This is a genomic window from Polaribacter sp. 2305UL8-11 (genome assembly GCF_058147165.1).
Map to the genome: position 1 here is coordinate 115,343 of NZ_JBYVJW010000006.1, position 57,671 is coordinate 173,013.

At 29.0% G+C, this 57,671-nt stretch carries 51 protein-coding genes and 2 tRNA genes (1 of these 53 cut by a window edge); 18 read left to right on the forward strand and 35 right to left on the reverse strand.

Going from position 1 to position 57,671, the window contains the following annotated elements; translation table 11 throughout:
• Positions 1 to 14 precede the first annotated feature (14 nt).
• The 5 genes from ACY2RW_RS07255 to ACY2RW_RS07275 form a co-directional block, all read right to left on the reverse strand.
• Positions 15 to 1,415 (reverse strand): TolC family protein, encoded by a 1,401-nt coding sequence (locus ACY2RW_RS07255; RefSeq protein WP_490122048.1) that lies wholly within the window; start codon positions 1,413 to 1,415, stop codon positions 15 to 17.
• A gap of 29 nt (positions 1,416 to 1,444) precedes the next feature.
• On the reverse strand, positions 1,445 to 2,806 hold the full coding sequence (locus tag ACY2RW_RS07260) for an HlyD family secretion protein (protein WP_490122049.1): 1,362 nt from the start codon (positions 2,804 to 2,806) through the stop codon (positions 1,445 to 1,447).
• A gap of 6 nt (positions 2,807 to 2,812) precedes the next feature.
• A complete protein-coding gene (locus ACY2RW_RS07265) occupies positions 2,813 to 4,477 on the reverse strand; it encodes a peptidase domain-containing ABC transporter (RefSeq protein WP_490122050.1) in 1,665 nt (554 codons plus the stop codon).
• A 7-nt stretch (positions 4,478 to 4,484) separates the two neighbouring features.
• The gene (locus ACY2RW_RS07270; RefSeq protein WP_490122051.1) at positions 4,485 to 5,156 is read right to left on the reverse strand and encodes a TetR/AcrR family transcriptional regulator; all 672 of its coding nucleotides are present in this window, start codon (positions 5,154 to 5,156) and stop codon (positions 4,485 to 4,487) included.
• 157 nt (positions 5,157 to 5,313) lie between these two features.
• On the reverse strand, positions 5,314 to 6,342 hold the full coding sequence (locus ACY2RW_RS07275) for a hypothetical protein (protein ID WP_490122052.1): 1,029 nt from the start codon (positions 6,340 to 6,342) through the stop codon (positions 5,314 to 5,316).
• 256 nt (positions 6,343 to 6,598) lie between these two features.
• Here ACY2RW_RS07275 and ACY2RW_RS07280 point away from each other — a divergent pair, with 256 nt between their 5' ends.
• Both ACY2RW_RS07280 and ACY2RW_RS07285 read left to right on the forward strand, forming a co-directional pair.
• Positions 6,599 to 7,051, forward strand: a complete 453-nt coding sequence (locus ACY2RW_RS07280; RefSeq protein WP_490122053.1) for a cold-shock protein — start codon at positions 6,599 to 6,601, stop codon at positions 7,049 to 7,051.
• Positions 7,052 to 7,211: 160 nt separating this feature from the next.
• Positions 7,212 to 9,725 (forward strand): TonB-dependent receptor, encoded by a 2,514-nt coding sequence (locus tag ACY2RW_RS07285; RefSeq protein WP_490122054.1) that lies wholly within the window; start codon positions 7,212 to 7,214, stop codon positions 9,723 to 9,725.
• 91 nt (positions 9,726 to 9,816) lie between these two features.
• Here the strand turns inward: ACY2RW_RS07285 and aroB are convergent, their stop codons facing one another.
• Entirely contained in the window at positions 9,817 to 10,875 is a 1,059-nt protein-coding gene (gene aroB, locus ACY2RW_RS07290; RefSeq protein ID WP_490122055.1) for a 3-dehydroquinate synthase, read from the reverse strand.
• Between the two features lie 89 nt (positions 10,876 to 10,964).
• Between aroB and ACY2RW_RS07295 the strand changes: the two genes are divergently transcribed.
• The 3 genes from ACY2RW_RS07295 to typA all read left to right on the forward strand — a co-directional run bounded on the left by ACY2RW_RS07295 (position 10,965) and on the right by typA (position 14,439).
• Complete coding sequence (locus tag ACY2RW_RS07295) at positions 10,965 to 12,128, forward strand: proline dehydrogenase family protein (protein ID WP_490122056.1); 1,164 nt, start codon at positions 10,965 to 10,967, stop codon at positions 12,126 to 12,128.
• Entirely contained in the window at positions 12,128 to 12,418 is a 291-nt protein-coding gene (locus ACY2RW_RS07300; RefSeq protein WP_490122057.1) for an LETM1 domain-containing protein, read from the forward strand. The genes ACY2RW_RS07295 and ACY2RW_RS07300 overlap by 1 nt, the downstream gene beginning before the upstream one ends.
• A 248-nt stretch (positions 12,419 to 12,666) precedes the next feature.
• Entirely contained in the window at positions 12,667 to 14,439 is a 1,773-nt protein-coding gene (gene typA, locus ACY2RW_RS07305; protein ID WP_490122058.1) for a translational GTPase TypA, read from the forward strand.
• Between the two features lie 169 nt (positions 14,440 to 14,608).
• On the opposite strand, the gene ACY2RW_RS07310 is transcribed toward typA, so the two are convergent.
• Positions 14,609 to 15,796, reverse strand: coding sequence for an MFS transporter (locus tag ACY2RW_RS07310; RefSeq protein WP_490122059.1), 1,188 nt, complete (start codon positions 15,794 to 15,796; stop codon positions 14,609 to 14,611).
• An 83-nt stretch (positions 15,797 to 15,879) separates the two neighbouring features.
• Here ACY2RW_RS07310 and ACY2RW_RS07315 point away from each other — a divergent pair, with 83 nt between their 5' ends.
• From ACY2RW_RS07315 to guaB, 7 genes are all read left to right on the forward strand, one after another.
• Complete coding sequence (locus ACY2RW_RS07315; RefSeq protein WP_490122060.1) at positions 15,880 to 16,737, forward strand: hydroxymethylglutaryl-CoA lyase; 858 nt, start codon at positions 15,880 to 15,882, stop codon at positions 16,735 to 16,737.
• Positions 16,738 to 16,800: 63 nt separating this feature from the next.
• A complete protein-coding gene (locus ACY2RW_RS07320) occupies positions 16,801 to 18,306 on the forward strand; it encodes a bifunctional metallophosphatase/5'-nucleotidase (RefSeq protein ID WP_490122061.1) in 1,506 nt (501 codons plus the stop codon).
• 139 nt (positions 18,307 to 18,445) lie between these two features.
• A complete protein-coding gene (locus ACY2RW_RS07325; protein WP_490122062.1) occupies positions 18,446 to 19,627 on the forward strand; it encodes a DUF4856 domain-containing protein in 1,182 nt (393 codons plus the stop codon).
• 86 nt (positions 19,628 to 19,713) lie between these two features.
• Positions 19,714 to 20,817 (forward strand): imelysin family protein, encoded by a 1,104-nt coding sequence (locus ACY2RW_RS07330; protein ID WP_490122063.1) that lies wholly within the window; start codon positions 19,714 to 19,716, stop codon positions 20,815 to 20,817.
• Positions 20,818 to 20,892: 75 nt separating this feature from the next.
• Positions 20,893 to 22,296, forward strand: a complete 1,404-nt coding sequence (locus tag ACY2RW_RS07335) for an HTTM domain-containing protein (RefSeq protein ID WP_490122064.1) — start codon at positions 20,893 to 20,895, stop codon at positions 22,294 to 22,296.
• 1 nt (position 22,297) lies between these two features.
• Complete coding sequence (locus ACY2RW_RS07340) at positions 22,298 to 24,697, forward strand: TonB-dependent receptor family protein (RefSeq protein WP_490122065.1); 2,400 nt, start codon at positions 22,298 to 22,300, stop codon at positions 24,695 to 24,697.
• A gap of 86 nt (positions 24,698 to 24,783) precedes the next feature.
• Positions 24,784 to 26,259 (forward strand): IMP dehydrogenase, encoded by a 1,476-nt coding sequence (guaB, locus tag ACY2RW_RS07345; protein WP_490122066.1) that lies wholly within the window; start codon positions 24,784 to 24,786, stop codon positions 26,257 to 26,259.
• A gap of 60 nt (positions 26,260 to 26,319) precedes the next feature.
• Here guaB and ACY2RW_RS07350 read toward each other — a convergent pair whose 3' ends face one another.
• From ACY2RW_RS07350 to ACY2RW_RS07395, 10 genes are all read right to left on the reverse strand, one after another.
• On the reverse strand, positions 26,320 to 27,015 hold the full coding sequence (locus tag ACY2RW_RS07350; RefSeq protein ID WP_490122067.1) for a hypothetical protein: 696 nt from the start codon (positions 27,013 to 27,015) through the stop codon (positions 26,320 to 26,322).
• A 134-nt stretch (positions 27,016 to 27,149) separates the two neighbouring features.
• Positions 27,150 to 27,587 carry a hypothetical protein gene (locus tag ACY2RW_RS07355; protein WP_490122068.1) on the reverse strand — a complete coding sequence of 146 codons (438 nt, stop codon included), beginning with the start codon at positions 27,585 to 27,587 and terminating at the stop codon, positions 27,150 to 27,152.
• Positions 27,587 to 29,116, reverse strand: a complete 1,530-nt coding sequence (locus tag ACY2RW_RS07360; RefSeq protein WP_490122069.1) for a hypothetical protein — start codon at positions 29,114 to 29,116, stop codon at positions 27,587 to 27,589. The genes ACY2RW_RS07355 and ACY2RW_RS07360 overlap by 1 nt, the downstream gene beginning before the upstream one ends.
• 175 nt (positions 29,117 to 29,291) lie before the next feature.
• Positions 29,292 to 31,493, reverse strand: coding sequence for a M1 family metallopeptidase (locus ACY2RW_RS07365; protein WP_490122070.1), 2,202 nt, complete (start codon positions 31,491 to 31,493; stop codon positions 29,292 to 29,294).
• A 269-nt stretch (positions 31,494 to 31,762) separates the two neighbouring features.
• The gene (locus tag ACY2RW_RS07370; RefSeq protein ID WP_490122071.1) at positions 31,763 to 33,874 is read right to left on the reverse strand and encodes a M1 family metallopeptidase; all 2,112 of its coding nucleotides are present in this window, start codon (positions 33,872 to 33,874) and stop codon (positions 31,763 to 31,765) included.
• Positions 33,875 to 33,896: 22 nt separating this feature from the next.
• Positions 33,897 to 34,394 carry a DUF6702 family protein gene (locus ACY2RW_RS07375; protein ID WP_490122072.1) on the reverse strand — a complete coding sequence of 166 codons (498 nt, stop codon included), beginning with the start codon at positions 34,392 to 34,394 and terminating at the stop codon, positions 33,897 to 33,899.
• A gap of 29 nt (positions 34,395 to 34,423) precedes the next feature.
• The gene (locus tag ACY2RW_RS07380; RefSeq protein ID WP_490122073.1) at positions 34,424 to 35,224 is read right to left on the reverse strand and encodes a peptidase associated/transthyretin-like domain-containing protein; all 801 of its coding nucleotides are present in this window, start codon (positions 35,222 to 35,224) and stop codon (positions 34,424 to 34,426) included.
• 287 nt (positions 35,225 to 35,511) lie between these two features.
• A complete protein-coding gene (locus tag ACY2RW_RS07385) occupies positions 35,512 to 36,297 on the reverse strand; it encodes a peptidase associated/transthyretin-like domain-containing protein (RefSeq protein ID WP_490122074.1) in 786 nt (261 codons plus the stop codon).
• A gap of 196 nt (positions 36,298 to 36,493) precedes the next feature.
• Positions 36,494 to 37,294 (reverse strand): carboxypeptidase-like regulatory domain-containing protein, encoded by an 801-nt coding sequence (locus tag ACY2RW_RS07390; RefSeq protein ID WP_490122075.1) that lies wholly within the window; start codon positions 37,292 to 37,294, stop codon positions 36,494 to 36,496.
• A gap of 267 nt (positions 37,295 to 37,561) precedes the next feature.
• Positions 37,562 to 38,092: a hypothetical protein gene (locus ACY2RW_RS07395; RefSeq protein WP_490122076.1), complete on the reverse strand. Its 531-nt coding sequence runs from the start codon at positions 38,090 to 38,092 to the stop codon at positions 37,562 to 37,564.
• Between the two features lie 70 nt (positions 38,093 to 38,162).
• Here ACY2RW_RS07395 and pepE point away from each other — a divergent pair, with 70 nt between their 5' ends.
• Entirely contained in the window at positions 38,163 to 38,864 is a 702-nt protein-coding gene (pepE, locus tag ACY2RW_RS07400) for a dipeptidase PepE (RefSeq protein WP_490122077.1), read from the forward strand.
• Between the two features lie 168 nt (positions 38,865 to 39,032).
• Here pepE and ribB read toward each other — a convergent pair whose 3' ends face one another.
• The 6 genes from ribB to tpx form a co-directional block, all read right to left on the reverse strand.
• A complete protein-coding gene (gene ribB, locus ACY2RW_RS07405) occupies positions 39,033 to 40,178 on the reverse strand; it encodes a 3,4-dihydroxy-2-butanone-4-phosphate synthase (protein WP_490122078.1) in 1,146 nt (381 codons plus the stop codon).
• Positions 40,175 to 41,623: an LptF/LptG family permease gene (locus ACY2RW_RS07410; protein WP_490122079.1), complete on the reverse strand. Its 1,449-nt coding sequence runs from the start codon at positions 41,621 to 41,623 to the stop codon at positions 40,175 to 40,177. Before ACY2RW_RS07410 ends, ribB begins: the two co-directional genes overlap by 4 nt.
• A gap of 76 nt (positions 41,624 to 41,699) precedes the next feature.
• Positions 41,700 to 42,374, reverse strand: a complete 675-nt coding sequence (lolA1, locus tag ACY2RW_RS07415; RefSeq protein WP_490122080.1) for an outer membrane lipoprotein periplasmic chaperone LolA1 — start codon at positions 42,372 to 42,374, stop codon at positions 41,700 to 41,702.
• On the reverse strand, positions 42,358 to 44,829 hold the full coding sequence (locus tag ACY2RW_RS07420) for an FtsK/SpoIIIE family DNA translocase (RefSeq protein WP_490122081.1): 2,472 nt from the start codon (positions 44,827 to 44,829) through the stop codon (positions 42,358 to 42,360). Before ACY2RW_RS07420 ends, lolA1 begins: the two co-directional genes overlap by 17 nt.
• 43 nt (positions 44,830 to 44,872) lie before the next feature.
• Entirely contained in the window at positions 44,873 to 45,253 is a 381-nt protein-coding gene (locus ACY2RW_RS07425; RefSeq protein WP_490122082.1) for a diacylglycerol kinase family protein, read from the reverse strand.
• Positions 45,254 to 45,256: 3 nt separating this feature from the next.
• Positions 45,257 to 45,754: a thiol peroxidase gene (gene tpx / locus ACY2RW_RS07430; RefSeq protein ID WP_490122083.1), complete on the reverse strand. Its 498-nt coding sequence runs from the start codon at positions 45,752 to 45,754 to the stop codon at positions 45,257 to 45,259.
• Positions 45,755 to 45,874: 120 nt separating this feature from the next.
• On the opposite strand from tpx, the gene ACY2RW_RS07435 reads away from it, so the two are divergent.
• From ACY2RW_RS07435 to ACY2RW_RS07445, 3 genes are all read left to right on the forward strand, one after another.
• On the forward strand, positions 45,875 to 47,260 hold the full coding sequence (locus tag ACY2RW_RS07435; protein ID WP_490122084.1) for an MATE family efflux transporter: 1,386 nt from the start codon (positions 45,875 to 45,877) through the stop codon (positions 47,258 to 47,260).
• Positions 47,247 to 47,471, forward strand: coding sequence for a DUF8828 family protein (locus tag ACY2RW_RS07440; RefSeq protein WP_490122085.1), 225 nt, complete (start codon positions 47,247 to 47,249; stop codon positions 47,469 to 47,471). Before ACY2RW_RS07435 ends, ACY2RW_RS07440 begins: the two co-directional genes overlap by 14 nt.
• A gap of 176 nt (positions 47,472 to 47,647) precedes the next feature.
• The gene (locus ACY2RW_RS07445) at positions 47,648 to 47,770 is read left to right on the forward strand and encodes a hypothetical protein (protein ID WP_490122086.1); all 123 of its coding nucleotides are present in this window, start codon (positions 47,648 to 47,650) and stop codon (positions 47,768 to 47,770) included.
• Positions 47,771 to 47,834: 64 nt separating this feature from the next.
• Here ACY2RW_RS07445 and ACY2RW_RS07450 read toward each other — a convergent pair whose 3' ends face one another.
• The 3 genes from ACY2RW_RS07450 to ACY2RW_RS07460 all read right to left on the reverse strand — a co-directional run bounded on the left by ACY2RW_RS07450 (position 47,835) and on the right by ACY2RW_RS07460 (position 48,932).
• Positions 47,835 to 48,638 carry a carboxypeptidase-like regulatory domain-containing protein gene (locus tag ACY2RW_RS07450; protein ID WP_490122087.1) on the reverse strand — a complete coding sequence of 268 codons (804 nt, stop codon included), beginning with the start codon at positions 48,636 to 48,638 and terminating at the stop codon, positions 47,835 to 47,837.
• 90 nt (positions 48,639 to 48,728) lie between these two features.
• Positions 48,729 to 48,812 (reverse strand) — tRNA-Leu (locus ACY2RW_RS07455).
• A 47-nt stretch (positions 48,813 to 48,859) separates the two neighbouring features.
• A tRNA-Lys gene (locus tag ACY2RW_RS07460) sits at positions 48,860 to 48,932 on the reverse strand.
• A gap of 97 nt (positions 48,933 to 49,029) precedes the next feature.
• On the opposite strand from ACY2RW_RS07460, the gene ACY2RW_RS07465 reads away from it, so the two are divergent.
• A complete protein-coding gene (locus ACY2RW_RS07465; protein ID WP_490122088.1) occupies positions 49,030 to 49,548 on the forward strand; it encodes a shikimate kinase in 519 nt (172 codons plus the stop codon).
• On the opposite strand, the gene ACY2RW_RS07470 is transcribed toward ACY2RW_RS07465, so the two are convergent.
• On the reverse strand, positions 49,536 to 50,039 hold the full coding sequence (locus ACY2RW_RS07470; protein ID WP_490122089.1) for a phosphoribosyltransferase family protein: 504 nt from the start codon (positions 50,037 to 50,039) through the stop codon (positions 49,536 to 49,538). The two genes, ACY2RW_RS07465 and ACY2RW_RS07470, sit on opposite strands and share 13 nt — an antisense overlap.
• Positions 50,029 to 50,415 (reverse strand): RNA-binding S4 domain-containing protein, encoded by a 387-nt coding sequence (locus ACY2RW_RS07475; RefSeq protein WP_490122090.1) that lies wholly within the window; start codon positions 50,413 to 50,415, stop codon positions 50,029 to 50,031. Before ACY2RW_RS07475 ends, ACY2RW_RS07470 begins: the two co-directional genes overlap by 11 nt.
• A 78-nt stretch (positions 50,416 to 50,493) precedes the next feature.
• Here ACY2RW_RS07475 and ACY2RW_RS07480 point away from each other — a divergent pair, with 78 nt between their 5' ends.
• Positions 50,494 to 51,402 carry an FKBP-type peptidyl-prolyl cis-trans isomerase gene (locus ACY2RW_RS07480; RefSeq protein ID WP_490122091.1) on the forward strand — a complete coding sequence of 303 codons (909 nt, stop codon included), beginning with the start codon at positions 50,494 to 50,496 and terminating at the stop codon, positions 51,400 to 51,402.
• A gap of 191 nt (positions 51,403 to 51,593) precedes the next feature.
• Here ACY2RW_RS07480 and ACY2RW_RS07485 read toward each other — a convergent pair whose 3' ends face one another.
• The 7 genes from ACY2RW_RS07485 to proB form a co-directional block, all read right to left on the reverse strand.
• Positions 51,594 to 51,932 (reverse strand): hypothetical protein, encoded by a 339-nt coding sequence (locus tag ACY2RW_RS07485; protein ID WP_490122092.1) that lies wholly within the window; start codon positions 51,930 to 51,932, stop codon positions 51,594 to 51,596.
• A 267-nt stretch (positions 51,933 to 52,199) separates the two neighbouring features.
• Positions 52,200 to 52,508, reverse strand: a complete 309-nt coding sequence (locus tag ACY2RW_RS07490) for a hypothetical protein (RefSeq protein ID WP_490122093.1) — start codon at positions 52,506 to 52,508, stop codon at positions 52,200 to 52,202.
• Between the two features lie 205 nt (positions 52,509 to 52,713).
• A complete protein-coding gene (gene argH, locus ACY2RW_RS07495) occupies positions 52,714 to 53,991 on the reverse strand; it encodes an argininosuccinate lyase (RefSeq protein ID WP_490122094.1) in 1,278 nt (425 codons plus the stop codon).
• 238 nt (positions 53,992 to 54,229) lie between these two features.
• Positions 54,230 to 55,297, reverse strand: a complete 1,068-nt coding sequence (locus tag ACY2RW_RS07500) for a M20 family metallo-hydrolase (protein ID WP_490122095.1) — start codon at positions 55,295 to 55,297, stop codon at positions 54,230 to 54,232.
• A 2-nt stretch (positions 55,298 to 55,299) separates the two neighbouring features.
• Complete coding sequence (argB, locus tag ACY2RW_RS07505) at positions 55,300 to 56,079, reverse strand: acetylglutamate kinase (protein ID WP_490122096.1); 780 nt, start codon at positions 56,077 to 56,079, stop codon at positions 55,300 to 55,302.
• A 272-nt stretch (positions 56,080 to 56,351) separates the two neighbouring features.
• Positions 56,352 to 57,290, reverse strand: a complete 939-nt coding sequence (locus tag ACY2RW_RS07510) for an N-acetylornithine carbamoyltransferase (protein WP_490122097.1) — start codon at positions 57,288 to 57,290, stop codon at positions 56,352 to 56,354.
• Between the two features lie 93 nt (positions 57,291 to 57,383).
• Positions 57,384 to 57,671 carry the 3' end of a glutamate 5-kinase gene (gene proB / locus ACY2RW_RS07515; RefSeq protein WP_490122098.1) on the reverse strand. Its footprint extends 477 nt past the window's final position, so only the last 288 of its 765 coding nucleotides appear in the window; its start codon lies beyond the right edge, outside the window; its stop codon occupies positions 57,384 to 57,386.

Consider the following 57,671-nt stretch of genomic DNA (forward strand, 5'->3'; position numbering starts at 1 on the left):
AATTTTCGCTATTTTTATTCAGCTATAGATATAACAGCAGCTTTAAATAATTTGGCTTTTGTTTTAAAGAAAGTATTTTCTAATTCGATTGCTTTTAATTTGGCGTCAATTAATTTTACTTCTCTATAATTTACTAGAAATAATGAGCTTTCGCCTAAGAAAAACTTACGATCTTCTGCTTTAAGTAAAGTTCCATAATCTTTAACAATATCAATTGTTAAACTGTTTTGTGTTGTATAAGATGCTAATTCTTGCTGTATTGCATTTACCTTATTTTTAATGGTTACTTTGGCAACATCACTCTCAAACTTTTTATCTTGTAGTTTAATTTTTGCCAATTTATAATCTCCTCTTTCTTTTCTTAAAAATATTGGTAATTTAAAGTTGATTCCTGCTTTATAATTCTGAGTATTTAAAGAATTTATCTGATTTCTATTTTCAGTCAAAAAATTGTATTGTACATCTAATTTTGGTAACAAATTATTCATCTTTAGTTTTCTATCAATATTTAAACTTTGTATTTTAAACTCTAAAGATTTAATTTTTGGATGATTGTTAATGTCAAAATTGGCGTTGTTAAATAGTGCAATATTAAAGGTGGTATCAATATTACTTAAAGTATTTATATCTGGTATAATATTGTCTTGTAACTCTACAGGAGTATTATCATTTAACCACAGATAGTTAGATAAATCTAAGGATGATTTTATCAATTTAATTCTAGCTTTTTCTAAATTTAATTTTCTGTTATTTAGTGTAATCCCTGCTTCTGTAGTGTCTATAGCAGGTTTTTCTCCTTCTAAAAAAGCCCTTTTTGTTGCTTCAAATCTTATTTTTGCATTGTTTAAAAAATCAGCATAAACACGTTTTTCATTGTACGTCTTTAACCAATTAAAATAGGAGAGTGAAGCATTATAAAGAATTTCATTTACTAGTATTTGTTGATCTTCTTTAGCTTGATTTAAGAAAAATTTGGCTTGTTTTAAAGCAGCCATTCTTTTATTAATTAGCAATCCTTTTAGTAAAGACGCAGAAACTCCTGCAGTGTACAAACCATCTGTTGGCACATTTGCTTCTGGATTTAAAAAAACACCACTATTGTTTTCAAAATTAGCTTTAAACTCTAATCCGTAATAAGTTGGTATTTTAAAAGCGGCATTTAATTTATTGTAATATTCTTTTTCTTTGAATTGTTTTTTATCAAAATCTACTTCAATTTTTGGATCAAAAGCACCTCTCGCTTTTAAGAGTTTCGCTTCACTTTTGTTAATGACAAGATTTGCTTGTTTTACAATTGGATGATAACTTTTTACATAGCCTAAATATTCTGATAAAGTCATGACAGATGCTACTTTATCTTGTGCAAAATAACCGACAGTAAATAATAAAAATGATATTAAAATATATTTTTTCATCTTAAAAATTCTAAATCAAGGATTCTGTATTATTTTTTCTTTTTGTCTGATTTACCTTTGTCAGTAGCTTCTGGTTGATAATAATTTGGAGGGAAGCTGTTTAATTGTCTCCAAAGTTCGAACCAAATAGGTACGTCTTCTAAAAGTGCAATTGTTTTGGCTCCAGATCCTACTCTTATTGCTTCTGGCCAAGCATGATCTTTTTCGTCAGGAGCTAATAAAACTCTATACTTACCATTATCGCTAATAAAATTTTCTATAGCAACTACTTTTGCACCATAAGTTCCGTAAGAAACATTTGGCCAACCAGAAAAGACTATTGCTGGCCAACCATCAAACTGTACACGAACCTTTTCGCCAATATGTAAAAGAGGTAAATCTATGGGTCTTACAAAAGTTTCTACAGCTAAATCGTAATCTTGAGGCATTATACCTACAATATCATCACCAGCTTTAAAAGTACCTCCAATTCCGCCTTTTATAGCTTTATTTATAAAACCATTTTGAGGAGCAGTAATAAACAACAAACTGTTTCGAATACTATAATTACTTCTATTATTTTCTAATTTAGATACTTGTGCTTTGGCATCAAAACCACTAGATTGTGCAGTAAACATATCACTTTGTGCTTTTGAAATTTTATCTGTGTAAGTAGCACCAATTCTTGACAATTCTAACTTTGCATTTAAAATATTATTTCTGCTAGCTAATAATTTATTTTCTTGTGATATTAATTTTGCTTGTGTTGCTTGTAATTTTATACGCTTATCTTCTACATCTTTTACAGCCTTTAAACCTTCTTTCTGTAGAGTTTGAGTTCTGTTGAATTGACTTTCTGCAATTTTAATGTTTGTTTTGGCTGCTTCAAAATCTATACTATCACTTTTTGCCTTTAATTTTGCTTGTAATAGTTTGTTTTTAGTTTGTTCTATCTTTAATTTTTGTTCTTGTTTTAGTGCTTCTATTTGTCTTTTTAATGCCTCTACTTTTCCTTGATATGCATTCACAGAAGATGATTTTGCGTTTATCTGTTCACTTGTTCTTTCTACTAAACGATTGTCAAAGTATTCGCTTTTTATTTCAGAAATTCTTAGAATTGTATCCCCTTTTTTTACAAAATCTCCTTCTCTTACAAACCACTCTTCAATTCTACCAGGAATTTGAGACTGAATGGTTTGTGGTCTTTGATTTGGCGTTAAAGTTGTAACTTGACCTTGACCAGTTATGTTTTGTGTCCAAGGTAAAAAAAGCGTTATAAAGCCAATTATTGCAGCTGCTAACAAAAATTTATTAAAAGCTTTATAATATTCTTTCGTAAAAATTTTTTGACCAGATTTAAACTTTGTTAAATCAACTTTCTTATTTAATTGGTTATTAGATATATTTAGCATAACAAATTATATTATTGATTTAATTTCACCTTTTTCTAGTGTAATTGTTTGATTACATTTAGATCTCCAACTCTTTTTACTACTTACTACAATTAAAGCCCAAGGTCTTTTTGGCGAAGTTAAATAGCTGATGATTTTTATGGTTTCGTCTAAATTAAATTGATCTAAAGGATCTTCTAAAATCATTACTTTTGGTTGCTTAATAATTGCTCTTGCTAAAATTATTTTTTTAGCAATTGTATAAGACATTTGTTTACCTTCTGGATATAAAACTGTGTCTAAACCATTAGTTTGTTCTTTTAAAAACTGAGAAAGTCCAACAATATCTAAGGCTTCAAAGATAATTTCATCATTAACAGTTTTATTTCCAAAAACTAAGTTGTCTCGAATGCTACCTTCAAAAGGTGTTTCATCTGAAAGAGATAAACCTAATTGAGATCGATAATGATTAAGATGCAAACTATTTAATGATAAGTTATTGATGTAAATATTACCAGAAGTTGGTTGGTTAACTCCAGAAATTAAACGCAATAAAGTAGATTTTCCAGCACCACTTTCTCCCATTACTAAAATTCTGCTTTTCGGATTTAGAGTTAAAGAAATATTCTTTATAATATGCTTTTCTCTGTTTTCTACACCATAAGAAACATCATCTAACTCCACAACAATACCCTCTTTAAAAAAAGGACGTTCACCAGTTTGTGGCTCTAGCTCTTTGTCAACTACTTGTCCAATTTTTTCTATTGAGGTTAACACGTCGTAAAAAGATTCTAAACCAATAATTAATTTTTCTACAGACTGTATAACTAAAAGAATAATTATTTCTGCAGCTACAAATTGTCCAATATTCATTTCTTGATTTAACACCAAGGCTCCACCAATTAGTAATAAACTAGCAGTTACAATTACCTTAAAACCAATCATTTGAGAAAATTGTAGAATTAATATCTTAAAATGATTTTCTCTTGCTTCTAGATATTTGTTTACTAAATCATCATTTTTTTCTAGTGCTAAGTTTGTGTTTCCAGATAATTTAAAACTTACTACAGTTCTTGCAACTTCTTGTATCCAGTGTGCAACTTTGTATTTTATTTTAGATTCTACTAAGCTGGTTTCTAAACCTTTTTGAGCAGTAAATTTAAATACAATGTATATTAATAATAAAAGTAAAATTCCAAAAATGATAAAAAATGGATGGTAAAAAGATAATAATATTAACGCAAAAATAATCTGTAATAATGCAGTTGGTACATCAATTAAAATTTTAGATAATCCTTTTTGGATGGTTAAAGTATCAAAAAAACGGTTGGCTAATTCTGGAGGATAATAATTTCTTAATTCCTTCATTTTTATTTTAGGAAAACGATAACTTAATTCAAAAGAAGATCGTGTAAAAATTCTTTGCTGTATGGTTTCAATAATTCTTAATTGCATTAATTGTAAAGCCCCAGAAAAAATAACACCAATAGTAACCATAACAACTAAAACAATCCAAGAAGTAGAAATTTGTGCTCCTTGAATTAAATTAATAATTGCCTGTATTCCTAAAGGAAGAGATAATGCAACAATTCCGCCAAAAATAGCATAGTAAAAAATTTGAAAAATATCTTTTTTTTCTAACCTTAATAAGCCAACAAAACGTTGCCAAGGAGTTAATTGTTTTTGATTCATTAATTTTTTATTTTAATGATTTTTGAGTTAATTGAATAAAAAATTCTGTAGGCGAATCTTCATTTTTACAATTGGTAATAGATGTAAAATGTTCTCTTAAATAGTGCTGATGCAAACCTCCTTCAATAATAGTACTTGCTAAACTTAAAGAAAAAGGATATTTATTGTTTACCATTAAAATCATATCACTTATTCTAGAAATAATTCTTTTATAAATTTCAAAATAACCTTCTTTGTTTTCAGAATCTACTTCTTTGGTTAAGAAAGATTTAGAGCTTTCATTTACAATAATTTTATATAAAATAGTTTCGTTTATATGCGAAAAATTTGTGTCTTCTTTTACGGTTCTTGTAACTATAGTAATTGCTTTTTCTAGTTTTTCATTTGCATCAGAAATACTAAATGTTTCTATAACCAATTGGTATTCTAACCAAGCCCAATACCAAGAAGATAGGTACAATAAAAGCTTGTGCTTGCTCTCAAAATATCTGTATATAGAGCTTTCATTAGAACCAATTTTAGCTCCTAATTTTTTAAAAGTAAAACTTTCAAAACCAATCTCATTAATAAGTAAAATACTATGTTCAACAATCCTTTTTCCTAATTCGGATGTTTCTGGATCTTTGATAAAAATTTTTTGAGGAACAGAAATCTTTAGAACAGATAATAAATTTTTCATGATTACTTTATTTGTTTGCAAATATAATAGTATTACTATTATAAACTAATAGCTTTGCTTAATTTAATATTTTATTAACATTTAATTTAAAGACATAAAAAAAACCTTTCTAGCTAAAGAAAGGCTTAATGTATAAATAATTCAACTCAAAAAAATATTATTCTTTATAAAAATAGACAGCAGAGGCTTTAGATAATGTTGTATTATATGAAGGCGAAATATTACCACCATTATTTATATTATTAAAAGCTAATATTCTACCTCCTCCATTTCCAGCTTCTGCAATAAAAACTGTTTTTGTAGAACTGTCGTAAGCAACATCTACAGGATTTCCCATTAACGTATTTGATCCTGATACTCTAGTTTGTTGTGATACTGCTAAAGTACCTCCATTAGCAACTCCATTAAATTTACTCATAAAATTTTCTATAATATGAAACCCTCCATCACTTTGAGAGTTTCCAGCATCACCAATATCTGTTAAAATCATTGTATTTGTAACTGCATCGTAAGTAATACCATGTGTTCTTACAATACCTTCTATAGCTATTTGTTTAGAGGCACTTAAACTTCCTGTTGTAGTATTGCTTAAAAAGTTAGTATACACTGCTAGTTCATTTGTAGTATCTGCAATTGCATATAAATCATTTCCAATAAAAACAATTCCCCATAATTTTATAGCTGTTGTTATTGTGTTTCTTAGCGTAAATTTATCTCCATTTTTAGTATAAATAAATAATTTACCATCTTTAGTAGCAGCATTACCATCTGCGTCTGCATTATCTGCAACTACATACATGTTTCCATTTACGGCTAATTCTCTTGGGCTTTTCATATCTAAACTACCAACAACACTAGCTGTTACGTTTGCAGAAATTGCAGAAGAAGTTAAAGTTACTCCTGTATAACCTTCTAAACCAAAAGTGGTTCTAGAAGATTGTACTACCAAATCTTCATTACCATTATAATAGATACCATCTGCAGCAGTAGTTGTAGTTGTTAAAGTAGATTTTGTTACTGCATTTAAATTGTTAACATTATAAATGTTTACATTACCATCAGAATTATTAGATGTAAATAGTAGTTTGGTGTTTAGCTCTGCAGAAACATTATTGTCACTATTAGAACACGAAGTAAACCCGATTATTGAAGCACAAACAAGTGCCATTATTTTAATTTTTTTCATAATTTATATTAATTTTAGTTTTCAGATATATTTACGAGAGATATGTTACTTCGGTTTTTTTAAATTAAAATTTTAACACTTTTTAACATTTAGGGTTTATGTGTAATAATGATTTTGGAAAAATCTAAATTTGTAGTATATTTGCAGCACTAAGAAAGAATACACTTCACTCACTACACTAGTTAGCTTTAGTTTTATTTTCCAGTTAGGTATTTTATCTTATCAGACATATTAATTTAATACTCTTATATTTTTAATGGCAAAATCGCAACAGACATTTAGTAAAAGTGAAAAAGAAAAAAAACGTTTAAAAAAGCGTGAAGACAAGCGTAAAAAAATGGAAGCTAGAAAAGCTGAAAAAGAAGAAAATGGAGGTACAGGAATCCAGTTTGCTTACGTAGATCATAATGGAAATTTAACTGATACACCTCCAGATCCAGAATTAAAAGTAGAATATGAATTGGAAGATATTCAAATTTCTACAACAAAAAAAGAAGACTTGCCAGAAGTAGATCCTGTAAGAAAAGGTAAAGTATCATTTTTTGATACTTCTAAAGGTTTTGGATTTATTATCGATACAGAAAATAACGAAAAATATTTTACGCACGTTAGTGGTTTAATTGATGAAATTGCAGAGAATGATAAAGTTTCTTTTGAGTTAGAAAAAGGAATGCGTGGAATGAATGCTGTTAAAGTGACAAAGATTTAATCTTTTAAATACATAATATTGTAAAATCCTTCTTTTTAGAAGGATTTTTTTTGATATCAATAAAAGGTTTTCTCAACTTAAACCTTACATATTTATTTAGTCTAACTACCTAAATAAATGTAATTTTGCAAACCTAAAATTACTTAAAAACCAGGTTTCAATGGAATTTAAAAAATGGATATTTTCATCAGTATTACTAATTATAACTCAGTTTGCAACAGCCCAGTTAACAGGAAAAGTAATAGAAGCAGCTGAAAATTATCCTTTAGAATATGCAACAGTAGCTTTATATAAAACGAGTAATAAAAAACTTGTATCTGGCGTAGTTACTAATAATGATGGGCGATTTAGTATTGATAATATAAAACCAGGAAACTATTATTTAGAAACTTCTTTTATTGGTTTTCAGCCTAAACAAATTACATCGATTATCATCAATAAAAAAGGAGAAAAAAAAGATGTAGGAATTATAAAACTAGTTTTAGGTACTGGTAATCAGTTAGATGAAATTACCATCAAATCTGAAAGAAGTACTGTTTTACATAAAATTGATAGACAAGTTTTTGATACAAAAAAATACCAAAGTACGGTTGGTGGAAATGCAATAGATGTTGTTAAAAATTTGCCATCTGTTACCATAGATGGTTTAGGTGATATAAGTGTTAGAGGTAGTAAAGGTTTTACAATTTTAATAAATGGTAAACCCACACAAGGAGATACAAGTTCAATATTAGCACAATTACCTGCAAATGCTTTAGAAACTATTGAATTGATTACAGCTCCATCTGCAAAATACGACCCAGAAGGAAAAGGTGGTATTTTAAACATCATCACTAAAAAAGGGGCTATTGATGGTACTTTTGCACAAATTAATTTGCGTGGTGGATTCCCATCTATAGAAGATTATGACACCCAAGTTGCAGCAAAAAGATTTGGTTTAGATGCAACTCTTAATAAAAGATCAGGAAAATGGAATTTTTCTGTAGGAGCAAGCTACCAAAGAAATGATAAAACAGGTAGGAGAGAAGGAGATATGTTTATTATAAATACTCCAGAAAACAAAACAACTTTTTTGCCTTCTGATGGTGAGCGTAGTTTTGATGAAATTACTTATAATGGACGTTTTAATATAGATTTTACCCCAAATGATAAAGATGCTTTTACGCTTGGTTTTTTTGCAGGAAAACGTACCAAAGAACGTTTAGCAGATATTGTGTATAATAATTCTGCAGTTTCTCCAATTGACAGCAATAATAAATTATATGATTTTACATATTTCAACCATAATTTAAGAGTTAGAAAAGGAGATTTTGCTTTAGGAAGCTTTGATTATAGTCATAAATTTGATGATGCTTCTAAATTATCTACATCAATTTTATATGAATACACCTTTTTAGGAGGTCCAACAGAGAATGATAATTTAGGTGAGCCTAATAGAAATATTGTTTATCAGCGAGAATTTAATACAAATGATAATCCTTTATATGGAACACGTTTTAATTTAGATTATCAATGGAAACCCTTTTCATTTGGGACTTTAGAAACTGGTTATCAATTTAGAAACTTAGACCATACAGGAAAATTTGTTTATGAAAGAGATGGTTTTTTAGTGCCAGAATTTTCGAGTGATGTAAGTTTAAAAAGAGTCATTCACTCTGGATATGCGCAAGTTTCTGGGGCTAAAAATAAATGGAATTACAATGCTGGAGTTCGTTTAGAAGCTATGGATAGAGCATACAAAGAAACATTAAGAAGTAATAATATAGAAAATGTTTACAATTTAGATTTTGTAAAATTATTTCCATCTGCATCAATACAATACAAAGTTGATGATAAAACCAATATCAAAGCTGCATACAGTAAAAGAGTAGAAAGAACGACTACTTTTAAAATGAACAGTTTTGCAGAACGTGAACATTCTGAGGTTTTTGAACAAGGTGATAATACTTTGCAACCAGAATTTATAGATTTGGTAGAGTTAGGCATCACTAAAAAATTAAAAGGAGGAAATGCAGTATATGCAACTGCCTATTTTAGGCATGTAGATAACGTTATCAATCGTGTAAATACGTTGGCATATCAACAAAATGGAGCAGTAATAGATAGTATTATCAACAGAGTATATTCTAATGTTGGTAAAAGTAATGCTATAGGTTTGGAAATTGGTGCCACTTTAAAACCAACAAAAAGTTGGACAAATTTTATTGGTGTAAATGTGTATAATTATGCTATTGATGGTGTTTTAAACTTTAGACATAGAGATGGAGTAGAGCGCAATTACAATATCGATACGAATTCTATGATTTACTCAATCAATTTAAACTCAACCTATAATTTTTGGCAAAACGCTTCAGTACAATTTACGTTTAATTACTTGTCTGATAGAGTTACAGCAATGGGTGAAGATTCTCGTTTTTACTCGCCAAATCTTACCTTTAGAAAAAAGTTGTTGGATGATAGGTTAACAGCCACTTTGCAATGGCAAAATATAGATATGGGCTTATTTAAAACAAACGAACAAAGAATTACAACCTCAAGACCCAACCAATTTTTTACAACTACAAACTACGTATATGAGGTAGATATGATTACGTTAAACCTGTCTTATACGTTTAATGCTGCTAAAAATAAATCGAAGTTTATAGATAGTGAATTTGGTAAGCGTGAGTTTTAGTCAAAATAAGATTACTAAAATTAGAAAATCCTTCAAGTTTTAACCTGAAGGATTTTTTTATGTCTTGTATTTTTTTCTCTTTTCTAAAAAACTACAAATTATAAAACTCCATACTCTCAACAATCAAGTTTTCAGGAACTTTACAATCTAATTTAAAATCTTCGTAATCGTTTAAAAGTACAAAATTTACTTGTCCGTTTACATTTTTCTTATCATGTTTAAGCAATTCAATAATAGCAGAAAAATCTTCTTTTAATAAAATTGTCCTTTTATAAATTGATAAAATCACTTCTTTAACTTCACTTACTTTTTCAGTCGGAAAACCTAATAATTTAGAAGATATGTAACTCTCGCAAACCATTCCAATAGCAATCGCTTCACCATGAGTTAAGTTTTCTTTGTCTTCAGACTCTAAGTAAAAAGATTCTATTGCATGCCCTAAAGTATGCCCAAAATTTAAAATTTTACGTAAACTTTGCTCTTTAGGATCTTGTAAAACAACTTCGTTTTTTATTTCAATAGAACGAAATATTAAATCACTAATTTTTAAACCTTTATTATTCTTTATTTCGTTGAATAATTTTGTGTCATAAGTAATTCCGTATTTAATAATTTCTGCGGTTCCAGACTTAATTTCTCTTTCTTCAACAGTATTTAAATAAGCAGCATCTACAATTACCATTTCAGGATTTGCAAACAAACCAATCTGGTTTTTTAAAACACCCAAATCTACACCAGTTTTTCCACCAACAGAAGCATCTACCATAGATAATAAAGTAGTAGGAATATTTACAAAATCAATTCCGCGTTTAAAACAACTTGCAACAAACCCACCTAAATCTGTAATAACACCACCACCTAAAGTAATTAATAAGCTTTTTCTGTCTCCTCCCAACTCTGTAATTGCGTTCCAAACACCAATACAAGTTTCAATATTTTTATTAATTTCTCCAGACTCAATTTCAATCACTTCAATACGTTTATCAGTATCAAAATTTGGAATAAATTTGGGGTAACAATGCTCAAAAGTGTTCTCATCAACCAAAATAAATACGGTAGAATAGTTGTTTGTTGCCACTAAATTAGAAAGTGCATTATAGCCTTTCTCTTGAAAATGAACAGGATACGTAACTGCTTGAATAGATTCCATTGATAAATAATTGAGTTTGCAAATTAAATAGAAATTATTCAATTATTACTATTCTATAGCTATATTTGTTTTGACTAAAATACTGTTTTATGAACCTTTTTGACAATACAGAAGTTGCTTTTGCACTAAAATCAGATTCACAATTAGAACGCGCTTATTTTTTGTTTAAAATGATACAAAACGAGCCAATGGTTCGTATTGGTTCTGCTGTAACTAACTTTGCATTAAAAGTGCATTTGCCAGTAGAAGGTTTAATACGATCTACGGTTTTTGATCATTTTTGTGGTGGAGTTACAGAAGAAGATTGCTTGCCTATTATAGATAATATGTACAAAAAAGGCAATGTGCATAGTGTTTTAGATTACTCTGTAGAAGGTAAAGACCAAGAAATAAGTTTTGATGGCGCTTTAGAAAAAATATTAAAAATTGTTGATTTCTGCGAAGAAAAAAAATCCATTCCTTATGCAGTTTTTAAGCCCACTGGTTTTGGACGTTTTGCATTGTATCAAAAAATATCAGAAGGAAAAGAATTATCTCAAGAGGAAAAAGAAGAATGGGGCAGAGTAGAAGCACGTTATCATAAAGTATGCAAAGTAGCAGTTAAAAAAGACGTTCCATTATTAATTGATGCAGAAGAAAGTTGGATGCAAGATGCAGCAGATGATTTAATTGAAAGCTTAATGGAAACCTATAATAAAGACAAAGCCATTGTTTTTAATACACTGCAAATGTATAGACATGACAGAATGGATTATTTAAAAGCATTATACAAAAGAGCTTCAGAAAAAGGTTTTCATATTGGGATGAAAGTTGTAAGAGGTGCTTATATGGAAAAAGAGCGAGAAAGAGCAGCAGAAAAAGGATATCCATCTCCTATTTGCAAAAATAAAAAAGCCACAGATATTAACTATGACAAAGCCATAGAGTTTATAATGGAACACCCTAAAATGGCACTTTTTGCAGGAACTCATAATGAAGAAAGTTCTTATTTATTGATGGATTTAGCTAAAAAATACGAAATTGATAAAAATGACAATAGACTCTGGTTTGGACAATTATTTGGAATGAGTGATCACATTAGTTATAATTTAGCAAACCAAGGTTACAATGTTGCCAAATACCTTCCTTTTGGTCCAGTAAGAGATGTGATGCCATATTTAATAAGAAGAGCAGAAGAAAACACATCTGTAGCAGGTCAAACCAGTAGAGAACTAAATCTTTTAAAAACAGAGCGAAAACGCAGAAAATTATAATGAAAACTGTAGAAGAAATTAAAATATTACTTCATAAAAACAAATTGAGACTGTATCAAGAACTATCTCAAAGTAAAGAAGCAATGCGATTAATTACCAAATCTACACACACAAACTTAACAGCAGAAGAAAAAGAAAAAATTAAAGTTCAGTTGTTAGACATTTGCAAATCTATACCAGCTTTGGCCGTTTTTTTATTACCAGGAGGCGCATTATTACTGCCTCTTCTAATTAAATTAATTCCAGATATTTTGCCTTCTTCTTTTAGAGAAGATCCTTTAGAAAAATAATTTGGGCGTTACCAAGCTAAAAAAAAGCTTGGTCGTGCTTTCATTACTCGCTTTTCGCAAAAAAGCGAAAGAGCTCAAACATGCCATTCAATCACTAACGCACTTGTTTATCAAAACCATTAATTTTTAAGCGTAAAGAAAATCAACATTATCTATGGCTCTTTATCTTCATCTTAAAAATAATCAATCATAATTCACATAAATCACATAGAAACAACTACTTTTGCACGAAATTTAAGAAATTACAAATGCAATCCATTAGAAACATCGCAATTATTGCACACGTTGACCACGGAAAAACAACGTTAGTAGATAAAATTATAGATCAAGCCAAAATTTTAGACGATCGTAAAGAACGTAAAGATTTATTGTTAGATAACAACGATTTAGAACGAGAAAGAGGTATTACAATCCTTTCTAAAAATGTATCTGTAAATTATAAAGGTGTTAAAATTAACGTAATAGACACTCCTGGTCACGCAGATTTTGGAGGAGAAGTAGAGCGTGTTTTAAAAATGGCAGATGGTGTTTTATTATTAGTAGATGCTTTTGAGGGGCCAATGCCACAAACACGTTTTGTTTTAGGTAAAGCAATAGAATTAGGTTTAACACCAATTGTTGTTGTAAACAAGGTAGATAAAGAAAATTGTACACCAGATTTAGTACACGAAAAAGTTTTTGATTTAATGTTTGCTTTAGATGCAACAGAAGATCAATTAGACTTTACCACAATTTATGGTTCTGCTAAAAATGGTTGGATGTCTACAGATTGGAAAGACGAAAAAGACAATATTGTAGATTTATTAGATGCTGTAATTGAGTCTATACCAGAAGCACCTTACAGAGAAGGATCTCCACAAATGCAAATTACATCATTAGATTTTTCTGCGTTTACAGGTAGAATTGCAATTGGTCGTGTTTTTAGAGGAGACTTAGAAATTGGGAAAGACTACATGCTAATGAAAGCAGATGGTTCTACAAAAAAAGTAAGAATTAAAGAATTACATGTTTTTGAAGGAATGGGTAAAGCTTCTGTAGAGAAGGTTCGTTCTGGAGATATTTGCGCAATTACAGGTATAGAAGGTTTTGAGATTGGAGATACTATTGCAGATTTAGAAAATCCAGAAGCATTACCAAGAATAGAAGTAGACCAACCAACAATGAGTATGTTGTTTACCATTAACAACTCACCATTTTTTGGTAAAGAAGGTAAGTTTGTAACTTCTCGTCATTTGCGTGACAGATTGTTCAAAGAAATGGAGAAAAACTTAGCATTAAGAGTAGATACAACAGATTCTGAAGATAAATTTAACGTTTTCGGACGTGGAGTTTTACATTTATCAGTATTGATAGAAACGATGCGTAGAGAAGGCTATGAGTTACAAGTTGGACGTCCACAGGTAATTATAAAAGAGATAGATGGTGTAAAATCAGAACCTTACGAAACTTTATCTATAGATGTGCCAGAAGAAAATGCCTCAAAAGCAATTAACTTAGTTTCTTTAAGAAAAGGAGATTTGTTAGTAATGGAACCAAAAGGAGATTTACAACATTTAGAGTTTACAATTCCATCTAGAGGATTAATAGGTTTACGTAACAAAATTTTAACTGCAACTGCAGGTACAGCTATTATAAATCACCGTTTTTCTGAGTATGGACCTTTTAAAGGTGAGTTTACAGAAGATATTAAAGGTGCCATTGTTTCTTCTGCAGCTGGTAAAGCTACTGCTTATGCAATTGATAGATTACAAGACAGAGGCCGTTTTTTTATAGATCCAAACCAAGATATTTATATTGGTCAAGTTGTTGGAGAAAACAGCAAGGATACAGATATGGGAGTGAATTTAATTAAAGGAAAAAAATTAACCAACGTTCGTTCTTCTGGAACAGATGACAGTGTTAAAATCGCTCCAAAAATTGATTTCTCTTTAGAAGAATGTATGGAGTACATAAAAGTAGATGAATACTTAGAAGTTACTCCAGCAAGTTTACGTATGCGTAAAATTTCTTTTAGACCATAATTTTTTTCTTCCTTTTGGAGAAATCTTACATAAAATAAAAAGAGGCTGTCTAAAAAGTAGTTAAGTATGTCAAGCTGAGCTTGTCGAATTTTTATAATTCATTGATTATCATTTATATTTCGACAAAGTCTATCTTGAGCAAAGACAAAAGGCTCAATATGAAAAGTAGTTAATTTTTTGACTTTTCAGACAGCCTCTTTTTTGTAAAGAATATCAAACCAAATATTGGGCCAATAGCTAGAATCATGTAAACAAAATAAGAGTTGGTATGGTTTGTTAAATTACTCAATATTTGAATGCTGATAATTGTAATTGCAAAACCAATACAATTTACAATAGTTAAAGCAGTTCCTTTATCTTTAGAGGGTGCATTTTGAGCAACTAAAGTGGAAAACAATGGTGAATCTGCAATGACAACCATTCCCCAAAAAATCAAGAAAATTATAAAAAGAATTTCAGAATTTACATAAAATAAAAATGGACTTATCAAGCAACAAAAACAAGACAATAGTAAAGAACTAAAAGCTATTTTTTTCGGTGTGTATTTTTCAGATAAAAAACCTGCTAGTACACATGCAAATGCACCAATTCCTATAATGCAAAATGATAGTAAAGGAATATTAAATTTTACATCTTTGTGCGTATTTTGATAAATTTGTAAAAGCATGGGAGTAAAAGTCCAAAAAGCATATAACTCCCACATGTGACCAAAATAACCAAAAGCAGCTTTTTGAAAAGGCTTATTTTTAAAAACAGCATAACAAGCCATTAAATTCAATCCTTTACTTTTTTTTCTATATGGACCATCTTTTACAAAAAATAGCATTAACAAGCCACCAAAGCATGATAAAAAAGAGGTTATAGCAATTACATTCTGCCAATCAAAACGTTGCATTAAATCTTTTAGTAAGTGAGGTAAAGCTGTTCCTAAAACTAAAGCACCCACTAAAAACCCTAAAGATTTGCCTAACCCTTTTTCATAATAATCTGAAGCTATTTTCATCCCTACAGGATAAATTCCTGCTAAGAAAAAACCAGTAAAAAAACGTAAGCTTATTAAACTGGATAAAGTTTGATTTTCAAACAGTATAGTCGCATTAAAAAGTGCACCTAAAAATGCGCTTATAAAAAATACTTTTGATGGTGAAAAACGATCAACAATTGTAAATAATGCAAAAGCTAACGTTCCAAAAATAAAGCCAAATTGTACAGCAGATGTTAAATGACCTAGAGCACTAAGATTTAAATTATAATTAGAAACTAAATCATTCATGACTCCATTTCCAGCAAACCATAAAGAAGTGCAACAAAATTGTGAAACAACAATTATAGGAAGTATAAATTTAGATTTTTTCATAAACAAAACGAAAGTACCAAAAAGCATTCAATAATCAGTAGAAATTATTTTGCAACTTCATTAGTTTGGCTATCTTTGAGAAGATGAAAAAAGTCAAAATTATAGAATGTCCTAGAGATGCAATGCAAGGCATAAAATCTCATTTTATTGCTACAGAAAAAAAGGCATTGTATATCAATTCATTACTAAAAGTAGGTTTTGATACGATTGATTTTGGCAGTTTTGTTTCGCCTAAAGCAATTCCGCAAATGCGAGATACAGCTGCTGTTTTATCAAAGTTAGATTTGTCTAAAACACAAAGTAAATTATTGGCAATTATAGCCAATGTAAGAGGCGCAAATGATGCTGCACAGTTTGAAGAAATTGATTATTTAGGCTATCCTTTTTCGATTTCCGAAAACTTTCAAATGCGAAATACACATAAAACTATTGCAGAATCTATAGAAACATTAGAAGAAATTTTAAATATTGCAGATAAAACGAATAAAGAGGTAGTTGCTTATTTGTCTATGGGATTTGGAAATCCGTATGGAGATCCTTGGAATGTTGATATTGTTGGAAAATGGACAGAAAAATTAGCTAAAATGGGTGTGAAAATATTATCACTTTCAGATACTATTGGGAGTTCTACACCAGAAATAATTGGTTATCTATTTTCAAATTTAATTCCAAAATATCCAAATATCGAGTTTGGAGCACATTTGCACACAACACCAGACAAATGGCATGAAAAAGTAGATACCGCTTTTAAGGCTGGTTGTAATCGTTTTGATGGAGCTATAAAAGGCTATGGAGGTTGTCCTATGGCTAAAGACGAATTGACTGGAAATATGCCCACAGAAAAACTAGTCAGTTATTTTACTGCACAAAAAGCAGATACAAATATAAAACCTATGAGTTTTGAGAGTGCTTATAATAAGACTTTAGAGGTTTTTATTTAATAGAAAAAGAAGTTTAGAAAGTTTTTAAAGTGTTTTTAAATCATCTTAAAGTCATAAAATAAAATGAAATTTACAAAATTACTATTATTCATTTTTTCAATTTTAATATTATCATCTTGTAATAAAAATGACAACAAAATAGAATTCACTTTTTTACAAATAAACGACGTTTATGAAATTGCTCCAATTCAAGCAGGAAAGTATGGAGGAATGGCTAGAGTAGAAAAGGTACATCAAGAACTGTTAAAAGAAAATCCGAATACAATGCTTTTTATGGCAGGCGATTTTTTAAATCCGTCTTTGTTAGGAACTCTAAAAGTTGATGGAGAAAGAGTTCGTGGAAAACAAATGATAAAAGTTATGAATGCTATGAATTTCGATTTGGTTGCATTCGGAAATCATGAATTCGATCTATCACAAAAAGATTTACAAAAAAGACTGAATGAAAGTACGTTTCCTTGGATTTCTGCCAATGTAAAATTAAAAACAAAAGAAACAGCTATTCCTTTTTACAAAGAAAGAAATGGACAAAAAGAGCCAGTTGCAGAAACGTACATCAAAGAACTTTCTGATGCAGATGGCACAAAAATTAAGATTGGTTTTATTAGTGTTTGCATACCTTCAAACCCTAAAGATTATGTAGAGTATGGAAATATGTTTGTAAAAGCAAGAGCATCTTATGCAGCTATTAAAGATTCTGTTGATGTTGTGTTTGGGCTAACACACGTTAAAATTGCCAACGATAAAAGAATTGCCAAGTTAATACCCAATTTACCTTTAATTATGGGAGGTCATGAACATACAAATATGAAACATAAAGTAGGCAATGTAATTATAACCAAAGCAGATGCCAACGCAAAAACAGCCTATATTCACAGAATTTCTTATGATAAAAGCACTAAAAAAACAGTTATAAATTCAGAATTAAAAGAAATTAATGCTGCAATCGTTGCTGACGATAATGTAGGTAAAATTGTAGAAAAATGGCAGCAAATTTTAGATGATAAAATTAAAGATGTTATAGACAATCCTTCAGAAATTATATACAATACAAAAATACCTTTAGATGGGAGAGATACACCTATTAGAAGCACTCAAACCAATTTAGGGCAAATCATTACAAGAGCTATGTCTTTTGCTTACAATGATAAAGTTGATGCAGCTTTGGTAAATGGTGGTTCTATTAGAATTGACGACCAATTAAGAGGAAACATTACTCCTGTAGATATTTTTAGAGTATTACCTTATGGAGGAGATATTGTAAAAGTAGCAATAAAAGGAAGATTGTTAAAAAGAGTACTTGATTATGGAAAATTAGCAAAAGGAACAGGAGCTTATTTGCACAGGCATAATATAGAAGAGAAAAACAAAATTTGGTTGATAAAAGGCAAACCCATCAACCTAAAAAAAACATATACTATTGCGTTTTCAGATTACCTTTTAAAAGGTTTTGATATTCCTTTTCTGTCAGATAAAAACAGAGAAGTTCTTTCTGTATATCACCCAAAACAAGATGAATTGGCAATCGATATTCGAAAAGTAGTCGTTGCATATTTACAAACTTTATAATTATCTAATTGATTATTAGTAATTTATTTTAAAATATTATTTTTATTTAAATTAAATCTAAATAAACTTTGTAAAACTCAATTTCAGTTTTATATTTGCACTCGTAAATAAAAGTTATTTAAAATCAATCTAAATAAAAATGAAAAAAGTAATTCTATCTCTAGCAATTGTATCAATTTTAATGTCCTGCAACAAAAATGATAATGATTCTCCTGTAACTCAAGCCCCAAAATCATATTCTTTTGAAAGAAATGGTCAATCTTCTGTAAGTTTTGACGGACAAACTACCAGAATTCAAATGGGTAACGAATTTGTTAGCGCTTTAAAAGATCCAACAAAAACTGAAGCAGATTTAGACGGAATGTTTACCAATACTGGTGATAAATTCTCCAATGCAGCTTTAAATAGTTCTTCGAAAAATATTAGAAGTAAAACAGCAGCTTCAACAGATTTTTATGCTGCAAATACAACAGATGCAACTGCAATAAAAGCAGAATTTGATTCTTGGATTGCAAACCAAGTAAATGATGTTTTTCCAAATTGGAATGTAGATGCTAAAGCAGGAACTGCTGGTAAAATTCAAGAAGCTGGAGGTGGTTCTACAAGATATGTAAATGCAAAAGGTTTAGAATACAACCAAGCTATTAACAAAGGTTTAATAGGTGCACTTATGGTAGACCAAATTTTAAACAATTATTTAAGTCCTGCAGTTTTAGACGCAGCTAGCAATAGAGCAGATAATGATGCTGGTACTGCTGCAAGTGGAAAAAACTATACCAATATGGAGCACAAATGGGATGAAGCTTTTGGTTATTTATACGGAAATGAAGCAGATGCTGCATCTCCAGTTTTAAATAAAGATAGTTTTTTAAATAAGTACTTAAGTAGAGTAGAAAGTGATACAGATTTTGCAGGAATTGCATCAGATATTTATAATGCTTTTAAATTAGGAAGAGCTGCTATTGTTAACAAAGATTACGCAACAAGAGATGCACAAGCAGAAATTTTAAAAGAAAAGATTTCTGAAATTATTGCAATAAGAGCAGTCTATTACTTACAACAAGGTAAAGCATCTTTAGCAACTAATAAAGCAGCAGCTTTCCATGATTTATCTGAAGGTTTTGGGTTTATCTATAGTTTACAATTTACAAGAAAACCAAACTCTACTGTTCCTTACTTTACAAAATCAGAAGTAGATGGTTTTATTAGCACATTAACAGCTGGTAATGGTTTTTGGGATGTTTCAATAGCAACTTTAGATGAAATGTCTACTAAAATAGCTGCAAGATTTAACTTTACAGTTGCGCAAGCTGGGAGTTAATTATTAAAATATTCATAGCAAAAAGCAATTCTAATTCATTGCTTTTTGCTATTTTTGTATCTTTATTTAGAATAAATAGAAATAAGATGTTTAAAAAAATTAGTTTACTTTTTGTAGCTGTAATTATTTTTAATTCCTGTAGTTCTGGAGAAGAAGGTAAGGTTGAGGTTAAAGATAATTTTGATAGAAAAATAATGCTTGCACATATAGCAGATAACATTATTACTCCTTCTTATGATGATTTTGCCAGCAAAATGGAATCTTTAAAATCTATTGGAGATACGTTTACAAACAATCCTACACAAACAACATTAGAAGATCTAAGAGTAGCTTGGTTAGAAGCTTACAAAAAGTGGCAATATGTAGAAATGTATAATATTGGCAGAGCAGAAGAAATTCAATATTCTTTCTTTATGAATGTATATCCGTTAACTGTTGCAGATGTAGAAAGTAATATTTCTTCAGGAAGTTACGATTTAAATAGTGCTAACAATCATGATGCACAAGGTTTTCCTGCTTTAGACTATTTATTGTATGGTGTTGGTGATAATGATAACGAGATTTTAGCAAAATTTACTACTGCAACTAACAACGATAATTACAAAAAGTATTTAACAGATGTTTTAAACCAAATGAACAACTTAACCAAAGATGTTGTAACTAAATTTAAAGCAGATAGAAATACGTTTGTTAATAGTACTACAAATACAGTAACAAGTTCTGTAAATAAATTGATAAACGATTATATTTTTTATTACGAAAAAGGGTTAAGAGCCAATAAATTTGGAATTCCTGCAGGTGTGTTTTCAACAACAGCTTTACCAGAAAAAATAGAAGCAGTATATAGAAAAGACATTTCTAAAACATTAGCATTAGAAGCATTAATAGCTGTTGAGAACCTTTTTAAAGGTACTTATACAGGAAGCTCAAGTACAAATAGGAGTAGTTTTAAAGATTATCTAATAGCCTTAGATAGACAAGATTTAGTGGTTAAAATTCAAAATCAATTTGCTGCAGCTAAAACAGAAATTAATGGTTTAAATGTAAATTTTAATACTCAAATAACTACAGATAATACTAAAATGCTAAAAACTTATGACGAACTACAAAAGGCAGTTGTACTTTTAAAAGTAGATATGTTACAAGCATTTAACATTAGTGTAGATTATGTTGATGCTGATGGCGATTAAAAACCAAAATATAATTTAAATAAAAACCTGAATTTTTATTGAGTTATCAATAGGTATTCAGGTTTTTTTATTTCAATGAAACTATTCAATTATAATTTTAATCATCAAACCAATTCAGCTCCATTAGCAGTTTTTCGCATATTTTTTGGTGTAATGATGTTGTTGAGTATTATCCGTTTTTGGGCAAATGGTTGGATAGAAAAGTTATACATATTACCCAAATTTCATTTTTCTTATTATGGTTTTAGTTGGATAAAACCACTGGGTAATTACACGTATTTATTTTTTATAATTTGTGGTTTGGCAGCATTATGTATTGCTTTAGGGTACAAATATAAAATTGCTATTATCACTTTTTTTCTATCATTTACTTATATAGAATTGATGGATAAAACTACCTATTTAAATCATTACTACTTTATTTCTATTCTAAGTTTTCTATTGATTTTTTTACCAGCCAACAAAAGATTTTCTTTAGATGCTTATCAACAAAAAGAAGAATACCAAAACATTCCTAAATGGACTATTGATAGTCTTAAATTACTTTTAGGAATCGTTTATTTTTACGCAGGTTTGGCTAAAGTAAATTCAGATTGGTTGTTTAGAGCACAACCTCTAAAAATTTGGTTGCCATCTAAATATGATATTCCATTTATTGGAGAAAATTTAATGCAACAAGAGTGGTTCCATTTTGCAATGAGTTGTTCTGGAATGATTTATGATTTGGCAATTCCATTTTTACTGCTTTACAAAAGAACACGTTTTGTAGCATTTTTATTAGTAGTTTTCTTCCATATTTTTACACGAGTACTTTTTCCAATTGGGATGTTCCCCTATATTATGATTGTTTCTGCATTAATTTTTTTCGACGCCAATTTTCATCAAAAAATAATAAATTTTATTAAAAAATATATACTGAATGTCAGTTCGAGTGATTTTGAGGAACAAAAAATAGTATCGAGAACTTCTATAATTACTCAGAAGAATTATTTTTTTTCAAAAAGAAAAAAACAAATTACTTTAACAATAATCGCTGTTTTTTTTACAATTCAATTACTATTTCCTTGGCGATATTTATTATATCCAGGAGAATTATTCTGGACAGAAGAAGGGTATCGTTTTTCTTGGAGAGTAATGTTAATGGAAAAAGCAGGAAGTACCAATTTTAAAATTGTAAATCATATAACAGGCAACTTTTTTATGGTAGACAATACCGATTTTTTAACTTCGTTTCAAGAAAAACAAATGAGCTTTCAACCCGATTTTATTTTAGAATATGCTCATTTTTTAGGTAACCATTTTAAAAATCAAGGGCATAAAAATATTGGTGTTTATGCCGAAAGTTATGTAGCGTTAAATGGTAGATTAAGCACTAAATTTATAGATGCTACTGTAGATTTATATCAACAAAAAGAATCTTTCAAACACAAAAAATGGATTCTTCCATTTTCTTCAGAAATAAAAATTAAAGGAATTTAGAATGAAATTCAGAACACTAATTATAGTTTTTACATTAATACAAACTGCTGTTTACAGTCAATACAAAGTTACAGGAACTGTTGTTTCTGAAGATAATAGACCTATAAATAAAGTTCAAATTTATAATGAAACTGGAGGCTTGTTAGCGCAAACAGGAATTTTAGGAAAATTTAATTTTGCCACAGAAAAAAAAGAATTGCCTCTCATTTTTTATGTAGAAGATTTTCGTCTTAAAAATATGTATCTACAATTAAAAGATTTTGCAAATGTAAAAGTGGTGATGCAATTTTTTTCAGAAGAATTGTCAGAAATTCAGATTAGAGCTAGAAAAGAAAAAGTATTTGAATTAAAACGCCTAAAAGATGTCGAAGGTACATCAATTTTTGCAGGAAAAAAGACGGAAGTAGTTTTGGTAAATCAATCTGCAGCTGCATTATCTACCAACAACGCACGTCAAATTTTTAATCAAGTAGCAGGTTTAAATATTTACCAAAATGATGATGCAGGTTTGCAATTAAATATTGGAGGAAGAGGTTTAGACCCCAATAGAACCGCAAATTTTAATACACGTCAAAATGGGTATGATATTAGTGCAGATGTTTTAGGGTATCCAGAAAGTTATTACACACCAGCTTCTGAAGGCTTGGATGAAATCCAAGTAATTCGTGGTGCTGCATCTTTGCAATATGGAACTCAATTTGGAGGTTTGGTAAATTTTATCACCAAAAAACCAACAAAAGATTTAAAAGTTACTTTTAGAAATACCATTGGAAGTTTTGGACTATTTACCAATTTTACAAGTGTAAGTGATACAGATGGAAAATTTAGTTACTACGCCTATATCAATTATAAAAAAGGTGATGGATTTAGGCCAAATTCAGAATTTGAATCTAAAAATGCTTTTGCACATTTAGGCTATCAAATTAATAATAAGAGTAAGTTATCTGCAGAATTTACTGGCTTAAAATATTTAGCACAGCAAGCAGGAGGTTTAACAGATCAAATGTTTGCAAATGACCCCTATCAAAGCAATAGAGCAAGAAATTGGTTTCAGATTAAGTGGTTTTTATACAATATTAAGTGGGAACATACTTTTTCTGAAAACACTAATTTCTCATTAAACTTTTTTGGTTTAGATGCATCTAGAGATGCATTAGGTTTTAGAACAAATAGAGTAAATCAAGTAGACCCAAATAGTGAAAGAGACTTGATAAAAGGAACATTTAAAAATTTTGGTTTTGAATCTCGTTTGGTAAGTAACTATAAAATATTTGATAAAAATGCTACTTTTTTAATCGGAAACAAATTTTACAAAGCAAATAATACCAACATGCAAGGACCAGGTTCTGATGGGAATGATGCCGATTTTGAAATGAAATTGAGTCAATATCCAAATTATCCTAGACAATCAGATAGTAAGTTTCCAAACTTAAATGTTGCTTTGTTTGGAGAGAATATTTTTTACATCAATAAAAAACTATCTCTAACTCCAGGCTTTCGATTGGAATACATTAACACCAAAAGAGATGAAATTATAAAAGATATTTTTACTGATGCAGCTGGAAACGTAATTAATGAAAATAAAAGAGAAGAAAAAGATACTAACCAAAGAACCTTTGTTTTATTAGGTTTAGGAACAAGTTATAAACTGAATAGAGCTACAGAATTTTATGGTAACATCTCACAGAATTATCGTTCTGTAACATTTTCTGATATAAGTACTGCAAACCCTGCTTTCGCAATTTCGCCAGATATAACTGATGAAAAAGGTTTTACGCTGGATGTTGGAATAAGAGGTAATTACAAGAACTTTTTTTCTTATGATGCCAATGTTTTTGGGTTGTTTTATAATGATAGAATAAATATTTATACAAGAGCAGATGGTAAAGCAGAAAGAGACAATATTGGAGATGCTAGAATTTTAGGAATTGAAAGTTTAATAGATTTTAATATCAAAAAATTATTTACAAACAACTCAGAATATGTATTTAATTATTTCATCAATTCATCGTTTATTACTTCAGAATATACAAAATCTGAAATCAACGGAATTGTTGGTAATGAAGTAGAATTTATTCCTAATATAAATATAAAAACAGGAGCACGTTTTGGTTATAAAAACTTTTTAGCGAGCATCCAGTACTCTTATTTATCTCGCCAATTTTCTGATGCTACAAATGCAACAGGAGGTAGTATAAGTGGTGTAACTGGTGAAATTCCTGCTTATGATATTTTAGATTTTTCTACTTCATACAAATACAAATTTGCTAAAATAGAAGCTGGAATTAATAATCTTTTAGATAATAATTATTTTACAAGAAGAGCAACTGGTTATCCAGGTCCTGGAATCATACCTTCATCACCAAGAAATTATTATGTAACTTTAGAGTTGCAGTTCTAACTTGATAATATTAATTTAAAGTTGTAATACTCTTTCAAGTCAATAATTAATTGTAAATTTGCACGCAATTATATCTTAATTGCAACATGATAGCACACAACAACAAAATTTTAGGAGAAGGTTTAACGTATGATGACGTTCTTTTAGTTCCTGCTTTTTCTGAAGTACTTCCAAGAGAAGTTAGCATTCAAACAAAATTTACCAAAAATATTACCATTAATGTACCAATTGCCTCAGCTGCAATGGATACTGTTACAGAATCTGCTTTGGCAATTGCTATTGCTAGAGAAGGAGGTATTGGAGTTTTACACAAAAATATGTCTATTGCCCAACAAGCAAAAGAAGTTAGAAAAGTAAAACGTGCAGAAAGTGGTATGATTTTAGACCCTGTAACTTTGCCTTTAACTGCTACTGTTTTAGATGCGAAAGCAAACATGAAAGAGCATAGTATTGGCGGAATTCCTATTGTTGATGAAAATGGAATTTTAAAGGGGATTGTAACCAATAGAGATTTACGTTTCGAGCATAAAAGTCAAAGACCAATTGTAGAGGTAATGACTAGCGAAAAATTAGTAACTGCAGATGTTGGAACATCTTTAAAAGATGCTGAAAAAATTCTTCAAAACCATAAAATTGAAAAACTTTTAATTGTTGATGAAAATTACAAGCTAAAAGGATTAATTACTTTTAGAGATATTACAAAAGTTACTCAAAAACCAATTGCAAATAAAGATTCTTATGGAAGGTTAAGAGTGGCTGCTGCTTTAGGAGTTACTGGAGATGCTGTAGATAGAGCAGAGGCTTTAGTAAACTCTGGTGTAGATGCTGTAATTATAGATACTGCACATGGACACACAAAAGGTGTTGTTGAAGTGCTAAAACAAGTTAAAACAAAATTTCCAGATTTAGATGTAGTTGTTGGAAATATAGCAACTGCTGCAGCTGCAAAATATTTGGTAAAAGCTGGTGCAGATGCTGTAAAAGTGGGTATTGGTCCAGGGTCTATTTGTACTACAAGAGTTGTGGCTGGAGTTGGTTTTCCACAGTTTTCTGCGGTTTTAGAAGTAGCTGCTGCTATTAAAGGAAGTGGAGTTCCTGTAATTGCAGATGGTGGAATTCGTTACACAGGAGATATTCCAAAAGCAATTGCAGCTGGTGCAGATTCTGTTATGTTAGGTTCTTTGTTGGCAGGTACCAAAGAATCTCCAGGAGAAACTATTATTTACGAAGGAAGAAAATTTAAATCATATAGAGGAATGGGGTCTGTAGAAGCGATGAAACACGGTTCTAAAGATCGTTATTTTCAAGATGTAGAAGATGATATTAAAAAATTGGTTCCAGAAGGAATTGTTGGTAGAGTTCCTTACAAAGGAGAATTAGCAGAAAGTATCCACCAATTTATTGGAGGTTTGCGTGCAGGAATGGGCTATTGTGGAGCCAAAGATGTTGCCACATTAAAAGAAACTGGACAGTTTGTAAGAATAACTGCAAGCGGAATTAACGAAAGCCATCCTCATGATGTTGCCATTACCAAAGAAGCCCCAAATTATAGTAGGAGGTAAGTTATACAAATGATATACTTTAAAAAAACTCAAGAATTGATTTTCTTGAGTTTTTTGGTTTTATATAAATTCTTCAAATATAATTTTCCAATTACCACCGTTTTTCTTTTTCAAAAAAAAGATTGAAGAGTGTGCATTGGTTTTGCTAAAACTTCTTGTACCTGCTAAAATAGCTTTAGTAAAATCCGTATTAAAAGTTATATCTGAAAATGAAAGCAGAACATTAAAATTTTTGTAATCTAAACCTGATTGCTTTTTTAAAAATTTATCATTAAAAACTATTAGAGAATCATTATTTTTAGGTAAAATTTTATTAAGATTTATATAATCTTTCTCATTTGACTTAATAAATTTTTTATATAATTCATTGAATCCAATTATATTCATTTTAATATTTTTGCACTCATAATTATGGTATTTTTGCATTTTTAAATCAAAAGCAAAAATTTGTTGATTTTTTTTATTTTCAATATATTTTTGTGTTATTATTAAACTATCTTTTTTACTTATTGAGGTTGAATATACAATCTTATGTATGCTGTCCATATATTTCTTATTATTCAAAATTTTTCTATAGCTAACAGCATTTGGTAAAGAAAAAGGTTTTTTAGGAAAAACAAAAAACTCCATTTGTTTTTTAGAAAAATCGCTATAAATTAAATTTAAAATTTGATACTTGTTGTGATCTATTTGGCTGTTCTTATCGTTACAAGAAATACATACAAAAAGAATTATAAAATATTTTATAAATTTCATAATTAATTATGGATTATGTTATATTAAATATTATCTATAACTTTTTTATCTTAATAATAAATTGATTTTTATGATTTGAACAATTATTTTTATTCAAACTAGTAAGATTTTGAAAGTTAATAAAGATTAGAAATTTATTCTATAATTTCTGAATTATTAACCTCTGTAATTATAATTTTCTTTCCAATAAAATCTTTCTCAATTATATAGATTCTATCATATAATTCATATAGTTCTTGAAAAGGGTCAAGTTTATTAATTTTTTTTTCTAACCAATCGAAGTTTTTGATATCATAATTTTTGAATTGTTCTAAGTGTTCTTTTCTTTGATATAATTTTGTTTCGTTTTTCTTATCATTTTTAATTACAGCTGGATCAAAGAAAATTTCTTTAAAATAATTACCAGTTTTATTTATCTTATTTATTTTATAAACATAAACTTCAAAATTATCTGATATAGAGTAAGGCTTCTTATACATTATATCTTCTTTTTCTTCAAAAAAAAGATATAAATCATTATTTGATTGACATGAAATTAAAAATACAAAATAAATTATTATTAAATATTTCATTATTTACACGTTTTTGGATTTGTAATTTTTTTTCCATTTGCTTTTAGTGCACCATACATAATCAATATAGTATTTTGTTTTTTTACGTCTAAATTTTTAAAATAGGATGTTTTATTTAAACCAGCTTTAGCAACAGATTTATAGAAAGAATCTTTAGTATAACCAATGGTACTAGACATATAGTTATGAAATCTATTATAGTTATCTGGAAAAAGCTTATGTATTGCTTCTGTACCTTTAGCTATTTCATCTACATAATTACTCCAAATAAATTCATGATGTAATTGTTTTTTTCTATACTTATTATAGTATGCAGCTAATTTTCCAATTTCAGAGTCCTCATTTGTGAATTCCCCCAATTTGTTTAAGCCACCAATAGATTTCACTAATTCAAATAGTCTTGCATGTACAGCTTCGTGAAGTATTGTCTCTGCAATAGACACAATATTACCTGTATCTACTAAATCTTTATTAATTACTACTGTTATGTTACCTGATGGACTATAAGAAGCAACAGTATGACCTCCATTCCCAATTGCTTTTCCTACCTTAAAAATGACATTATATTTTGAGTTTTCAGGAATTAGTTTATCCAGAATTTGATTAAACTGATTATTGTCTTTGAGTAATTTATAAGCGCAATTTGCTACTGAGTTTTCAAAAGATGTGTCTATAATAATTTTGTCAACTTCTACACATTTATTTGTCTCTGTGTCCTTAGTATAGCCTATTGGGCATTTACAATCAGCATATTCACATATTATAAGGTCTGGTTCGTTTATGCCAATAGTTGTTGAGCCACTTGGAGAAGTAACACCACAAGAATTGGAACTTGTACTTTTCTGCATATAATCTCTATTACAACTAAATTCATAAACAACAACTGTAGATTTATGATCATGTGATCCAACTAAATCGCCATTACACCAACATTTTTCAGTTCTTCCAATAAGTGAACATGAAACTTCTGAACCACCAAATGAATTACTTGTATCATTAAATCCATCATCATTTATAGGTATCGTGTTACAAGCGCCGAAATTTGAGCTTTTATTTTGATAAGATTTATATTTTTTTTCATGTAAAAAATTTTCTAACTCATATATTTCAATAATTCCAGTAAAGTTTTTTAATTTTTTTTCTCCATTTATATAATCTTTGTAAAACTCTGATGTAGGAATATATTTATAAACTAAGGGTTTTGATATATTTTCTTTATTTTTTGTAATAACAACATTTATAAATGATTTATTAACAAAGCCTTCATGTGTTTTAAAACTATAAGTTTCATTTTGAAATGTATCAACAACTTCTAATATATTATCATAATTTATGTTTATACCTTTAGATTTCCCTTTTGCAAAATGAAATTTATTGTTTAATAAATTCATTATTTCTGGAATTTCTTTAGATGTAATATGTCTTAGTTTATTTTTCTTTTGGTTTGAAGAATTTTCATTAAAAAAAGCATTTTCTTTTTCACAGCTAAAAAGCAATATAGAAATTCCTATGCAAAAAACTCCAATCATTAAGGGTATAATTAACTTATTTTTTTACTTTTCATAGATATTAAATTTAATTTTTTATAAACTATTTGCAATTTAGTTTTTTTTTAATAAATCTCTATAGGTAAAAACACCTATTTTCAAAAAACAAAAAAGCCTCACTTTGTGAGGCTTTTTTAATGTTATCTGAAACTAAAAACTAGTTTTTAGTTTTCTTTTTAAATTTATCAAAATCATCAGATTGTTCTTTTGGCCAACTGTTGTTAGAAGTATCTACATCTGCAGTTTCAAAGTCTGGATCTACTACAATGCTTTTAATTTCTTTTGTAGAAGCAAATACTCTTTTGGCTTTTGTATCATCTCTCATCCAAATTTGTGCTGGGAACGTTTCTCTTTTCTTAGTACCATCTGCATACGTTAATTCTACAATTAATGGCATAATTAAACCTCCTGGCTTTTCAAATTCTACAGAGTAAATATATGCTGGAACTTCTTCGCCATTTGCATATTTATCCATAGCCTTAGGATTAGCATCCTCTTTTTTATCTGTAATGTAAACCAAGTCTCCTAAATTGTCAAAGTATTGTTTGTACTGTACTTTTAATTTTTTAACTCTTTCACTTGGCTTATCTGTTAAATATAGAGGTTTTACTTCTTTAATACCAATGTCATTTACATCTGTAGTATAAAACCATCCTCTAAAAAACCAATCTAAATCCATACCAGAAGCGTCTTGCATAGTTCTAAAGAAATCTGCAGGAGTTGGGTGTTTAAACATCCATCTTTGTGCATAAGTTCTAAATGCATGATCAAATAATTCTGGTCCCATAATGGTTTTTCTTAAAATATATAAACCAGCTGCTGGTTTTGTATATGCATTTGGTCCAAATTGTTTTACATAATCTCCTTGAGACATAATAGGAGAGAGGTTAGATTGATCTCCACTCATGTATCTTGTGATGTTTTTTGCTGGGTTAGAAGCAAATAATTCTGGGTCGTAAACATCTTCTGCTAAAATTTCTACAAAAGAGTTTAAACCTTCATCCATCCAAGTCCATTGTCTTTCATCAGAGTTTACAATCATTGGGAAAAAGTTGTGACCAACTTCATGAATAATAACACCTAACATCCCTTTTTTAGTTCTGTCTGAATACGTTCCATCAGGATTTGGACGTCCAAAATTGAAACAAATCATAGGATACTCCATTCCTTGTCTTTCAGAATGTACAGAAACTGCTTTTGGGTAAGGATAATCAAACGTTAATTTTGAGTATTCTATTAAAGTAGTAGCTACTGCTCTTGTAGAATGCTCTTCCCATAAAGGGTTTCCTTCTTTAGGATATAAAGATGTAGCCATTACCGTTTTTCCGTTAATGTTTACAGCCATAGCATCCCAAATATATTTTCTTGAAGTTGCAAAAGCATAATCTCTAACGTTTTTTGCTTTAAATTTCCAAGTTTTTGTACCAGAAGCTCTTTTCTTTTCTGCTTTTTCTGCTTCTGCTTGTGTAACTATTAATACAGGTTTGTCAAAAGATTTTCTAGCTTTTTCAAAACGTTTACGTTGTGTTCTAGTTAATACATCTTTTTCGTTTTGTAAATCTCCTGTTGCTTCTACAATATGATCTGCAGGTACAGTTAAGCTTACTTCATAATCACCAAATTCTAAAGCAAATTCAGAACGACCCCAAAACTGCATGTTTTGCCAACCCTCTACATTGTTATATACTGCTAATCTTGGAAAAAACTGTGCTATTGTATAGTTATTGTTACCATCAGGAAAAGATTCTAATCCAGAACGTCCACCATCTTTATTAATATCGTTTATTAAATAGTTCCACTGAATTCTAAATTCAAACGTTTTACCAGGTGCTAATGCTTGTGGTAAATTAATACGCATCATGGTTCTGTTAATAGTATGTGATAAAGGTTTTCCATTACTCTCTACTTTGGTAATGTTGTATCCAAAACCTTTTTTTGCACCCATGTAAGATTTCTTAAAATTGTCTGGAGTAACAAAGGCAGAAGCTGCATTTGATCTTGCTAATGGCGTTTTAGAGTCGTCTGCTCTCATGTTTTGGTCTAATTGCACCCATAAATATTCTAAATGGTCTTTAGAGTTATTGTGGTATGTAATTTCTTCATCACCGTAAATTCTGTTATTGGCTTCGTCTAAACGAATGTCCATAACATAATCTACTTTTTGTTGTGAATATTGATGACCAGGAGCACCAGCTGCATTGTGCTGATCGTTTGGAGTTGCCAAAACATCCTTCATTTGTCGGAATTTGTTTTGGTCTGTGTGACCCTGTTGGATCTCCTTTTTTTCTTTTTTCTCTTGTGCTATTGATGCAGTAGCAACAAAGAATAGAGAGAATAATACTAAGGTTATTTTTTTCATTTGAATAAATTTATTTAAAAATGTGGTGTAAATTAAGAATACTTTAGTAGAAAAGTTAAATTGAGTTAAAACTTTAACAAACCTTTATAAAAAGAGGCTGTCTTAAAAGTAATTAAATATGTCAAACTGAGCCTTTCGTCTTCGTCCAAGACAGGCTTTGTCGAAAAATCTATGTAATTGATTTTGAATAAATAAGATTTCTCCATTACAGAAATGACAAATTTTAATACTTTTAATACAGCCTCTATCTTTTATATAAGTTTAAAAACTTAATTTTTCATTTTCTTTTTAAACTTTTCAAAATTATCTGCTTGTGGTTTTGGGTAACTATTGTTACTTGTATCTACATCTGCAGTTTCTAAATCTGGATCTATAGTTATGTTTGTAATTTCTTTAGATGAAGAAAATACTTTGGTAACTTCTGCATCATTGTATCTCCAAATTTGAGCAGGATATGTTTTCTTTTCTTTTGTACCATCTTTGTATGTAAACTCAACAATAATTGGCATTACCAAACCACCAGGTTTGTTATAGGTAATTTCATAGTGATATTTGTCTTGTTTATTAGCAAAACTCAATCCTTCTGAAGTATCTTCTATAAATTCTACTGCATCATTACTTTTTGTAGTATAATATTTTTTAACGCCTTTTATACCAATATCTGTAACATCTGTTGTGTAGAACCAACCTCTCCAGAACCAATCTAAATCTATACCAGATGCATCTTCCATTGTTCTAAAGAAATCTGCTGGAGTTGGGTGTTTAAACATCCATCTTTGAGAATACGTTTTAAAAGCGTGGTCAAAAAGCTCTTTACCCATAATAGTTTCTCTTAAAATCCAAAGTCCAGTTGCAGGCTTACCATAAGCATTGGCTCCAAAACTGTAAACATTGTCTCCTTTTGACATAATTGGAGCAATTCTAGATTGATCTCCACTCATATATTTTACAATATTTTTTGGATATCCTCTTACAATAGGAAAATTTGGGTCGTAATCTAATTCTGCTAACATTTCCATATAAGAATTTAAACCTTCGTCCATCCACGTCCATTGTCTTTCATCAGAATTTACAATCATAGGAAAAAAGTTATGTCCCACTTCATGAATGGTAACTTTAATCATTCTATATTTCATTCTATCAGAATACCCACCATCTGCTAAATCTGGTCTTCCTGGATTGAAACAAATTTGTGGATATTCCATCCCCATTTGTCCATCAACAGAAATTGCTTTATGGTAAGGATAATCAAATGTATATTTAGAATATGTTTTTAAAGTCTGTGCAACTGCTCTTGTAGAGTGGTCTCCATATAAAGGATTTGCTTCTTTAGAATATAAAGATTCTGCCATTACAGTTTTTCCGTTAATATTTACAGCCATTGCATCAAAAATAAATTTTCTTGATGTTGCAAACGCATAATCTCTAACATTGGTTGCTTTAAACTTCCAAGTTTTAGTGCTTTTTGAACGGCTTTTTTCAATTTTTTCTGCTTCTTTTTGTGTTCTTATAATTACTGGTTTGTCAAAAGTTTTTCTTGCTTTTGCAAAACGTTTTAGTTCTTTTTTAGAAAAAACCTCACTTCTATTTTGTAAAACGCCAGTTGCTCCTAACATGTGATCTGCAGGAACTGTAATGTTTACATCAAAATCTCCAAATTCTAACGCAAATTCTGAACGCCCCCAGAACTGATCATTTTGCCAACCTTCTACATTGTCATAAACACACATTCTTGGATAAAACTGTGCAATAACATAATTGTTATTTCCATCTTCTGGAAAATGTTCATAACCAGATCTTCCTCCTTGTGTTCTATGATTATTGATGTTATACCACCAAGAAATATTAAATTTAAATGTTTCTCCAGAAGCCAAAGGTTTTGGTAAATTTATACGCATCATTGTTTGGTTTATAGTGTACGATAAGTTGCTTCCGTTTTTATTTGTTACACTCATAATTTTAAAACCACCATCAAACTTTTTCTCAGGAAAAGCCCTGTCAAATCTTCCAGCACTAATTTTTTTTGGAAGTTTACCAGAACTAATATCTGGAGTTTTAGAATCTGCAGCCCTCATATTTTGGTCTAATTGTACCCATAAATAGCTTAGTTGGTCTGCAGAATTGTTATGATATGTAATGGTTTCTGAACCTGTAATTCTGGTATTATCATCATCTAAGGTAATATCCATTTTGTAATCTACCTTTTGCTGGGTGTATGCTTTACCAGGAGCACCAGATGCTGTTCTTTGTAAATTGGGTGTAGGCAATTCTTGTTTTAATTGTCTAAACTTGTTTTGATTTGTATGCCCTTGTTTTGTAATTTGTGCGAAACCAGTTAAGGTAAAGACACATACAAAAATGGTTGCTAGGTGTTTTTTCATAATTTAAGATTTGGATTGATAGTTAATATTTTAAAATGCTATGATATTCTTCTTTAGTTAATAACACACTTTTATTTATTTTACCTACTTTAGATTTGATTAAATTTTGTTGTTCTGGAAAGTGTTTTAACAAAATAGTATTGGTTACTTCTATTTTTTGTACACTTTCTATGTTTTCTATTTCTAGGTAGAAATAAACTAAATCACCTTCATATTCTTTACCTAAATAATTGTATTCTTTTGATACTCCATTAATTTTAAACTGAAGTTTTTCTTGAATGTATTTTTTAAAATAGACATCATTATTTTTTAACTCTTTTTTTGTGGTAAGTTGTAAATCTATGTGATTATCTTTATTTAAAGCAGTTTCTATATCATCCATAAAAACATTTACAATAATTTGAACTGCTTTTACTTTTGGTTTAAATTTAATCTGTGTTAAACTTAAATAATATTTGTGACTTGTAAACGAAAGTAATGGAATTACAAGTGTTAGAAGTATGAGGTGTTTTATTTTCATAAAATTGTGAATCCAATTATCGAGCCAAGTTACTCTTTATTTATGATTTTTAAATAAGATATACTTTCTTCTCTTAAAATTTTTATTACTTCTAATTGCTTTCCTTTTTGATGTAAATTTTCGATTCCTAAAGGATTGCAATATTCTAAAAAGTGGAAATACCTCTCTATAGGAATTTTTAATTTTTTAAAGAAAAAATCTTCTCCTAATTCATTCATAATTTTGTAAGGGAATGCTTTTTTCTGAGCTAATTTTCTTCTTAAAGCCCATAGTCTTTCAGAATATTTGAAGGGTATTATTGCAGCTGCTCCAGCTCCAACAAACTTTTTTGTAGGATCTGTTTCGTTAATTTGTGGTCTTACTCTTTTGTCTATATAATCATCATCTTCTACAATATTCATATCAATATCAGAAAAATCCATCAAATCTCTAAGTAGAGAATCTTTTTTATTTTTTGGGACAGATTTGGTATCTATACCTAATCTTCCTGTTAAATTGTGTTTTTTTAGTTCGAACTCATCTAAAGCATAGATTTTAGATTGTAATTTAATGACAATTATTTTATTGTTATAATTGTATTTTTTGATAGAAATTATTTTGGTTTTATGCTGTATAGACGATATTTTTAAAGAATCTCCTAAAGAAACAAATATCTCAAAACTACCATTGTCTAAAGAAGAAGTACCTTGGTTGCTATTTAAATTAACAATATTGGCATTTTTAACAACACCTAAAGAATCTATTACTTTACCTTTAATAAGTACAGGTTTTTTTTGTGAGTAGGCAATTGTGGATATAAAAAAAAGTAGAATGAGTATTTTTTTTGCCATATAACATATCTTGTTTTACAAATTTCGGTATTAATAGCTTTTGTTAAGACTAGAATTTTGTAAACTTATGTTAAAAATGAACCTGTTGTGCATTTTGATAAAATTCTGTCAATTCTGTAAAGGTTAACTAATTCGAGTGAATTTTACGATTGAAATGAGTAGAATTTGTATCGAAAATAAGAATTTTAGTTCTTAAAATAGTTCTCGATACAATTTTTCGTTCCTCAAAATCACTCGAACTGACAAAAGATGGTAATTTACATTCAAAATACACAACAGGTTAAAAATTATTGTTTTTTTAAAGCTAATTTAGTTTCAGAAAGCCTTTTTTGTGGAAATTTTTTACTTTCTTGAATTAGAATGGTTGTTAATTTTATATGTTCTTTTTTGTTAAAAAAGTGAATAATGTTTTTTTCGATGCAAAAATTTAAAAATGGGTTGATGTCTTCTTTTTTGATTTGTAAATCTGTGATAAAAAAATCATCTGTAAAATATTTTCTTATTTTTTTAAGACGCCTATCTTCTTTAGCTAATTTTTCTACAATTCTTTTTCTTCTATTATTTCCGTTTAAAGAATTTATTAAATTATCTAAACTAATTACACCTCCAGAATTTAACCTAACAATGGCTGTATTTGGTTTTTTAATTGTATTTGCATAAGGTAAGTTTAATGTTTTTGCATTTACTTTTGGACCTTTATAAGTTTTAATGGTTGGATCTACATAAAAAATACTTTTAGGTTTTTCTAGAGTAAATGCATTTAATTGAGCAACTTTTTCATCTAATATTATATGAATTTTAGAAGACTCAATATCTTTTTTATTCAATACAATTTTTTTACTAATAAAATTTAAATGAGAAAAAAAGAGCGTATCTCCTAATTTTACTGGAATTCTAAAAGAGCCATCACCATTAGAAATTGTTCCTTTTTTTGTATTTTTATTAATAATATGAACATCTTTAATAGCAATACTATCTAAACTTACTTTACCATAAATAGATTTTCTTTTGTTTTGAGATAAAACAGAAAAGCTAAATAAAAAGATGAAGATTAATAGTAATATTTTGTTCATATCACAAAGAAAAGGAGAGCCAGTCTTAAATGTCTATTAAAGGAATTGTAAAATGCTGTTAAATGATGAGACTGTCTTAAAAAGTACCATTCTTAATGAAAATAAAGAATCTATTCAATGCTAAAACCTTTTTTATAGCAAATTGAGTTTTTTAAGCTATACTCAAAATAGAAATAAAACTATTTTTTAGACAACATCATTTTTTTATAATTTTTAAATATTTGATACTTTCTTCTTTAAAAATTTGAATAGCCTTTAAAATTTCATTCTTTTTATAATAGTCTGTTACATTTTTATATGAGCAGTATGTAATAAAATGATAGTATTTGTCTTTTGGTATTTCTAGTTCTGTAAAGAAAAAATAAGCTCCAAGCTCTTTTAAAATTTTATCAGCAATCTTAATTTTCTCTTCTAGTTTTTCTGCCATAGATAACTCATTATTAGTATTTCCTGAGCTTCCAAAACTTGTTCCTACACCTTCAAAAGTGTTTGGTAGTTTAACAATACTTGCTTTTATTAAATGTGCTTCATCATTACCAATAGGCATTTTAGAAATTTCGTAAAAATCTAAAGCTTTAATATCTTCAACAATTTTTTTTACTAAAACATCTTTTTTATTTATGGGTGTTTTTTTAATATCTAAAGATAAAAAACCTGATAAATCATGTTTTTTTAAAACAATTTCGTCTAAAATATAAGTTTTAGATTTTAAATTTATAAAGTTTATTTTTTTTATAAAATGGATTTTTTTAGTAATTAAAACTCTTGTTTCATAGCCAATAGAAGTTACTTTTAAGCTGTCATTCTCTACTGCAAGAATTTCGAAAAAGCCCTTATCATCAGAAAAAGTTCCCTTTTTTGTGCTCAAATTAACAATATGCGCATTTTTTATAACTTTTGTAGAGTCAATAAGTTTACCCGAAAACAATCTTTTTTGTTTTTGAGAATAACCTAAAATAGAACATAATATAAAAATTAGAAGTACTTTTTTTTTCACTCAGTTTGTTTTTTACAAAGAAAACAAAGCACGTTCTTAAATGTCTATTAAAGAAATTGTAAATTGCTGTTAAATAATAGGCGTAAAAAAGAGGCTGTCTGAAAAGTTAATTTATCTGCCATTTTGAGCCTTTCGTCTTCGCTCAAGACAGGCTTTGTCGAAAAATCTATAGAATTGATTTTGAGCAAATAAGATTTCTCCATTACAGTCGAAATGACAAATTTTAATACTTTTCAGACAGTCTCGTTAATTTTTTATTAGAAAAGACTATTTCTCTAAAGTTAAGAAAAATTCTGCTTTAATTTTTATTGATGCTTCTCCAAAAGATTTATCTTCATCTATGTTTCCTTTTAAAACAATTTTAGAACCAGTAAAAGCAACAATTTCTGCAATAGTAGTTTCATTTTTACTTGTAAATAAAAGGGTGTTGTTGCTAGTTAAACTCCATGTACCAGAATCTAAACCATCAAAAGACTCAACTTTTAATTCTTCCACACTATCAGGTTGTCCTGGAATTGATACTGTAGTTACAGTTGTGTAACTTCCAATAGCAGTAACATTGTTAGGGTTTTCAGTAAAAGTATACACAAAATCAAAATCTTTTCCAAAAGAATTGGTTTCAGAATTAATGGATATTCCTTTACTACTAGCAGTAGTTTGCGCATCAAAAGTAAAAGCTGTAGCATTCCATACTCCAACTAAATCTGCATTAGTAACATTAATAGCTAAATTTTCTTCGGACGAACATGAACTTAAAATTGAAACAAAAGTAAGTAGTACCAAAATTTTCTTTTTCATAATATTTTATTTTAAATTAAAATGTAAAATTAGTTTAAATTTAAAAAATATTAATAATTATTTTTGAATTATGAAAAAAATGATCATCGCAAGTACATCTACCATACATGGAAGTAGTTATTTAGAATATTTGTTACCCACTTTAAAAGTACATTTTAATAATGTTAAAACATTACTTTTTATTCCTTATGCTAGACCAGGAGGTATTTCTTATGATGCTTATACTTCTATTGTTAAAAAAGCTTTTATTACAATTGATATTGATGTAAAAGGGATTCACGAGTTTAAAAATGCGAAAGAAGCTATTAAAAATGCTGCAGCTATTTTTACTGGAGGTGGAAATACTTTTGAGTTGGTCAATCAATTATATAAAAATGATGTTTTATCAACTTTACAACAAGTTTTAGAAAAAGGAACACCCTATTTAGGAACCAGTGCAGGAAGTAATATTTGTGGTTTAACAATGATGAATACCAATGATATGCCTATTGTATATCCACCAAGTTTTACTACTTTAGGTTGTATCCCTTTTAATATTAATGCACATTATTTAGACCCAATAGAAGGTTCTACACACATGGGAGAAACTAGAGAAACCAGAATTAAAGAATATCATGTTTTTAATGATACTCCAGTTTTAGGTTTACGAGAAGGGAGTTGGTTAGAGGTACTTAATGATAAAATTATTTTAAAAGGAAATCTTACTGCAAGATTATTTGAAAAAAATAAACAACCTACAGAGTTACAAAGTGGGGTAGAGGTTGTTATTTAAACTTAAATTTGTTTTACAGTTCAAGGTTTCAAGTTTAAGGTTTCAAGTTTAAGGTTTAAGGTTTAAAAGTTTCAAGGTTGGTTTCTCCTATCGTCGAAAATGACATTCATTATCATTTTTATTTTTACTAAAAACTAAAAACTAAAAACTAAAAACTAAAAACCAAATCTAATACTGAACGTAATCTACAATTTCTAAACCATAGCCAATCATACCTACACGTTTTTCTTGTTGCGTGTTTGTAATAAGTTTTAATCTGCTAATATTTAAGTCATGCAGGATTTGAGCGCCAATTCCAAAATCTTTGTTGTCCATTTTTATTTCTGGAGCTTTTATTTCACCATTTTCTTGATTTTCTTTTAATATAGACAATCTACTAAGTAAATTTTGAGATTGGTTTTGTTGATTCACAAAAATAATAGCTCCTTTTCCTTCATCATTAATCACCTGAAACATCTGGTCTAATTTTTTGTCTGCATTATTGGTTAAAGTGCCTAAAATATCATTATTTACAGAAGTAGAGTTTACTCTTGTTAATACTCCATCTTCTTTAGACCAAGCTCCTTTTGTTAATGCAATATGAACTTGGTTGTTGGTGGTTTGTTGATAAGCTCTTAAACGAAATTCCCCAAAGCGTGTAATAATATCAAAATCTTCTTTTTTTTCTATTAAAGAATCGTGTTCCATTCTGTAAGCGACCAAATCTTCTATAGAAACAATTTTGATGTCAAATTTTTTAGCTACTTCTAAAAGTTGTGGTAAACGTGCCATTGTTCCATCTTCATTCATAATTTCTACAATTACTCCTGCAGGTTCTAAACCTGCTAAACGAGCGAAATCTATAGCAGCTTCTGTATGTCCAGTTCTTCTTAAAACACCACCTTCTTTAGCTCTTAAAGGAAAAATATGTCCTGGTCTAGCCAAATCAAAAGGTTTTGTTCCTTTTTCTATCAAAGCTTTTATGGTTAATGCTCTGTCTGAAGCAGAAATTCCTGTAGTAACACCTTTACCTCGTAAATCTATAGAAACTGTAAACGCAGTTTCCATAGGATCTGTATTGTTGTTTACCATCATTCCCAACTCTAACTCTTTGCATCGATTTTCAGTTAATGGAGCGCAAATTAATCCACGTCCGTGAGTTGCCATAAAGTTGATCATTTCTGGAGTTACTTTTTCTGCAGCAGCTAAAAAATCGCCTTCATTCTCTCTGTTTTCATCATCTACAACAATAATAATTTTACCATTTCTAATATCTTCTATTGCTTCTGAAATAGTATTAAGTTGTACACTGTTTTTATTTTTTACTGTTGTCATAAATTTGATTTCTTTTTAGAAAAAATACTCTTAAATAATTTTGTGATGGGTTGTATAAAATTATCTACATTAAATATACCTTTATCTTTTGTGGCTCTAATAGTAAGTAAAACACCTAAAGGAACCATAATAATTGCTGCAATCCATGAACCCAACATTGCAGAAATGGTACTTTCTTCTGCTAAATTTTTACCAAATGTATTACTAAAAAAGTAAATTACATAAATGGCGATAGCTATAATCATTGGTAAACCAAAACCTCCTTTTCTTATAATTGAACCTAAAGGAGCACCTATAAAAAACAAGATTAAACAAGATAAAGAAAAAGCAATTCTGTTGTAATATTCTGTATCGTAAAAATTTAAAACTTTACGATTCCATTTAACTCCTTTTATGTTATTATTTATTCCGCTTAAAACTCTATTTATTTTTGTGCTAGAAGAGTTTAAAATAGATATTTTTTCTTTTAACAAAAAGTTATCTAAAATTTCTGGTTCTAAGTTTTTTGGTGTTAAAGAATCTGGGTATTTATTTAAATTTTTAGCAGAAGTACTTGTATATAAATTTTTAGACCTTAATTCTAGAACTTCGTTATAACTAGATTTTAAATGTGGTATAGTATCTTTTAATTGTTTGATACTAAACATTCTGTAATTATTTGTTACTTGTTCTTTGTCTAAATCTACATCTACAACAGAAGAAATATCTATATTAAATTCGTATTCTTTAAATGTGGCACTAGATGCAGCCATATCTTTTCTTTTGTTTGAAGATTTTGCAGATTTATAGTGCTCTTCATAATAATACCCATCATATAAAACAAACGTCATATATCGACTTCCTTCTTCAGAAATAATTTTACCTCTTTCTGCAGTTATTACTTTTTCATTGCCTCTATTTCCTGTTAAATCATAAATTAATACTTTTTTTAGCAAATTTTCTTCTTTACCATATTTCTTTTCAAATTTAATTTGATACCCAGGAATATCGCTGTTAAAACTTCCTGGAACTAAAGCCAATGCAGGTTTTTTCTTTTTTATATTTAAGTATAAATTAGATTGTTTTAACATTGCATAAGGATATACATTGTTTAGAAACAAAAAATTAATTCCGCTTAAAAATATAGTTAAAAACACAAGAGGCCTTACCAAACGTTGTAAAGAAATTCCTGCAGATTTTGCTGCTGCAAATTCATAGTTTTCACCAAGGTTACCCAAAGTCATTATAGAAGATAGTAATACTGCAATTGGTAGTGCTTGAGGAGTAATAATTAAGGTAGTATAATATAAAAACTTTAAGATAAAGGGTACACTTATTCCTTTACCAGCAATATTCTCGAAAGTTTGCCATAAAACCTGCATTACTAATACAAATAGTATTATTAAAAAGGTGGCTATAAAAGGTCTTAAAAAAGATTTTAAGATGTATTTATCTAAAATTTTCACTAAAAATATTTATAAGAAACAAAAGTAGCATCTTAATTATTAAGATGCTACTAATTTTCTGTTAATTGGAAAAAAGTTAGTCTATAGTGTATTTTAACTTTTTATATTTTTCTTTATCAAAATAAAAGAAACTGTTTGTTATTGCTTGGTTACTTTTAAATTGTGTAATTGTAAACGTAGTTTTAGAGTTATTTGAACCTGTTTGTATTAACTTATAAATGTGTTTTGTTTTTGCATCTATAGCTAACTCTACTTTTACAATATCAGAATTGCTATCTATTGGGTTTAAGGTTACAAATTGAATTTTTCTACCATTTAAATTTTTTAAAGAACCCATCTCAAAAGTATAACCTTCTTTATAAAATGTTAGTAATTTAGATGGATAAATAAAACCATCATCACCACTCATATCTCCATCTGTAATAGAAATTTCTTTTTCATCATTATTTATTACGTATAGTTTTTTTCCATCAAAAATAAAGTTATTTCCTAAATAATTAAGGTTGTATTTTTCTCCTTGTAGCGTAATTTTACCTCTAATTGGTGGCTCATCACCTTCTTTTATACCTGCATCTTCATTACTTAATGTCTGACTAAAATTAATAGACATATTCTTATAAGCACCCATTTTTGTTGATACTTCATCTAAAAGAGATTTTGCCTTTTCAGAATTTTGAGAAAAAGCGATTGTTGTTACAAATAAGCTTAAAAATAAGACTCCTATTTTTTTCATTTTAATTGTTTTTTTCATTTTCTAATAATTGTTCTAAAGCTGTAAAATCTGGTATTAAAACTTGTCTGGCTTTACTGCCTTCAAATCCGCCAACAATACCAGCAGCTTCTAATTGGTCTATTAAACGACCAGCTCTGTTATACCCCAATTTTAATTTTCTTTGCAACAGAGAGGCAGATCCTTGTTGTGCAGTTATAATAATTTCTGCTGCTTCTTTAAAGAGCTTATCTCTGTCTGCAATATCAATATCAATACTTGTGCCACTTTCATCATCTACATATTCTGGTAATTGATAAGCTTCTGCATAGGCTTTTTGCGAGCCAATAAAGTCTGTAATTTTCTCGACTTCTGGAGTATCTACAAATGCACATTGTATTCTATTAATATCATTTCCTGCAGTGTATAATAAATCTCCACGACCTATTAATTGGTCTGCGCCACCAGCATCTAAAATAGTTCTAGAGTCTATTTTAGAAGTTACTCTAAAGGCAATTCTTGCAGGAAAATTGGCTTTAATTATTCCAGTAATAACATTTACAGAAGGTCTTTGGGTTGCCACAATTAAATGAATACCAATGGCTCTAGCTAATTGTGCCAAACGTGCTATAGGTGTTTCTACTTCTTTACCAGCTGTCATAATTAAATCTGCAAATTCATCAATTACTAATACAATATAGGGTAAAAATTGATGCCCTTCATTCGGATTTAATTTTCGTTTTTTAAATTTTGTATTGTATTCTTTAATATTACGAACCATAGCAGCTTTTAGCAAATCGTAACGATTGTCCATCTCTATACACAAAGAGTTTAAGGTATGTACAACCTTAGTAGTATCTGTTATAATTGCATCTTCTGTATCTGGTAATTTTGCCAAATAATGACGCTCAATTTTGTTGAATAAAGTTAATTCTACCTTTTTTGGATCTACTAAGATAAATTTAACTTCTGCTGGATGTTTTTTATATAAAAGTGATGTTAATACCGCATTTAAACCTACAGATTTACCTTGCCCAGTTGCACCTGCCATTAAAAGGTGAGGCATTTTGGCTAAATCTACCACAAAAGTTTCGTTAGAAATGGTTTTACCTAAAGCTATAGGTAGTTCCATTTTAGATTCTTGAAACTTCTTTGAAGAAATTGCAGAATGCATAGAAACAATGGTCGATTTTTTATTAGGTACTTCTATACCTATAGTTCCTTTACCTGGAATTGGTGCAATAATTCTAATTCCTAAAGCAGCCAAAGACAAGGCAATATCATCTTCTAAGTTTTTAATTTTAGAAATTCTAATTCCTGCTTCTGGCACAATTTCATACAAAGTAATAGTTGGCCCAACAGTTGCTTTAATTTCTGCAATACCAATTTTGTAATTCTTTAGAGTTTCTACAATTCTATCTTTATTTGCCTCTAATTCATTAGGGTCTATAGAAATACTTTCGTTGTATTTTTTTAAGAGATTAAAAGTTGGAAACTTAAAATTAGATAATTCTAATTTTGGATCAAATTCTCCAAAATCTTTTAAGATTTTATCAGATAAGTTTTCTGCAGAATGTTCTTCATCTCTAGCAATAGCAACATCAATTTCTACCTCTGGTTCCTCGTTATTTTCTGCAACTACAGGTTCAGAAGTTTTTAATGTTGGTTCTAAATTTTCTTCAACTTTTAGAGTAAGTTCTTCATTATTCGTTTTAACATCAGAATGTTTAGAAATGGTGGGTTGCAAGTTTTCTACAGAAAGTTCAAATTCTGATTTTTCCTTTTTTTCTGTTTTTGAAGAACTTGTTTCTAAAGTTTCTTGTGTATCAACTTCTTTTAAGTTGTTATCTAAATCTTCTTTTTCTAAGTTTTCTAGCTCTTTAGCTTTTCTTTCTGCTCTTTTTTCTTTTAATTGTTCTATAAATTTATCAAAAGTAACTTTGTAACGTAAAACCAAATAAACTATTAAAAAAAATACTAATGCAATTGCAATTCCTATTTTACCAGTATAATTTTCTGCATAATCATTTATTTCATAACCTATAATACCAGATAAAATTGTATATTTTTTTTGAATGAAACCAATGGTAATAGAAATCCAAAGCATTGCAAGTAAACTCCAATTCCAAGAAATAATAATTCTAGAAAATTTCTTTTTTAAGATGATGTATGCACCTGTTAAAAATATTTGAAAAGCAATTAAGAAAGCGCCTATACCAAAACCTTTATATATAAAAAAGTGACTTAAGTTAGCTCCTATTTTGCCTAATAAATTTTTACTTGTTACTGTTTTATCACTTAATTGGGTTATTGTACTTTGGTCTTCTTGCCAATTAAAGAAAAAAGAAATAAAAGCAACAGATAGAAAAACTGCAAATAAAATTAAGAAGGTTCCTAAAATTGTTTGTGTTTGTCTTGTTTTTAAAAAGGCAAAAATGTTTGGCTTTTTATCCGAAGAATGAATTGTTTTTTTTGTGCTTATTTTTCTTTTAGCCATTAATAAATGTTAGTCTGTTTTAGCAGTAAATATACATATTTACCTAAAATAATAAAGCTATTTTAGGAACGTAGATAAAACCTGCAACTATTAATGATATTATTGCAGCAAAAGTAGGGGCACCTGCAGCAACATCTTTTATAAAACCTATTTTTTTATGATAATCTGGGTGCATAAAATCTGCAACTTCTTCTATAGCAGTATTGGCTGCTTCTGCAACTAAAACTAAGCCTATAGCCAAAAACTGTATCATCCATTCTAGGTTAGATATGTTAAAGTAAATACCTAAAATAGTTGCAATTACAGCTATAAAAAGTTGCGCTTTAATGCTATCTTCTGTAGTTATTAAAAGCCACATACCTCTAAAAGCAAATTTTAAACTACGAAGTCTGCCTCTTAAAAAACTATCATTTGGGTTTTTCATAAATTATAATACGTTAAGAGCAGCTTCGTAATTTGGCTCATCAACAATTTCTGGAACTTGTTCTGTATATACAACATTTCCGTTTTTATCAATAATTACAATTGCTCTAGAGTGTAAGTGTGCTAATGGTCCGTTTGTTATTTCTAATTCATAAGATTTTCCAAAGTTTCCATCAGCAAAATCAGATAACATAACTACATTCTCAATACCTTCTGCACCACAAAAACGTGCCTGTGCAAATGGTAAGTCTTTAGAAACACACAAAACGACTGTGTTTTCTAAATCTGCAGCTTTTTTATTAAATTCTCTAACAGAAGTTGCACAAGTGCCAGTGTCTACACTTGGAAAAATGTTTAAAATGATATTTTTACCAGCAAAATCTGATAATTTTTTGTGAGATAAATCTACAGCTGTAAGAGTAAAATCTGCTGCTTTACTACCTATTTTGGGTAAATTACCTACTGTATTTATTGCGTTTCCTTTTAAAGTGATGTCTGCCATTTCGTAAAATTTTAGTGAATTTCAAAAATACATTAATTCCGTTAAAATAAACAGTTTCTCTTTTATTAATATTGTTCAAATTTTATAAATATCTTCGCAATCTGTAAATAAAAATAGAACTTGAATTTAAGTCAATATACAACAGAATTTAAATACAACTGGCAATTAGCTGCACCAGTTATGTTAGGTATGTTAGGACACACGTTTGTGAGTTTTATAGACAATATTATGGTTGGACAATTAGGAACTGCAGAATTAGCAGCAGTTTCTTTAGGGAATAGCTTTATGTTTATTGCAATGTCTATTGGTATTGGTTTTTCTACAGCAATAACACCTTTAATAGCAGAAGCAGATTCTTCTAATAACTTACAACAAGCAAGATCTACTTACAAAAGCGGTTTATTTTTATGTACAACTTTAGGAATAATACTTTTTTTGGGTATTTATTTTTCTAAGCCTCTAATGTATTTAATGAAACAACCAAAAGAGGTAGTAGAACTGGCAATACCTTACTTAGATTTGGTTGCTTTTTCATTAATACCATTAGTTATATTTCAAGCCATTAAACAGTTTAGTGATGGTATGTCTATGACTAAATACCCAATGTATGCAACATTAATTGCAAATATTATTAACGTAATTTTAAATTATTTATTAATATTTGGAAAATTTGGATTCCCAGAAATGGGTATTGTTGGTGCTGCTTATGGTACTTTAGCCTCACGTATTGTAATGGTTATTTATTTATGGTTATTGTTGCGTTTTAAAAAGCGTTCTGCACAAATTGTAAAAAATATAAAGTTTTTTGTGCTAGATATTTTAATGATTAAAAAAATCATAAACTTAGGTTCTTTAAGCGCAATGCAAATGTTTTTTGAAGTAGCAATTTTTACAGCTGCAATTTGGTTGAGTGGTTTATTGGGTAAAAATCCGCAAGCAGCAAATCAAATTGCATTGAATTTATCTTCTATGACATTTATGGTGGCAATGGGTTTAAGTGTTGCTTCTATGATTAGAGTTGGTAACCAAAAAGGATTACATAATTTTAAAGAATTACGTAGAATAGCATTTTCTATCTTTTTATTGGGTGTTTTATTAGCAACTTTTTTTGCATTATTATTTTTTATTTTTCATAAAAGTTTACCAAATATTTATGTTGATTTAAAAGATGTAGCCAATTCTGTTGATAATATGGAAGTAGTGTCTATAGCATCAAAATTATTATTAGCAGCAGCATTTTTTCAAATTTCAGATAGTATTCAAGTTGTAGTTTTAGGTGCTTTGCGCGGTTTACAAGATGTAAAAATTCCGACAATTTTAATTTTTATTTCTTATTGGGTAATAGGTTTTCCTGTTTCGTACTTTTTAGGAAAAGAAGAAATGTATGGTAGTTTTGGAATCTGGCTAGGCTTGTTAGCAGGTTTAACAACTGCTTCTATTTTATTATTTATTAGATTTAATTTATTAACTTTAAACCTCATTAATCAAAAAAATGAACTTACCTAAATTTTTATTAGCAGATAACAGTTGTCATCCAGAAGATATTTTTGTATTACATACAGAGTTTCCACGTTTTATAATAAACCTTAAAGATGATGAAATTGAGTGGTTTGAAGATTTAACTGGAGAAAAAGAAGATGATATTGCCACAGAACTTGCAGTTTTAATGGATAAAGCTGGCGAGTTTTATGATGATGAAATGAAAAAATATGAATAGTTTTTATTTTTTTTAAATTATTACAAAGGCTCCTCTTTTTTTAGAGGAGTTTTTTTATTTCTATTTTTTTGCCTTTTAAGTAGTATTCTTAAAGTTCTGTTAAACCCATTTTAACCATGTAACTTATATATTTACCTATCGTCTTATGAGTGTAAATATATAAAATCAACAACAAAATGAGTTCTATAAAAATAAGTAAAACGCAAAAAAACGGTTCAGTAGAAATTATTCAATCAAAAAGAAATACTTGGAATACAAGAAGAAAGTATAACTATAAATACATTACTACTGTATTTTAGTTATTAGTTAGTTTTTAATAGTTGATCAAAGGTTAGAATTTTTATTTCTGACCTTTTTTCTTTGTTAATTTTTTACAGGAATTTTATCTCTGTTTATTTTACCTTTTTTTAAAGCTTTATAATTTTCGTAACAATCTAAAATGGCTTCTATCATTTGTAAATCAGAAGCTTTTTTTATGAAATATTCAGAATAATTACAATCTGTTAAAAGCTCAGTCAATTCTTGTCTGTCCATTTGTAGATATTCCATCATAACTTCTCTATCAAATTTACCAGATAACATTTTTCTTAAATCATCCTCTTTTTTTAATTTTTTTAATTTTTTTAGTTGATTGGGTTTTTTTCCAAATAAATTATATAAAAAATCTACAGGCTGAAAAAGGGCAGCAATAGGAGAGGAGAAGTTTTTTCCTCTAGGTTTACCCACTTCGTAAGTTTGTGGTAAACCGTTAATTTTTATTCTTGTAAATCTATCTTTAGGCACCATTTTTATATCTACTTCTAAAACTCCAATTAACTGAGTAGATTTTATAACCACTTCTTTGATTTCTTCTGGTTTTTCATATAAAGCTATCAATAATTCGTTTCCTTTTAATAAATCATTGGTAACTTTTAATTTTATAGAAGAAAAACCTAAATATGAAACTAAGATAGTATCATTTACTTTAGTGGGTAGCTCAAAAAAACCTTTGTCATCTGTAATTGTTCCTTGTACAGTATTTAAATTTAGTACGTGGGCAGCACTTAAAGGTTTTTTATTTTCTGCGTGAATAATTTGACCTTTTAAATTCCTAACTTGTAATGAATCTTTTTGTGAAAAAAGTGATAAAGAACTAAGTAAAAAAATAATAAATAGAAGTTTTTGCATATTGCGAAAATAATAATAATAACCTTTAAAAAGGTTAATAAATTGTGAAACAATTTAGTGTAATTTTTTTAAAGTGAAGTTTTTAAAATGTGCGCACGAGAAGATTCGAACTTCCACTTTCTTGCGAAAACAGCCCCCTCAAGGCTGCGCGTCTACCAGTTTCGCCACGTGCGCATTTTTTTAAAAGAAAAAAGTTAAGCCTAAACTTAACTTTTTTTCTGTGACCGGGCTGGGGCTCGAACCCAGGACCCTCTCCTTAAAAGGGAGATGCTCTACCAACTGAGCTACCAGGTCTTTTTTGTAAATGGATTGCAAATATAATATCAATCATTGGAATTATACAGAATAAAATGAAAAATTTTTAACCATATTTGCAGAAAATTTTTACAAAATGAAAATAGTATTATTAGGCTATATGGCTTCAGGTAAATCTAGTATTGGTAAAAGAATAGCTAAGGACTTAGTTAAGAGGTTTATAGATTTAGATGACTATATTATTGAAAAGGAAAAAATGTCTATTTCAGAAATTTTTGTGACTAAAGGAGAAGTATATTTTAGATTAATAGAAAACAAGTATTTAAAAGAAATTTTAACTCAAAAAGAAGATTTTATTCTTGCTTTGGGTGGGGGTACTCCTTGTTATGCAAATAATATGGAATTAATTAACAAAGAAAATGTAACTTCTGTATACTTAGAGGGTAGTACAGCAACTATGGTAGAAAGATTAATCAGAAAAAAAAGCAAAAGACCTTTAATTGCATCATTAGTAGATGATAAAATACCAGAATTTGTTGCGAAACATCTTTTTGAAAGAAGACCTTATTACGAGCAAGCTTCAATTAAAATAAAAATTGATAACAAAAAGAAAAAAGATATTGCAGAAGAAATTAAAGAAATCTATACTAAATAAGCAACTGCATCGTTTTTTAAAAACTCAACTTGAATATGCTCTTTTATAGATGTAGATAATGAAATTCCTTTAAAATCTGCTTTTACAGGATATTTTTTATGATTTCTATTTACTAAAACAGCTGTTTTAAACTTTTTTAATGGTACATCTAAAAAATGTTTTATTCCATATATTAAAGTGGTACCAGAGTTTAAAACATCATCTACTAAAACTAAAGATTTATTCTTGTAATCATTTACTTGTAAGGTAGTTGTAATCATGTTTAAAGGTTTCTTCTTATCAATCGTAACTTCACAAATTGTAACCTTTAAAGAAGAAATTTCTTGTAAAATTGCAACTAATTTTTCTGCAAACACATATCCATTACCAACAATACCAGCTACAATAACTTCTTTTTCAGATGCATTCGTTTCATAAATCTGATAAGCAATTCTTCGAATTTTTTGGTCTATTTGAGACTTAGTTAAAATAATATTTCCTTTAGTTGTCATATTCTTCTGTTGTATCTTCTTGATAATTTTCTATGTCTCTTCTATCTTTTTTTGTTGGTCTCCCAACTCCTTTTTTTCTATAATAATCTTTTGCAAATTTTAGAAGCTCCGTTTTTTCAAATTCTTCTTTTGGAGTAATATCTTTTCTATACAAATCTACCAATTTAGCTCCAACTCTGCTTGGAGGTAAATCTAAAATTTTTATTTTATAATTTATTTGATTTTTTCTTATAGAAAGTATTTCGTTACCAAAAACTTCTTTAGATGGTTTTACATTAGTGCTTTCTATTTTTATATGCCCTTTTTTACAAGCATTTGTAGCAATACTTCTTGTTTTAAAAACACGTATACACCATAAATATTTATCAATTCTCATAAAAAAAGTTAAAAAGGAATGTTTGTCTTTTTACAAAGATATAAAAATGCTAAATTGCACCCTCAAATTTTAGAATAAATGAACAAAATAAAATATATATTAAGTATACTAATTTTAAGTATAATTTTAATTTCTTGTGAGAATAATAGAGTTGTAAATCCTTTTGCAAATGTAAATCATGAAGAATTAGCAATAAAAGACAATGATTCTATTATAGCTTTTTTAAAAAATAATTATTACGATGCTTCAAAAGATTCTATAAAACCTTTGGTATCTGGAAAAATATCTATGTTTACTGATACCAAGTTAAAAACATTAAGTGTAACAGAAAATGATATCAATTATAAGTTATATGTATATGTAGCAGAAGAAGGTATGCCCAATCCAGATAAAGGTTTTCCAACGGTTGTAGACTCTGTTTTTGTCCAATATGAAGGTAGATTATTATTAAATTCAAAATCTTTAAGCGATTCTTTTGATAGTAATACTCAGTTTTGGTTTACATTAAGTAGTGTAGTAAGAGGATGGGCTTATGGTTTTGGTAAATTTAAAGGAGGAGAACTTAAAAAAGATGCAAATGGAGGGCCATTTAATGGACCAATTACCTACCTAAATGGAGGAAAAGGTGTTTTGTTTATTCCTTCAGGTTTAGGATATCCTTCTAGTGACTTAAATAATATACAAAGAGTACCAGCACTGGTAGATGATGTTTTAGTTTTTTATGTAAAATTGTTTGACCATATAGAAAATACAGATGAAGATTTAGATGGTATACCTTCTATTATGGAAGATATTGATGGAGATGGCGATCCAAGAAATGATGATACTGATAAAGATGGAATTCCAAATTATAGAGATACAGATGATGATAATGATGGTACATTAACTAAAAATGAGGATAAGAATATGGATGGAAATCCAGCCAACGATTTTAATGACCCATCAAAACCTACAGTGCCAGATTATTTGAATCCAGATATAAAATAGAAATTTGACGTCCTAAAAAAGCGTTACAGAATTAATAATTTAAAGGTAGTGATTTTATATCACTGCCTTTTTTAGTTTTATATTTTTTTTCTCTTGATGATATCTTATAACTATAAATAATCTATAATAAAATAGCTGTTTTATTATCTAAAATTAATTATAATTTTAATTGTAAGAGATTTTACAGTATACTACTCATATAAAAATCTATCTTCTATTTTTCTTGATAAGTATTTTATCAATTCCCATTCAAAACCTGCTGAATCACAATAATAAAATCTTTTTCTAAATTTCTTATCAGGTGTTTCAATTCCTTTATTATAGCCAGCTTTAATTAGCTTTTTTTCTATATCACTAATATTATTCACAACTAAACCAATGTGATTAAATCCATAATTAATATAGGCTTGATTTGGTTTTTTGGGTTCAGCTTCTAAAAGTGATTCTTGTAAAGCAAAATAGAATTTACTATTGCCAATATTCATCCAAAGTTTGTCGTTGATTGGGTTTTCATCATTTCTGATTTTCAAAGTCTGGAGCAACAATTTTTAAGAAGTTTACAGCAGCATAAACATCTGGGATAGTAATGTTTACATTTTCAATTATTGTCATCATCATTTAAATTTTTAAGCAATGTAAAAAAGATAAATAATGAATTGAATAAAAATTGATTGTAATTTTTGATGTTCCTATATGTTCATACTATTTCTCTGTTCTTGAGAAAACAATATTTCAAATCTAATCTATTGTTGAATCAAAGAATTAGAATAGTGAAAATAATAGAAATTGCTGTCTTTTTAGTTTTTAGGATATTTCTCCCAAGGTTTACTATTTTTAGCTCTAGGACCTTGTAGTTTTTTTCTTGCTTTGATCTGAACAATAATTTTAGTATCTGATTTTTCTTTGTTCCAAATTTTCTGATTTTTTAATTCTGGAGCAGATATATCATCCTTTTTAAAACTATTTACAATTAAAATTGTTGTAGCTTTATTTTGTTCCCAAACTTTAGCGTTTTTGACTTTTGGACCAGTTTTTCTTTTAGAAGATTGAGCGAAAATACTACTACCACTTAAAATTAAGATAGATAAAAATAACAGTCGTTTCATAATAGAATTTTTTAGATATTTCTTAAAAAAAAGTCTTTAAAATCTTTACAAAGATAAGAAAATGTAAATTGAAAATATGTTAAATTATTATAAAAAAAAGAATATTCTTTTAAAATATTAGGTATAATTTATAATATATAGATAATAATTGATTATATCATAATAATTTAAATCTATGAAATATTCAAAATATTATAAATAAATCTTACGTTTTAGGAAATTTGTCTCTAATTTTTTCCAAACCTAAATTATGAATGCTTCCTATATGAGAATGTTGTTTGCCTAAATCTGGTTTGTAAGTTCCTGCTTGAACTTGACCACCAATTTGTTGATAGGCTTCTCTAAAACTCATTCCTTCTACCACCAAATTATTGATTGAATCTACTGTAAACAAGTATTGATATTTCTCATCATTTAAATCGATATCTTTTACAATTACTTGCTGAATGGAATAATTAAATATGTCTAAAATATCTTTTACATCTTCAAAAGCAGCAATGATATTTTCTTTTAACAATTGAAAGTCTCTGTGATAACCAGTTGGTAGATTGTTGGTAATCAGTAACATTTCAGAATGTAAAGCCTGAATTTTATTACATTTTCCACGAATCAATTCAAACACATCAGGATTTTTCTTGTGAGGCATAATGCTACTTCCTGTGGTTAGTTCATCTGGAAAAGTAATAAATCCAAAATTCTGACTCATATACAAACAAACATCCATTGCAAAACGAGCCATAGTGTTACACAAACCTCCTAAAGCAGCTGCAATAGAACGTTCACTTTTTCCTCTACTTAATTGGGCTGCAACTACATTGTATTTTAAAGTTGCAAAATCCAATTCCTTTGTGGTTAATTCTCTATCAATAGGGAAAGAGCTACCATAACCAGCAGCAGAACCTAAAGGATTTTGGTCTACAACTTTAGTCACTGCATTTAATACATAAACGTCATCAATTAGCAATTCTGCATAAGCAGAAAACCACAATCCAAATGATGATGGCATAGCAACTTGTAAATGCGTGTAACCGGGTAAAAGACTGTCTTTATGTGTTTCAGCCAAACTTAACAACGTATCAAACAACGTTTTTACTTTATCATTTACAATGGCTAAATTCTCTTTGTAATAGAGTTGTAAAGCCACTAAAACTTGATCGTTTCTTGAACGAGCAGTATGAATTTTTTTACCAACTTCACCTAATTTATTGGTCAGTTCCCGCTCAATTTTAGAATGTACATCTTCAAAAGAAGGTTCTATTACAAAGTCTCCATTTTCAATATCTGTAGCTAATTCTTGCAATCCTTTTTTTAGGTCTGCCAATTCATCAGCAGAAATAATTCCAATAGATTCTAACATTATAGAGTGTGCTAAAGAAGCTTGCACATCATATTTTGCAATGTGTATGTCAATTTCTCTGTCATTACCCACAGTAAAGTTTTCGATTTGTTTGTCTATTGAAAATCCTTTATCCCAAAGTTTCATATTTTTTCTTAGTTTTTGGTTTTGTCATTTTGAGCATTACTAAAATCAAAATATATTTTGATTGAAAGTAACTTGCGAAGCAAAAAATGGAGTCGAAAAATCTCTTTTTTTTAGATTTCTCCACAAGGTCGAAATGACAATTTAGTTGTTTTTTAATGTGTCTGGTCGAGCGCAGTCGAGACCTAATTTAATTTGTAAATATAAAAAACCTCTCGACTGCGCTCGAGGTGACATTAATTTAAACGATTACACGATTCAACAATTCTACATAAATTTGTATTCCTTCTTCAATTTCTGATAAATAAATAAATTCATCAGCAGAATGAGAGCGTGTGCTATCTCCAGGTCCTAATTTTAAGGATTGGCAAGATAACACAGATTGATCAGACAAGGTTGGAGATCCATAAGTTGTTCTTCCCATTGCTATTCCTGCTTTTACCAAATCGTGGTCTGTTGAAATAGAGGAGGAATTCAATCGCAAACTTCTTGGAGTTATTTTACTACAAGGAGATTGTTCTTGCAAAATGTCTGCAATTTCTTGGTTAGAATAGGCATCATTTACACGAACATCAACCACTAAATCTACGTGACCAGGAACTACATTGTGTTGCGAACCTGCATTCATTTGAGTGACTGTCATTTTTACATCACCTAAAGCATCTGAAGATTTCTCAAATTTAAAATCTTTAAACCACTGTAAAACTTCAATGGTGTTGTAAATTGAATTGTTATCATTTGGATGTGCTGCATGACTTGGAGTTCCATCAACCTGCGCATCAAAAACGACCAAACCTTTTTCAGCAACCGCTAAATTCATTAAAGTAGGTTCACCAACTATAGCTACATCAATATGAGGAATGATGGGCAACATAGAGTTTAAGCCATTATTTCCACTGTTTTCTTCCTCTGCAGAAGCTACAATAACCAAATTGTATTTTAAATTTTCTTGCGCATAAAAATTGGTAAAAGTTGCGATTAAAGAAACCAAGCAACCACCTGCATCATTACTTCCTAAACCGTATAATTTACCATCTTTTACAATCGCTTTAAAAGGATCGTTGGTGTATTTTGAGTTTGGGTGAACTGTATCATGATGTGAGTTTAACAACAACGTAGGTTTACTTTCATCAAAATATTTGTTCGTTGCCCAAATGTTATTTTTTGTTCTTTTAAATGGAATTTGGTATTCTTTAAACCATCCTTCAATTAATAACGCAGTGTTTTCTTCTTCTTCAGAAAAAGATTGTGTTTCAATCAAATTCTTTAAAAGTGTTATTGCGTCTTTTGTTAATTTTTCTAAGGTCATAATTATAAAGTAATTGTTGTAAACAACTCGTTTTCTTTGGTTAACATTGATGTATTTCCAATATGAACTTTTTGCACTCCATTATGTAAGGCATCAAAACAATTGTCTAATTTAGGAATCATTCCATCAGAAATTACTCCGCTTTTAAGTAATTCTTTGTATTTATCAGTATTAATATTTTTAATTACTGAATTTTTATCATCAAAATCTTGTAAAACACCATTCAATTCAAAACAATAATAAATTGATGTATCGTAGAGTTTACTCATTCCTACACCAATTGTGCTTGTAATGGTATCTGCATTGGTGTTTAATAATTGTCCATTTCCATCATGTGTAATCGCACAAAAAACAGGTGTAAAATCCGCTTGAATTAATTTATCAATCGAATTGTTTGCCACTTTTTTTACATCACCAACAAAACCAAAATCAATTTCTTTAACTGGTCTTTTATCAGATTGAATACTGTTGATATCTGCACCAGTTAAACCTATGGCATCAGTACCTAAGGCTTGTAGTTTAGCAACCACATTTTTGTTGACTAAACCACCATAAACCATTGTAATAACCTCTAAAGTTTCAGCATCAGTAATACGTCTACCATTTACCATCTTAGATGCTATGCCTAATTTTGAAGCAATATGAGTTGCTCTTTTTCCACCTCCGTGAACTAAAATTTTCTTTCCTTTTAGATTAGAAAATAGTTTTAGAAACGCATTTAAAGAAGTTTCATTTTCTATGATGTTTCCACCTATTTTTATGATTGATAACTGTTCTTTCATTTTATGCTGAATTTGTTTCAGTATCTTTTAATTTTCCCAATAGGGAAAAAATAATACTTAATATTTTAATTTTTGTCATTTCGACCTTGTGGAGAAATCTAAACTAATAAGATTTCTCAACTTCATTATCATTTCGTTCGAAATGACATTTATATTCGTTTGTCATTCCCAACTTGATTGGGAATCTATTTTTTATGGATTCCCGTTTTCACGGGAATGACATTAAATTATAATTATATGTGATTCTGAAACGAGTTCAGAATGACGAAAACCTAAAGGTTTTCTAATATCTTTTTCAATACCAATTGCGCAGCAAAAGTTCTGTTATTTGCTTGTTCAATTACTAAAGAACTTTCTGAATCTAAAACAGCATCTTCTACAACCACATTTCTTCTTACTGGCAAACAGTGCATAAATTTTGCATCACTAATTTTATCTTTGGTAATCATCCAGTCTTTATCAACTTTAAGAATTTTTCCATAATCATTATAAGAACTCCAGTTTTTGGTATATATAAATTCAGCATCTTTAAAAGCTTCTGACTGATTGTGATAAATAGGAATTTCTTTTGTGATTTCTGGATTCAAATCATATCCTTTAGGATTAGCAATTACAAGCTCAACATCCATTTTTTGCATGGCTTGTACAAAGCTATTTCCAACTGCGTGAGGTAATGCTTTAATGTGTGGTGCCCAGCTTAAAACTACTTTTGGTTTCTTTTTGGTTGTGTTCTCTGCAATTGTTATAGCATCTGTTAAACCTTGTAAAGGATGACCAGTTGCACTTTCCATATTTACAATAGGCACAGAAGCAAATTTTACAAAAGAATTTAAAACTTGTTCTGAGTTGTCTTTTTCTTTGTCTGTTAGCGTAGGAAAAGCTCTTACTGCAATCACATCACAATATTGTGAAACTACAGCAGCAGCTTCTTTAATATGTTCTGCTGTATTGCCATTCATAACAGTGCCATCTCCAAACTCTATTCCCCAAGCATCACCAGAAACATTCATTACAATTGGATTCATTCCCAAATTTAAAGCGGCTTTTTGTGTGCTTAAACGTGTACGTAAACTCGAGTTGAAGAATAATAAACCTAAGGTTTTGTTTTGTCCTAATTCGATATTCGCTAATGGATTTGCTTTAATTTCTCTGGCTTCTTCAATCCAAGAATTGATATCGTCAATGTCTTTTATGGATGTGTAATGTTTCATTTTTTATGTTTTTCCTGCAAGGTCTTTATGACCTTGTAGATATTCTTAAATGTTTTTCTGATACCTACAAGGTTTTTAAAATCTTGCAGGAGTTTATTTAATTTTTGTAAACGGAACTTTATTTTCAAATGCATTTGTAATAAAATGATCTTCCAATCCGTTTACAATCCACGTTTCTATATTTGCTTTTTGTGCTACTTCAGCAGCTTCAATTTTCGATTGCATTCCTCCACTTCCATGAGTAGATTTTGCATTGACAATCTCGTTTTTTAAATCCTCAAAATTGATTACTTCTTCAATAGTTTTTGGTTGTTTATTTTTGATGGATTTTTTGGTATAAATTCCATTGGTATTAGTTGCAATAATAAGTAAATCTACCTC

What these genes read in the sequence shown, in the direction of transcription:
- ACY2RW_RS07255 (WP_490122048.1), bottom strand. Translation starts at nt 1,415, where the DNA reads ATGAAAAAATATATTTTAATATCATTTTTATTATTTACTGTCGGTTAT.
- ACY2RW_RS07260 (WP_490122049.1), bottom strand. Translation starts at nt 2,806, where the DNA reads ATGCTAAATATATCTAATAACCAATTAAATAAGAAAGTTGATTTAACA.
- ACY2RW_RS07265 (WP_490122050.1), bottom strand. Translation starts at nt 4,477, where the DNA reads ATGAATCAAAAACAATTAACTCCTTGGCAACGTTTTGTTGGCTTATTA.
- ACY2RW_RS07270 (WP_490122051.1), bottom strand. Translation starts at nt 5,156, where the DNA reads ATGAAAAATTTATTATCTGTTCTAAAGATTTCTGTTCCTCAAAAAATT.
- ACY2RW_RS07275 (WP_490122052.1), bottom strand. Translation starts at nt 6,342, where the DNA reads ATGAAAAAAATTAAAATAATGGCACTTGTTTGTGCTTCAATAATCGGG.
- ACY2RW_RS07280 (WP_490122053.1), top strand. Translation starts at nt 6,599, where the DNA reads ATGGCAAAATCGCAACAGACATTTAGTAAAAGTGAAAAAGAAAAAAAA.
- ACY2RW_RS07285 (WP_490122054.1), top strand. Translation starts at nt 7,212, where the DNA reads ATGGAATTTAAAAAATGGATATTTTCATCAGTATTACTAATTATAACT.
- aroB (WP_490122055.1), bottom strand. Translation starts at nt 10,875, where the DNA reads ATGGAATCTATTCAAGCAGTTACGTATCCTGTTCATTTTCAAGAGAAA.
- ACY2RW_RS07295 (WP_490122056.1), top strand. Translation starts at nt 10,965, where the DNA reads ATGAACCTTTTTGACAATACAGAAGTTGCTTTTGCACTAAAATCAGAT.
- ACY2RW_RS07300 (WP_490122057.1), top strand. Translation starts at nt 12,128, where the DNA reads ATGAAAACTGTAGAAGAAATTAAAATATTACTTCATAAAAACAAATTG.
- typA (WP_490122058.1), top strand. Translation starts at nt 12,667, where the DNA reads ATGCAATCCATTAGAAACATCGCAATTATTGCACACGTTGACCACGGA.
- ACY2RW_RS07310 (WP_490122059.1), bottom strand. Translation starts at nt 15,796, where the DNA reads ATGAAAAAATCTAAATTTATACTTCCTATAATTGTTGTTTCACAATTT.
- ACY2RW_RS07315 (WP_490122060.1), top strand. Translation starts at nt 15,880, where the DNA reads ATGAAAAAAGTCAAAATTATAGAATGTCCTAGAGATGCAATGCAAGGC.
- ACY2RW_RS07320 (WP_490122061.1), top strand. Translation starts at nt 16,801, where the DNA reads ATGAAATTTACAAAATTACTATTATTCATTTTTTCAATTTTAATATTA.
- ACY2RW_RS07325 (WP_490122062.1), top strand. Translation starts at nt 18,446, where the DNA reads ATGAAAAAAGTAATTCTATCTCTAGCAATTGTATCAATTTTAATGTCC.
- ACY2RW_RS07330 (WP_490122063.1), top strand. Translation starts at nt 19,714, where the DNA reads ATGTTTAAAAAAATTAGTTTACTTTTTGTAGCTGTAATTATTTTTAAT.
- ACY2RW_RS07335 (WP_490122064.1), top strand. Translation starts at nt 20,893, where the DNA reads ATGAAACTATTCAATTATAATTTTAATCATCAAACCAATTCAGCTCCA.
- ACY2RW_RS07340 (WP_490122065.1), top strand. Translation starts at nt 22,298, where the DNA reads ATGAAATTCAGAACACTAATTATAGTTTTTACATTAATACAAACTGCT.
- guaB (WP_490122066.1), top strand. Translation starts at nt 24,784, where the DNA reads ATGATAGCACACAACAACAAAATTTTAGGAGAAGGTTTAACGTATGAT.
- ACY2RW_RS07350 (WP_490122067.1), bottom strand. Translation starts at nt 27,015, where the DNA reads ATGAAATTTATAAAATATTTTATAATTCTTTTTGTATGTATTTCTTGT.
- ACY2RW_RS07355 (WP_490122068.1), bottom strand. Translation starts at nt 27,587, where the DNA reads ATGAAATATTTAATAATAATTTATTTTGTATTTTTAATTTCATGTCAA.
- ACY2RW_RS07360 (WP_490122069.1), bottom strand. Translation starts at nt 29,116, where the DNA reads ATGATTGGAGTTTTTTGCATAGGAATTTCTATATTGCTTTTTAGCTGT.
- ACY2RW_RS07365 (WP_490122070.1), bottom strand. Translation starts at nt 31,493, where the DNA reads ATGAAAAAAATAACCTTAGTATTATTCTCTCTATTCTTTGTTGCTACT.
- ACY2RW_RS07370 (WP_490122071.1), bottom strand. Translation starts at nt 33,874, where the DNA reads ATGAAAAAACACCTAGCAACCATTTTTGTATGTGTCTTTACCTTAACT.
- ACY2RW_RS07375 (WP_490122072.1), bottom strand. Translation starts at nt 34,394, where the DNA reads ATGAAAATAAAACACCTCATACTTCTAACACTTGTAATTCCATTACTT.
- ACY2RW_RS07380 (WP_490122073.1), bottom strand. Translation starts at nt 35,224, where the DNA reads ATGGCAAAAAAAATACTCATTCTACTTTTTTTTATATCCACAATTGCC.
- ACY2RW_RS07385 (WP_490122074.1), bottom strand. Translation starts at nt 36,297, where the DNA reads ATGAACAAAATATTACTATTAATCTTCATCTTTTTATTTAGCTTTTCT.
- ACY2RW_RS07395 (WP_490122076.1), bottom strand. Translation starts at nt 38,092, where the DNA reads ATGAAAAAGAAAATTTTGGTACTACTTACTTTTGTTTCAATTTTAAGT.
- pepE (WP_490122077.1), top strand. Translation starts at nt 38,163, where the DNA reads ATGAAAAAAATGATCATCGCAAGTACATCTACCATACATGGAAGTAGT.
- ribB (WP_490122078.1), bottom strand. Translation starts at nt 40,178, where the DNA reads ATGACAACAGTAAAAAATAAAAACAGTGTACAACTTAATACTATTTCA.
- lolA1 (WP_490122080.1), bottom strand. Translation starts at nt 42,374, where the DNA reads ATGAAAAAAACAATTAAAATGAAAAAAATAGGAGTCTTATTTTTAAGC.
- ACY2RW_RS07420 (WP_490122081.1), bottom strand. Translation starts at nt 44,829, where the DNA reads ATGGCTAAAAGAAAAATAAGCACAAAAAAAACAATTCATTCTTCGGAT.
- ACY2RW_RS07425 (WP_490122082.1), bottom strand. Translation starts at nt 45,253, where the DNA reads ATGAAAAACCCAAATGATAGTTTTTTAAGAGGCAGACTTCGTAGTTTA.
- tpx (WP_490122083.1), bottom strand. Translation starts at nt 45,754, where the DNA reads ATGGCAGACATCACTTTAAAAGGAAACGCAATAAATACAGTAGGTAAT.
- ACY2RW_RS07440 (WP_490122085.1), top strand. Translation starts at nt 47,247, where the DNA reads ATGAACTTACCTAAATTTTTATTAGCAGATAACAGTTGTCATCCAGAA.
- ACY2RW_RS07445 (WP_490122086.1), top strand. Translation starts at nt 47,648, where the DNA reads ATGAGTTCTATAAAAATAAGTAAAACGCAAAAAAACGGTTCAGTAGAA.
- ACY2RW_RS07450 (WP_490122087.1), bottom strand. Translation starts at nt 48,638, where the DNA reads ATGCAAAAACTTCTATTTATTATTTTTTTACTTAGTTCTTTATCACTT.
- ACY2RW_RS07465 (WP_490122088.1), top strand. Translation starts at nt 49,030, where the DNA reads ATGAAAATAGTATTATTAGGCTATATGGCTTCAGGTAAATCTAGTATT.
- ACY2RW_RS07470 (WP_490122089.1), bottom strand. Translation starts at nt 50,039, where the DNA reads ATGACAACTAAAGGAAATATTATTTTAACTAAGTCTCAAATAGACCAA.
- ACY2RW_RS07475 (WP_490122090.1), bottom strand. Translation starts at nt 50,415, where the DNA reads ATGAGAATTGATAAATATTTATGGTGTATACGTGTTTTTAAAACAAGA.
- ACY2RW_RS07480 (WP_490122091.1), top strand. Translation starts at nt 50,494, where the DNA reads ATGAACAAAATAAAATATATATTAAGTATACTAATTTTAAGTATAATT.
- ACY2RW_RS07490 (WP_490122093.1), bottom strand. Translation starts at nt 52,508, where the DNA reads ATGAAACGACTGTTATTTTTATCTATCTTAATTTTAAGTGGTAGTAGT.
- argH (WP_490122094.1), bottom strand. Translation starts at nt 53,991, where the DNA reads ATGAAACTTTGGGATAAAGGATTTTCAATAGACAAACAAATCGAAAAC.
- ACY2RW_RS07500 (WP_490122095.1), bottom strand. Translation starts at nt 55,297, where the DNA reads ATGACCTTAGAAAAATTAACAAAAGACGCAATAACACTTTTAAAGAAT.
- argB (WP_490122096.1), bottom strand. Translation starts at nt 56,079, where the DNA reads ATGAAAGAACAGTTATCAATCATAAAAATAGGTGGAAACATCATAGAA.
- ACY2RW_RS07510 (WP_490122097.1), bottom strand. Translation starts at nt 57,290, where the DNA reads ATGAAACATTACACATCCATAAAAGACATTGACGATATCAATTCTTGG.